Source organism: Actinokineospora enzanensis DSM 44649, from assembly GCF_000374445.1.
Lineage (GTDB): Bacteria > Actinomycetota > Actinomycetes > Mycobacteriales > Pseudonocardiaceae > Actinokineospora > Actinokineospora enzanensis.
The window spans coordinates 57,018-113,463 of sequence record NZ_KB894429.1 but is presented as its reverse complement, the minus strand read 5'-3'; the positions used below and the strand labels follow the sequence as shown (position 1 = coordinate 113,463).

Here is a 56,446-nt window from a genome sequence, read left to right as displayed (position 1 = left end):
TCTGCTCGGGAGTACGGCTTCGCCGAAACAGCGGAACGCTTGTCGGCGGTGCCGTCGCCCATGCCAAAGAGAATGAGGATGGTAGGGACGCGGGCGAGGTCATTGCGAACGCGGTCATTGTCGAAACCGACTGCCGTCCGGTGGCAACGCGGGAATGGGCGCGGTCGACGGCGCGCGGCCCGAACTACGCGACTGTGTGCTCGTGGGTCGGGATGACTCGGCGGTAGTGGGCGGCGCCTTGGCGGGTGAGGAAGCCGAGGTCGACCAGGAGGCGGCGGAGGGCGGCGGTGTCAGGGCCCGCTTCGGCGAGATGCGCGTTGACTTCCGGCTCGGTGAGTTCGCGGTCGTCGGGGAGCAGGGAGGCCAGGGCGGCGGCGACGGCGGAGAGGTCGTCGGGGCGTTTGGGGAGGACCGTCACCCGGCCGTGGGCGAGGTAGCGGCGCAGGGGTGAGGTGGGTGGGATGGCCCGGCACAGCGCCGTGGTCTCGACGAGGTCATCGGACAGGGTGGCGAGGTGGCCGGGATCGGGGGCGAGGCGGCCCTGCTCGCGGGTGATCAGGCCTGCCTCGGTGAGGCGGACGATCTCCTTCGACAGCAGGCGGACATCCAGCCCGACCGCCACGGCCATGGCGTCCAGACGCGCGGGCTCGCCGCGGTCGTGGGCGTCGAAGAGGGCGACGAGGATTCGCAGCCGGGTCGGGTGGGACAGCGCGGCGAGTGCGGCGGACGCGGCGCTCGCCGTGGTCGAAGCGTTTCGCATGGGCCTGTTCCTTGACGGCTGTTTCCGGACATATCGAATCGTATTCAACCGGGCAACCGGTTTTCCCTCTACCGCACGGCTTTCCTCGTTCGACGCGGTGACCGGGCCCGCGTCCTGATCACGCGCTCCGGGTGTGCGGCCGCACAGGGGATCACCATCTGCCCGAGCGTGTCGTCGCCCCACGTGCGGAGCAGGCCCAAGGCGACGACACTGCGGACAAACTGACACTGTCCGGACATTGTGCGCGGTGGTCCTGGTCTCAACAGAGATCACCGGCCGGGTGAACCTGGTAGTCCGGAGCAGTGGACGAGGACGGCGCGGATGTCGGACTGGACATCGTCCCGCGAACGGCGGGCAGGCGTCCGCGTGCCCGGGTGCCGATGGTTCACCGTCCGCAGAAGCCGCCCGGACCCGTGAAGCGGGTCGTGCACGCGGTGGTGGCGGTGGCGCTGGTGGCGGCGGCCGGGGTCATCGGGCAGTTCCTGGTGCGGGAATCATTCGCGGACACCGGGTTCAGCGGTGAGCCCGGCGCGGTCATCGTGGCGTCCTGCCATGAGGAGATGCACCGAGGGGCCAAGGAAAGTCTTTACGTGACAAGGAGTTGCGCGGGGACCTGGTCGACGCGCCCCGGCCACCAGGTCACCCTGGAGCAGGCCAGGGCGATGTACTCCGAGGGCCAACAAATCACCGCGCGATTGATTGACTCGACCGCGCGCGAGCGCACGGCGAGCAAGCTGGTCATGCAGCTCGGTTTCACTACGGCATTCCTTTGGCTGTTCCTCGGCTCCGGCCTCTACCTGACCACCACGCTGATCCGCCGCGTCCCCTGGCGCGGCTACCGCTATGCCGCATACGTGTGGCTGGGCTCGGCGACCCTGTGCGTGTGCACGATCATCCTCTACTGGGCCGCCATCTACCTCTTCGGCGAATGACCGCGCACAAGACCGCCGTGCCGGTGGGTTATCCGGGACCGAACCGGGGATTACCCCGAGGCGCTGGGCGGACACCAGGGCCATCATCGTCCTATGATCAGTCGACGGGGGATGGGGATGCTGACCGCAGGCCTGGGAGCGATCGCACTCTCGGCCGTGCTGCCGGGCACGGCGCACGCGAGCGGGGCGTTGCGTTTGCCAAGGCCCACCGGGCGTTATCCGGTAGGTGCGACGACCGTGCGGCTGGTGGACCGGGCACGGCGGGATCCGTGGCACCCGGAGTTCGAGCGCGAGCTGATGATCACCATCCACTATCCCGCGCTACCGTCCTCCGCGCCCGGGTTGCCGTACATGCTGCCGTTGGCGGCTCGGCATTTCTCCGAGGTCACCATGAATCAGTACCTCGGATTGAACCTGCCCAACGTCGACTGGACCGGCGTGCAAACCAACGCGATCGTCAACGGACGGCGCAGGCCGGGCCGGTGGCCGACGCTCCTGCACTCGGCCGGGCTCGGGGAGCCGCGCACCTGGGGCACCTGGCGGGCGGAGGAACTGGCCAGCCACGGATTCCGGGTGGTGACGGTGGATCACACCTTCGAATCCCCGGAAGTCCAGTTCCCGGGCGGCATCCTGCGCACCCTCACCCTGCCTGACGACCCGAACGTCTTCATCCGCAAGGCGGTGGACGTGCGGGTGGACGACCTCCGGTTCGTGCTGGACCAGGTCTCGCCCCGGGGTCGGGTGGGCGCGTTCGGCTCGTCCATGGGCGGTTCGGCGGCGGCGATGGCGATGCACGCCGACCACCGGATCGGCGCGGGCGTGAACCTCGACGGCAATCTGACCTATCCGGACGGTGCACTCACACCGGTCGCACGGGACGGTCTCGATCGGCCGTTCCTCTTGGTCGGCAGCGACGGACCCACCGACACCGGTCCCGGCTGGGACGCCTTCCTCGACACCACAACCGGTTGGTCCCGCCGACTACGGTTGCGCGGTGCGAAGCACGCGTCCTTCACCGACGCCGAGGCGTTGGTTCCGCAGCTGGGCCTCTCCCCCGCCGCCCAGGCCGAACGCCTCGGCACGCTGAACCCGGCCGAGGCGATCCGGACCACCGGCGCGTACCTGGTGTCGTTCTTCGACCGCTTCCTGCGCGACGAGGACGACCACCTGCTGGACGCTCCATCGCCGGACTTCCCGGCGATGGAGTTCCCTTCCTAGGCAGGCAGTTCCAGCGCCCAGCGGTAGGCCTGCACGAGTCCGGAGTGGAACCCGGCGGCCGAGCCCCACAGGAACAGCCGGAAGTGCCGGTACAGCGGCTCACCCCAGTTGGCGATGACGTGCTCGCGGTTGGCGTCGAGCTTCTCCGCCCAGATCCTGCAGGTGAGGTAGTAGTTGTGCCGCTCGTCGTCCACAGAGGTCAGGTAGAACGGCGACTTGGCGACCTTGGCCAGGTAGTCGTGCAGCAGCAACGGGGTCGACACGCCCGGGTAGACGTAGCGGCTCATGAACGTCGACATGCGGTGCTTGTGCCGCATGGCCAACGCGTCGAGGTAGACGCGGCCGCCGGGCCGCAACAGTTCCGCGTACTTGCGCAGCGACGTGGTGTAGTCGGGCAGGTGCTCGGTGACGCCCATGTTGACCACCGCGTCGTACGGGCGGTCGGTCTTGAACTTGTAGAAGTGCTTGCGCAGCACCGTGCAGGGCAGGTTCTCGCGCTTGATCAGGTCCTTCAGGTACAGCTCGGACGGCTCGGACAGGGTGAGCGTGGTCACCTCGATGCCCTTGCGGCCCGCGTGCTCGACGAACGCGCCCCAACCGCCGCCGACCTCCAGCACCCGGTCGCCCGGTTTGACGCCAAGCTGTTCGATGGCCATGTCCATCTTGCGGGTCATGGCGTCCTCGATCGGCTCGTCGTCGGACTTGAACGAGCCCTGGGTGTAGCAGCGGTGCCGGTCGTCCAGGAAGGACAGGAAGAAGTCCGGGTCGCGGTCGTAGTGCGCGGTGATCGAGCGGCGGTCGTGCTCGGTCTTGCCGCGCACCACCGCGGGCAGGAACCGGTTCGCCCAGGACACCGGGTGGATGTCGCTGAAGAACTTGCGGATCGCCAGCGCGGTGAAGATGTCGCCCTCGATGTCCAGGTGACCGTCCAGATAGGCCAGACCGACCTGGACCTGGTCGAGGGAGTTGACCGCGGTGATCCCGGTCTCGTCCTTGGCCACCAGGGTGAACACCGGCTCGCCGCGGCCCAGCGTCCGCCCCTGGCCCGTGGGGGGCTCGATGCGGAAGGGAACCTCGTCGCGCTTCTGGAAAAACCGCCGGTACCGGCGCTCTAGCGCGCCCCAATCCGCGTTCTGGCCTGTCACGCGAGTCAGCCTAGCAGCGCCGACCGACCCCGACCACGATCCGAAACCCCGTGCCCTGTTCCGCCCGCGCCTGCGACCGCGGCACCGGGAACGCTAGTGACCCACAGCCGACAATCCGTCCAGATCGGTGAGGTCGGCCTCGGTGAGCGCGAGGTCGCCGACGGACATGTTCTGCTCTAGGTGCGCCACGCTGGACGTGCCCGGGATGAGCAGGATGTTCGGCGACCGGCGCAGCAGCCAGGCCAGCGCGACCTGCCGGTCGGTGGCACCGTGCCGCGCGGCGACCTCGTGCAGCGTCGCGGCCTGCAACGGTTGGAACCCGCCGAGCGGGAAGAACGGCACGTAGGCCACGCCCAGCGCCGCGGTCTCGTCGACTAGCGGGTCGTCCCCGCGCACGACCACGTTGTACATGTTCTGCACGCAGGCGACCGGCGCGATCGAGCGGGCCTCGGCCAGCTGCGCGGAGGTGACGTTGCTGACCCCCAGCTCGGCGATCAGCCCCTGCTCGCGCAGCTCGGCCAGCGCGGTGAACTGGGCCTCCAGCGACGAGTCGTCCATCACCCGCAGGTTGACCACGTGCAGCCGGTCGACGCCGAGCCGGGCGAGGTTGTCGTGCACGGCGGCGCGCAGCTCGTCCGGGGACAGCGCGGGCAGCCACTGACCCTGGTCGTCGCGGCGGGCACCGACCTTGGTGACCAGGACGAGATCGGCCGGGTAGGGACGCAGCGCGGTGGCGATCAGCTCGTTGACCACGTGCGGGCCGTAGAAGTCGGAGGTGTCGATGTGGTCGACGCCCAGCTCCACGGCCCGGCGCAGCACGGCGACGGCGGCGTCCGGGTCGGCGGGCGGGCCGAACACCCCGGGACCCGCCAGCTGCATGGCGCCGTAGCCGAGCCTGCCGACCTGGAACGGTCCCAGCGATCCCCTGGTAGTCATGACGCGACTATGCCCTGCCGGACGGCGCGGCGCCCACCGCGCGACGGTTGGCCCGGTCCGGGTCGGGGAATCCGGTACCGGACCGCACCCGCCGCCGTGAGGGAGCCGATCATGTCGAAGCGCACGCGGCGCGCCGTCGAGACCGGCCCGACCGCCGCCCAACGCCACCTCTACGAACAGGCCCGACGACGCAGCGTGCCGGGTCGTTCCACGATGTCCGAGGACCAGCTGGGCGCGGCCGTCGCCCGCGCGAACACCCGCGGTGACGCGTTGCCATGCAACTGACCTGCCGCGATGGGCCCGCCAAGCCGGGTCAGACCAGTTCGTCCCAGGTCAGGCCGGGTCGGGGGCGGTGAGCGAAGCGCGCGACCAGGATGCTGCGACCGTCCTCGTGCCGGAGTTCGACGTCGTCGGCCAGCACGCGGATCATGGGGAGGTTGAACCCGCCGTGCGGATGACCGCCCTGCCGGGGCAGCTGCCACGGTCCGTCGTCGGCCACGGTCAACACGATCGACCCCGGCTCGGTACCCACGGTGAGCATGACGGCACCGGCCATGTTGTCCGGCCGGAACCTGTGCTCCACGGCATTGGCCACCGCCTCGTCCGCCGCCGTCACGATCGCCCGCGCCGTCTCCACCGCCACGCCGAGATCGGCCAGCCACACCCGCACGTGGTTGCGAACCGCCACCAGGTGCTCCTGCCTCGGCGGCATGAGCACGGTGAGCACCCCGTCCGCGGCGGACGCGGTCACCTCGTTGACCTCATGCCCGCCCGCACCGGTCGTCCCGGTGTCGTCGGCATCCGGCGAAGACGCGATCGGCACCGCGATAACCCCCTCTTGCCCGCCACAAGCCAGTCATCCGATGAGTCGCCACCCGCAATGTCCTCGTTACCACAAGTTCACCCCTACCCGCTGCCTTAGTACGCAAATCACAGGCGAGCCCGGTCGAGGTAACGGTGAGCAAACCTCACCACTATCCGGGCTGGTCACCCGGGTCCGCAATGGTCTGATCCAACTCGGTCGCCGCCGAACCACGGCTCCCGTGCCACCACCACACTCGCGTGGGCTCCACCTGAACGCCGCCGGTCGCGGGGACCGCCTGCCCGCCCGCGCAGATGGCCGACGGAACGCCCGCCACGAGGAGTGCGGCAAGCACGGACCAGGCCGATCCGCAGGTGATGACAGCAGCCCCGAGGCCAGGTTGGGGGGCATGACTGTCGCAGCGTCCGGCACGTGGGCAACCGCGACCAACGACGAAGCCATCCAGCGAGCCGGTCGTTGTCCCATTGGCCATCCGGTTCCGAAGCGAACCGCATTCGCAAATCGAATGCGTACCAGGCGCTGCCATCCTCACCTCTAAGGTTGGCTCGTGTCAGTCGACGAGGAGGCCCAACAGTTGCGCACGCTGTCTGCCGACCTCATCAACACCTCGACCGCATGGTTGGACCGCATGAGTTCGTGGCTGACCGAGACAGACCGCATGGCCGAGACGATCCTGGGCTACTCGGCTCAACACAGTTCGGTTGCGGCAATCCTCGCGGCCGCACGAGATCGCCTGGATGAACTGGGCAGGATACTGATCCAGACCGCAGACGCACTATCCGAAGCCGCAGACCATCACGGCAGCAGAACCGACCAGGCAACAAAAGCGGCCAACCCATCGAGCGTTCGGCACCGAACAGCCCGGAAGCTTCATCCAGACCCGGCAGGCCAGAGAACACCGACCCCGGCGCGCGAACGCCGAGCGCGGGACAGCACCCCGCATCGACTGGTCGAGCGACTCTCGGGCACGCGACGTCGAACAGTTACCGGGACACGTTCTTCAAGGAGTATCCCCACTTGCGGGGGCAGGCGTGGGTTCACCATGCAGTGGAAAGACAAGCCGCCCACATTTATCCGGGCGCAGGGCTGACGGACGCGAAGATCAATTCATTCGAGAATCTGCGTGGCATCCCGAAGGGCGAGACCAACAACACCGTACATCTGAGCAGACTTCGCAAGAATTGGAACGAGTTCTACGACGACAACATCACCGCAACAGAACAAGACCTGCTCGATTATGCGACGCGAATGGACGATGAGTTTGGCGACCAGTTCGATCCCCGGGTAAGGTAGGGCGGTGTCCATGTTCTTTCGCGTGTCGCCCGAGGTGGCGGGGGAGCTCGGGCCGGGCTCCGTGGTGGATCGGAGTGTGCGGCCTGCCGTGGCGAGCAAGGTGGAATACGCGTTCCATGATTGGGTGGGTGACGAGCTGGTCACCGCCACGCCGGTCTTCCTGGTGACGCGGAGCCTCGGTGCGGAGTTGTCGCGGTCGGGGTTGAGCGGGTTCGAGTTGCGGGACGCAGCCATCACACTTGCCCCGGAGGGGGACGAGATCATCGGTGATATCGCCGCACTGCCGGAGTTTCGGTGGTTGGTCGTCACCGGGCGGGGTGGTCACGACGATTTCGGGTTGGTGTTTCCGACTCGTCTTGTCGTGTCGGCCGCGGCGAAGGGGCTTTTGGATACCCGAACATTGCCGCGTTGCGAGATGGAGCCGTACGCCCCGACCGACTGACGAACCTGGGCGGACCACGCACAGGTCGGTGGAGATGGCACGAAAACGGGGCCCGGGAAACATCCCGGGCCCCGTTCGAACCTCAGTACGTCAACGAAGCCCGAGGGCCCGGTTCATCGTGAAGAACAGGTCCGTCTGGTCGGTGATGCCGACCACGTTGGCCGCCTGCGGCCCGTAGCCCGCGAGGCGGACCTCCGTGCCGGTGTGCTCCTGGGACTGGCCCGGCAGCGCGGTGGCGTAGTTGATCGTCATCTGGGCGCCGTCGTGGGTGATCAGGGTGGCGGTGGCGCCGGGGCTCTTGGTGCCGTTGGGGATGATCTGGCTGGTGTGGCCGTGGTCGGCGGTCACCAGGACCAGGGTGTCGGGGTGGCTGTGCGCGTAGGCCATGCCCGCGGCGATCGCGTCGTCGAAGCCGACGGTCTCGCCGATCTGGCCGCACGGGTTGGCGGCGTGGTCCTGCTTGTCGATGCTGGCGCCCTCGACCTGGAGGAAGAAGCCCTTGTCGCCGCGGCGGCTGCCGCGGTCGAGGACGTCCAGGGCCTTGCGGGTCATGTCGGCCAGCTTGGGCTGGGACGCGGGCAGCGCGGTGTTGGGCAGGCAGGTCGCCGCCGGGGTGCCACCGGGGACGGCCTGCGGGCCGACCCACTGCAGGTCCATGTTGTTGGGCGCGAACAGGCCCAGCAGCGGCTTGTCGCCGCGGGCGGACTTCAGGCCCGCGCCGTCGGTGACCACGTCGTAGCCGGAGGCCTTGGCCTGGTCGAGCACCGTCTTGCCCTGGAACTTGCCTGCCTTGACCGTCTGGTCGAAGTAGGCCGCGCCGCCGCCCAGCAGCACGTCCGGGCGGGTCTGCACGAGCTGCTCGGCGATCGAGCCCGCGCCGCCGTTCTCCTTGGCGTTGGTCGGGCAGGTCTTGGTGGTCTCGTTCGGGCCCTTGCAGTCGCGGTCGACCACGTGCGAGCCGAGCACCGCCGGGGTGGCGTCCTGGACCTCGGCCGTGGTCACGTCGCCGGTGCGGTAGCCGTTGCGCTTGGCCAGCTCCAGGATCGTGGGCTGCGGGTTGCCGTAGGCGTCGACCGAGATGGCCTTGTTGTAGGTCTTGTGGCCGGTGGCCCAGCCGGTGCCGGAGGCCGCCGAGTCGGTGACGTAGTCCGGCTTCGACGGGTCGCCCTTGGTGACCGCGTACGTGGTGTACTCGCCGGTCAGCGGGAGCTGGTCCATCTCCAGCCTGCCCGCCGCGCCGCGCGCGTAGTTGCGCGCGATGGTGATCTCCGAGTCGCCCATCCCGTCGCCGAGGAACAGGATCACGTTGCGGGCCTTGCCGCCCTCGATGGCCCGGCGCACGTCCTGGGTGCGGTCACCGGCGGACGCGCTGCGCGCCGACGGGTTGTCCGCGGGACCGGCCACCGCCATGGCGGCGGGCGCGGCCGCGGCGACCGCGACCCCCAGCACGCCGAGGGTGACCCAGCGTCTTCCAACAGCAGGCATGCTCATTCCTCCAAGCCCGGAAACATGATGCCGCAGTACCCCACCCGAAGCTGTGCGGCGCCCGGACTGGACATGAGCGGAAGGTCACCAGTCCGTTAACAGAACCGGTGATCCGGGTGATCGGACATCAAACGGATAATTCGCGACCAACCCGCCGCATCCGTCCAATCCGGACTGGGCGGACCTACAGCTCCCTCGTCATATACACACTGTGCGGGTCCTCGCGGTAGTCCCCGAACGGGGCGCAGTAGCCGAACCCGTGTTTCGTGTACAACGCGCGGGCGGGGGCGAAGAAGTCGGCGGACCCGGTCTCCAGGCTGAGCCTGCGGTATCCGTCCCGCACGGCCGCGCCGATCACGTGGCGCAGCAGCGTGGCGGCGATCCCCTGTCGTTTCCGCGCGGGCGCGGTGCGCATGGATTTGATTTCCGCGTGCCCGGCGTCCAATTCCTTCAACGCGCAACAGCCGACCACGGCCGGACCGTCCATCATGGACCAGAAGGTGATCCCGGGAAGGCGCAGCCCGGCCAGGTCGAGCGCGTGCTTGCTCGACAGCGGCGTCAGCGACCGCATCTCGGCCACGTGCTCGGCCAGGAAGGCCGCGATCGCGGGCCCGGCCAGGTCGTCGACGATGATCTCCACGTGGATCCCCCGGACGTCCGTCAGGCTGGGAACGATGGTAATTCCCGGCCGGAACATCCGGTGATCCCGGGACGTTCGAACCACTGGCCGCCGACCCCGGAGCACCGAGGACCCACATGATCATCGACGCCCACCACCACCTGTGGGACCCCGCCGCCCGCGCCTACCCGCGCGCGGCCGACCAGGCCGACCCGCCCCGGCACGGGATGGCCGACCTCCCGACGGTGCTCGGCGACCGGGTGCGGGCCGCGGTGCTGGTCCAGTCGGTGGCCTCGGCCGCGGAGACGGAGGAGTTCCTGGCCGTGGCGGAGGCGAGCGACCTGGTGGCGGGCGTGGTCGGCTGGCTGGACCTGACCGACCCCGGCCTGGGCGACCGGCTCGACCGGCTGCGCGAGCGGCCGTTGGTCGGCCTGCGGCACCCGGCGCGCGACGAGCCCGACCACGCGTGGCTGCTGCGTTCGGACGTGCGCGCGGGCCTGGCGACGCTGGCCGAACGCGGGCTCACCTACGACATCGTGATCCGCCCGTCGCAGCGACCCGCGGCGCTGGCGCTGGCACGGCTGGCCGGGGGCGCGCCGACGCTGGTGGTCGACCACCTGGGCAGCCCGTGGCCTGCGGCGGGCGAGTGGGAGCCGTGGGCGTCGTGGATCGGGTCGCTGGCGCGGTGCGACAACGTGGTGTGCAAGCTGTCCGGGATCGACGGGCCGGACCTCGGCCCGTACGTCGACCACGTGCTCGCCGAGTTCGGCCCGGATCGCGTGCTGTTCGGCTCCGACTGGCCGGTGGGCGCCGTCGACCGCACCTACGGCGACCTGCTCGACCTGACCGAGTCACTGCTGGACAAGTGCACGCCGAAGGAACACGAGGCCGTGCTGTCGTCCACGGCGCGGCGGGTCTATCGGCTGCCGGACTGAGTCCGACAGCCGATAGACCGGTCTCACCGGGTGGCGTCGACCAGGTCTGGAGATTCGGCCGGTCGGCGCAGCCCCGTGCCCTCGACGTCCAGGACCGGCAGCCAGGCCAGCAGGCGCGGCAGCCACCAGGCCCGCTCGCCGATCAGCGCCAGCGCCGCCGGGACGAGCACCATCCGGACCACGAACGCGTCCACGGCGATGCCGATGGCCAGCGCGAACGCGATGGACTTGATCGTCGGCTCGCCGCCGGGCACGAAGCCCGCGAACACCGAGAACATGATCAGCGCGGCGGCCACCACCACCGGCGCGGCCTGTCGGAACCCGGTCGTGACCGCGCTCAGTGGCCGCTCGCCGCGGTGGTGCGCCTCGTGCATGCGGGAGACCAGGAACACCTGGTAGTCCATGGCGAGGCCGAACAGGATGCCGATCACGATGATCGGCGTGAGGCTGATCAGCGGCCCGGTGGTGTCCAGGTTGACCGCCGCGCCCAGCCAGCCCCACTGGAACACCGCGACGGTCGCGCCGAGCGAGGCGCCGATGGTGAGCAGGAAGCCGAGCACGCCGACCAAGGGCACCGGCAGCGACCGGAACACCAGGACCAACAGCACCAACGCCAGGCCAACGACCACTGCCAGGTAGACCGGGAGCGCACGGTCGAGCGTGATCGCCACGTCCACGCTGACCGCGGTCGAGCCGGTCACATAGGTGGTCGCTCCATCTACTGTGGACAGTCGGGCGCGCAGCTCGGTGACCAGCTGCTCGGTGGCCACGGTGGTCGGCCCGGACTCCGGCACGACGGTGATCAGTGCGGCGCCCTTGCCGTTCGACCGCGGCTCGGTGACGTGCGCGATGTCGCCCGCCCCCTGGATCGCGGCGACCGCGCGGGCGGGTTCGGGGCCCTCGAACAGGATGGTGATCGGGCCGTTGAAGCCGGGGCCGAACCCGTCGGCGAGCAGTCGTTCGGCGCGGGCCTGGGTGCTGTCCGCGGTCGGGGTGGGCACGAGCGTGGTGCGCATGGCCACGACCGGGATGGCGATGATGCCGAGCGTGATCACCGACAGGGCCAACGCCACCACCCGGTGCCGGGTCACGCCGCTGACCCAGCCCCGGTAGAAGCCGCGCTCGCGGACCTCGACGGCGCCGGTGCGCTGCCTCTTCGGCAGGGCGCGCCGACCGAGGAAGCCGAGCACGGCCGGGACCAGCGTCAACGCGACCAACACCGCGACCACGATGGTGGCCGCCGCCGCGATACCCATCTGGGTAAGGAAGGGGATGCCCGCGACGGCCAGACCGGCCAGCGCGATGATCACCGTGATGCCCGCGGTGAGCACGGCCGAGCCCGCCGTGGCCACGGCCGTGGCGACCGCGGTGTCGACCTCGGCGCCGTGGCGCAGCTCCTGGCGGTAGCGGTTGATGATGAACAGCGCGTAGTCGATGCCCACGGCCAGGCCCAGCATGGTGGCCAGGATCGGGGTGGTCGAGCTCAGCTCGACGAAACCGGTCGTGACCGTGACGCCCAGCACCCCGATGGCGACGCCGACCGCGGCGGTGAGCAGGTTCATCCCGGCCATGACCAGCGAGCCGTAGGTGAGCGCGAGGATCAGCAGGGCGAGCGCGACGCCCAGGCCCTCCACGACCCCGCCGACCTTGGGCGCTCCCCCGGCGATGTCGCCGCCGATCTCGACGGTGAGCCCGGAGGCGCGGGCGTGCTCGACGGCGGCGGTCAGCGCGGCTTTCTCGTCGGCGGTGACCGAGCCTGCCGGGACCCGATAACCGACCGTGCTGTACGCGGTGCTCTGATCGGGATTGACCGCGGGTGCCTTGGGATCCAACGGATTGCTCGCGTTCGCGACACCGGGCAGTCTGCCCAGTTCGGACACCAATGCCCCGACCTTGGGCACGTTGTCCGGCGCGGTGAGCTTCTGCCCCTCGGGCGCCTTGACGACCACCCGCGCGGTCGCGCCGCCGCCGGTGCCGAACTCCTGTTTGATCCTGGCCAGCGCGGTGGTGGACTCCTGGCCGGGAATGGAGAACGAGCTGGTCGTCTTGCCGGACAGGGTGCCCGCGCCGACCGCGGCGGCGGCAAGGACCAGCAGCCAGATGACGAGAATGAGGCCCCTGCGCCGGTACGCGACCGCGCCGAGGCGGAATAACAGCCGTGCCATGGTCAAGCCTTTCCGCGGACCCCGAGGGCGTCCAGACAGGTCGTGATGATGTGCCGCCGCCACGCGGTCTTCTCGCCGGTGTGGTGGGCGACCAGGCTGAGCACGACCAGCGCGCCCAGCATCCCGATCACCCGCGCGGCCCGTTCGCCCGCGGCCGCGCCCGGCGCCAGCGCGAACATGTCCAGCACATACGCCTCGCCGCCGCCCAGGGCCACGTCCTCGACCCCCATGGTGGTGATGGCCCGCGAGCCCAACGCCACCAGGCCGGGCCGGTCCAGGGCGAGGTCGGTGAGCAGCTCGACCGCCCGCCGGTCCCGCTCCGGCCCCTCGGCCAGCGGCGCGACCTGCTCGAACAGCCGCCTGCCGTGCTCGCGGCCCATCGCCGTGGCGGCCTCGAAGAGGGCTTCCTTGCTGGGGAAGTGATGCAGCAGCCCAGGCTTGGACAGGCCGACGGCGTCCGCGAGCGCCTGCAACGAGGTCGCCGCGTAGCCGTGCTGCGCGAACAGCGCGGCGGCCCGGTCCAGGATCCGCTCGTCGACCTCCTGCCGGAACGCCCGCTTCATGACCGCGACCCTACGCCCGAGACCGACCGATCCGGTAGGTGGACCGACCGGATCGGTCGGTGTCCTGGGTCACCCGACACACTTCGGCCTGTTTCCTCCCCGATGACGAGATCGCGACGCAGGCGGATCGGAGCGTGGCCTGCCGTCCCGCCGCCTTCTACCGATCACCGGGACCCGCTCGAAGGCCGACAGCGACCGTGGCACACCATGTGTGCGATCACCGGTCGACCGTGACACCCGAACCGCCGGGACACCCGAACTGCGAGGCACCATCCACATGAGACGATCGCTCACCGGCACCCTGCTGCTCCTGGGACTCGCGGCGTGCGGCACGCCCGCGGGCACCACCGACGCGCCGCCGCAGGCCGCGGTGGCCAACAAGAGCAACCCCTGCGAGCTGGTCCCGCAGGACACCGTCACCAAGTCGTTCCCCGACGACACGGTGGGCATCGTCGTGGCCACCGGGTTCGACCCGAAGAACCCGCCCGCGAACGGCTCGTTGCAGGAACGCAACTGCGGCTACACGGTCACCGGTCCCGACACACAGCTGACCGTCATGGTCACCACCTACGGCGAGGACGCCGCGGGCTCCACCTGGAAAGCGCTGGAGCAAGGCGGACAAATCGCCACCACCGGACCCAACGCGGTCGAGCACAAGCCGGTGACCAACATCGGCGACGCGGCGTTCTCCAGCGGACCCGGCGACCTCACCGCGCACAAGGGCACGACCATCGTGCACGTGTGGAGCCCGGACGACGCCGACGGCACGCTGGACAACCGGAAGGCCGCGGCCATCATGCTCCAGGCGCTCGCCCACTGATCGTCGTTCCCGACCAGGACGTGTCAGGCACCGTTCTTGTCGGCGTCGACCCCCAGGATCTTGGCGGCGAGGTAGCCGTCGCCCGCGGCTTGGACGGTCAGGACCATGGAGTCGTTGTAGATGGTGTCCTTGTCGTTGGTGGTGTCGCGGCCGGTGTGGGTGGCGTAGGGCGCGGCGGTGTAGACCTTGTCGTTGAGCTGTTCGTCGAACATCAGCTGGGTGATCAGGGCCTTGGTGTTGTTCAGGTGCACCATGGCGTGGACGTGCACGGTGCGGCCGCGGTACCAGCCCGGCCACACGGTGGTGAAGCGGACGATGCCCTGGGCGTCGGTGACCTGGGCGCCGCGCAGGTAGCGCTTGTCGTCGGTGGGCACGAGATCGGCCATATCACCCGAACCGGTGCCCCCTCCCCCACCCGGGCCACCGCTGGGCGGGGCCATCCCCCCGCTGGGTGGCGCCATGCCCCCACTGGGCGGGGCCATGCCACTCGGTGGGGCCATGCCGCCGCTGGGCATGCCCTCGCCGCCACCGCCGGTGGACTGGGACTCGGCGCCGGAGTAGACGCCCGCGGCGTCGCAGTGCCAGATCTCGACGACGACGTCCTTGATGGCCGCGCAGCCCTCGCTGTCGACGACCTTCAGGGCCAGGTCCAGGCGGGTGCCCTGGCGGTCCTCGCGGATGTCGCCGCGCACCTTGTCGGCGTCGAAGTAGTACGGGCCCTGGGTGGTGGTCGGCGAGAGGGCGCAGGTCGTCGCGTTCGCCAGCAGGGTGGCCGGGTCGGTGCCCGACGCGGCCGTCGTGGTCGTCGCGGTGCCGGTGCCGGTGTCCTTGGTACCGCAGCCGGCGACCACCCCGGCCAGGGTGAGCCCGCCGAACACCAGCGTGCGCCTGCTGACCCGCTTGCCTTCTTCGTCGTCCCGCACGCCATCCGTCCCTTCCGACCGGTTCCTGACGCTATCGGGCCTACCCCCGACGGCCGGTTCGCCGCGAACTGTCACCGGATCGTGTGAGGCGGTGTGACATCCGCCCGGTCACCCCTTCGAGGGGCGGCGGTCAGCTCGCGCATGCGCCGGTCGAACGCCCGGGTGCCACACCCCCCAGTCGACGAATCGAGTCGTTCATGACCGCTCAGCTGGACAGCCCCGCCGACCTCGGTCGCGCCGCCGAACCACACCCGCACCACGCCCGCCGCTGGGCCATCCTCGGTGTGCTCGGCCTCGCCCAGCTCATGGTCGTGCTCGACGCGACCATCGTGAACATCGCCCTGCCCTCGGCCCAGGTCGACCTCGGGTTCTCCAACGACAACCGGCAGTGGGTGGTCACCGCCTACGCGCTGGCCTTCGGCGCGCTGCTGCCCCTCGGCGGCCGGGTCGGCGACCTCGTCGGCCGCAAGACCGCCCTGCTCGTCGGCCTGATCGGGTTCGCCGTCGCGTCCGCGGCCGGTGGCCTGGCCGCCGACTACGGGGTGCTGGTCACCTCCCGCGCCGCCCAGGGCGTGTTCGGCGCGCTGCTCGCCCCGGCCGTGCTGTCCCTGCTGACCACGACCTTCACCGACGCCAAGGAGCGCGCCAAGGCGTTCGGCATCTACGGCGCCATCGCGGGCGCGGGCGGCGCCACCGGCCTGCTGCTCGGCGGCGTGCTCACCGAGTACCTGGACTGGCGCTGGTGCATGTACGTCAACGTGCTGTTCGCCATCGCCGCCACCATCGGCGGCCTCACCCTGCTGCACAACCAGCGCCACGACGGCCCCCGCCACCGCCTCGACATCCCCGGCACCATCACCGTGTCGGCGGGCCTGTTCGCCCTGGTCTACGGCTTCGGCAACGCCGAGACCCACGCCTGGGGCAACCCCGCCGTCTGGGGCTGGCTGGCCGCGGGCGCCACGCTGCTGGTCGTCTTCACCGTCATCGAGACCCGCGTCGCCCACCCGCTGATCCCACTGCGCATCCTGCTGGACCGCACCCGCGGCGGCTCGCTGCTGACCGTGCTGATCCTGGGCGTCGGCATGTTCGCGGTGTTCCTGTTCCTGACCTTCTACCTCCAGCAGAACCTGCACTTCACCCCCATCACCAGCGGCGTGGCCTTCCTGCCGATGATCGGCGCCCTGGCGGTCACCGCGACCACGGCCACCAGCGTCCTGGTCCCCCGCTTCGGCCCGCGTCCGCTCGTCCCGGTCGGCTTCGTGGTCGCCGCCGCGGGCATGCTCTGGCTCACCGACCTCGACCTCGGCTCCACCTACGCCGCCGCCATCCTCGGCCCGCTGATGATCACCGGCGTCGGCTTCGGCCTGGCCATGGCCCCCGCCATGACCTCGGGTACCTCCGGCGTCCACGCAGGCGACGCGGGCGTCGCCTCGGCCCTGGTGAACACGGCCCAGCAGGTCGGCGGCTCCATCGGCACCGCGGTCCTGTCCACCATCGCCGCGAACGCCGCCACCACCTACCTGGCGGGCAAGACCCCCAGCCCGGACATCATCGCCGCGGCCACCATCCACAGCTACACCACCACGTTCGCCTGGGTCGCCGCCTTCTTCGCGGCGGGCGCGGTGATCAGCGGCCTGCTGCTGCGCTCCGGCCCGTTGCAGACGGACCCGGAGGCGGCACCGACGGCCCACATGTGAGGACGCTCTTCGGAAACGGCGGGTGAGCTGACTGCTCACCCGCCGTTTCCCAGGTCGGCACCGGATTGTTCCGGTGCGGCGAGTGCCCGCTCTATTCGTTCCAGGCTCGACAACGCCGCAGCGAGTTTCTCCCGCATTACCGTGAGTTCGTCGTGGACGCCTGATGTGCGTGCCTCTCGCGGCGCTGCTCCGCCGCCTGCGTGGTCGGATGGCGTCGGTAAACCGTGGAGCACCGCGTACAAGTGGGTGGGGTGCAGGCGAAGCGCCACCGAGATCGCTTCGAGCACCCGGGGATTTCTCCGTCGCTGGGCCCGGTTGTTCTGGATCTCGAACACCGTTGCCTTGGAGACCCCGGACCGCTGCACCACCAGGTGCTGGGGCACACCGAGCTGCTCCATCCGCCTCGTGACCACCCTGGCCACCGCGGCCCAGTTCTCAGCCATGCACGCCCGTGCCGTTCATCACGATCAGCCCGCCTGGACGAGATCGGCGGTGCCGTGCGCGCGGAGCACCTCGGTGATCTCCGCGACGGAATCCGCAGGACTCGACGCGTTCGCTCGGAGAAACTCGACGTCCTCGGTCAGGCGGTCAAGGTCCTCCGGTCGGTGCAACCAGACCGTGCTCCCGCGCAGGTGAAGCACAGCGAGCGTGGCGTGGGGCGTCCGGGTGACGGTGAACGGCTGACTGAAGTCCGGACTCCCATCCGCAGGCGTCACACGCAGATCGATCCGAGGATGCTCCGCAAGCCGGAGAAGACGCTCAAGCTGGGCAACTTGGCTCTCGGTCCGCCCCATCGACCGTCCGAGCGCATCCGCCCCGACAAGCACGGTCAGACTCGTGGACTCCTGATGCAGGACCGCACGCTGACGCGCGAACAACCCGGCAAGATGCGCGTCGACCTGATCGGCGGGCACCTCACCGGCCCGCGCCATGACCGTGGCGACCTGCCTGGTCCGCAACAGCGGCGGAACAACCCGGGACGCCACCTCGGTGACATGAACCGCGGTGGCGGACACAGCCAGGTAGGCATCGCGCTGGATCCCCAACTCCGCACCAGCACTGGCCACCCAGCAGGTCTGGTCCAGATCCTCACCCAGCCGCATCACCCGACGAAACCCATCACCCTCGACCCCGAGCAACGCCAGAATCTGCGCGACGTGCTGGGGCTTGGGCACCCGCTCACCGCTCTCCCAACGTGACAACGTGGGAAAGTCGCGATCGATCCTCTCCCCCAGCTCGCGCAGGGACATCCCGCGCTCCCGACGCAACTGCCGAAGAGCACGACCGAGAGCGACACCCCGAGGCGTAGATGACATGGACTTCCTTCGCTATGTCGAAGTGGGTTGGAAATGACGACGTGACAACGGGTCATTCAGCCTTGAACCAAGTCAAGGGCCTAAACCGATGTGGGCACAAGGTGCGGGTGCGGGGCGGCAGCGGGGCGTTTGCGGGGCGGCGCCATCCGCGACCTGCTTGAACGGTAATCATGGAGGCCAGATTCCAGGGACGACGCGGTCGAACCACACTGGGCTCCAACCGACGGGAGTACCCGAATTGTCATAGCGCGGAAACGGTTCTCACCAGGGTCACGTCTAGCGTTCCGAATAGTCGGTAGTGCCATTGACAAGCGCCAGATACGCCCGGCCGAGGCGTTCTGCCATATCAGGGCTCAGCATGGCCTGCGCCTCGACGACAGGGACGAAAGCGAAACCACCGATCTCCGAGTCTCGAATCGACATGGCGCGCTTCTCCGCCAGGGCCAGTGTGCCCGCATCGAAAATGAAGATCAATTGATCGCGCCACGGACCGTGTGGGGCTGCCCAGTCCACCAGCAACAGGCGCCCCGCGGTGACCGCGAGGCCGAGCTCCTCAGCCAGCTCACGCTCACCCGCCTGGCGCGGCGGCTCGTTGTGCTCCGCCATTCCGCCGGGCAGGTCCCAGTAATCCTTGTAGGTCGGGTTCACCACGAGCACACGGCCGCGCTCGTCACGGATCAACAGGTCGACCGCCACGCGCTTGCGGGCTTGCTTGGCGTTGCCCTCGGCAAGATAGGCATAGCGGGCCGCATCCTCGGTCACACCGGCCACCTTCACGTCGACTGGACTCAACGTTACGGAGAAGCGATGCCATTCGGGGTACGATATGTACCCTCACCCGTTCGGGTCACGCCGCGACAGCCAGCCCCACGTTGCTTGCGAGCCGTTGAACCTCGGCGCGAAGACCCGTTGGCGGGCTGGCCAGCATGTCCAGGATCATCGCTCGGCCGAATCCGTTGTAGCGAATGGTTTCCGGAGCTGTCGTGAAGCTCTTGTCGAGCAAGGCGAACGTGGCGTGATAGTCGCCCTGCTGGTGGTGTGCCCTGGCGATCTCAATCAGATGCCGGGCACGCCGCGGCACACTCGTGATCAGATCCGGGCTGACCCGAGAAGCGGCTTGAACGGCCTCCCCGGCCCGGCGCAGCTCGACAGCGACAGTCGTCGCGTGTGCCGTCATGACCGCCTGCGAGTACGAAGTCTGGATATGACGATAGTCACCACCCAACTTGCCCGCGATGCGATGCGCGGTTTCCAGATGAGCCCACGCATCCCCGGCCCTGCCACGCCGGGCATGGATGTACGCGAGTTCGGCTTCCAACGCGCCGACCATCCCCCGCCAGTCATCGGGGCCCCTCTCTGACGATGAGTTCAGCTGCGAGATCGTATTCGAGGCGAGTTCGATTGCCTCCTCCCATCGACCAGCGTCCCGCAACGCCTGGACCATCGCCCACACGCCACCAGCCCGCGTATAGGGGTCGTCGGCCTCCTGCCCCTCGATCAGCGCACGATCGGCGACAATCCACAGCAACTCAGGCGCAGGCTGATATGCGACATAAAAGTCCGCGAGCTGATAGACCCCAGCCAAAACGCGACGGGCCGCACGGCGCCGACCATCAGGAATCCGCCGGACAGCGTGCTGAGCATCGCGGATCAGCCCAGGCAACAACACCCCCAACCGAGTGCGGTGATCCGGGGAACTGTGCCGCACGTGCCACGCCTGCTGCAAACGCACGGCCAGGTGATCAAGACTGGCAGGCGGCGACTCGTCGATGACGTGGTAGCTCGTCAACGCCGTCCGCACATCGGCAAGGGCAGCATGTGCCTCGCCGCCGAACGACGCCACCGGAATCGAGGCGGTTCCGGTGAGATCCCGCAGATCCTCCAGGCCCAACGCCTGCGCGATGCGCAGAAGCATGTCCAGGCGCGGCGTGTGCAACCTGCCCGTCTCGACCGCCTTCACCCACTCCGCGGACCTGTCGACCAAGCCGCCCAGCACGGCGCGGGACATACCGGCACGCTTTCGGGCATTCTGGATCCGAACCCCTGGCGACAGCGACGGCTCGATAGACTTCGGCATCCCGGCACCACCTCGTTTCATTCGCCAGCCTAGCGCGATCCAGCCTTGTACAGGACAGTGCGCGTGGAGCGTGCTCATGGGGCCCTCGCGACCTGAAGTACAACCGTCGACCACCCGTATCGGCGCGCAGCACAGGCAGGAGTCGGAGCGTGAGCACACCAGTCCTCTACCTGATGATCTGCGGCGCGGGCCCGCGGACCACACAGAGCGCATGGTGACGTTGGCCCGGTCCGACGGCTGGGACGCGTGGTGCCTTGCCACTCCGGCGGCGGTCGAGCACTTCCTCGATCTCGACGCCCTCGCCGACCTCACCGGGCATCCGGTTCGCCGCAGAGTACGACCGAGAGCAACAGCCCGGGGCGTGGCAGGCATCGATTTCCTTCGCTATCGCTGTGGTTGATGGTTGGAAGCACCGATACCGGCGTAGATCCGGCGTTGGTTGCCCGCAGCAGAAGGATAGGCGGACGGTCCGTGACGACTTGTACAAAATGTGTGACCGCCGGTTCTCTAGAGTGAAGCCATCAACGCGGTCCGGATGGGGTGTGCCATGGCTCGACACATCGGCGCTCAGGTGCGCTACTGGCGCGAGCGCCGGAAGCTGTCGCGCAAGCAGTTCGCCGACATGGTCGGGCGGTCGACGTCGTGGTTGGACAAGGTCGAGTCCGGTGAGCGGGAACTGGTGCGCCTACCCATGATCGAGACAGTCGCGGACGCGCTCGGCGTCGCACCGACCGCGCTGACAGACCCCGCCAACGCCGAACGCGCCATCCAATGCGTCGACAACTACGAAGTCCAGGCCATCCGCGCCGCACTTGCCGCCTATCCAGGCCTGGTACCGACAAAGCACCCCGTCAGCCTCGCGCGCGTCACGCGCCAGGCCTCCTACCTCGACCTCGCCTGGATGACATCACGCTTCACGGTCGTCGCTCGTCATCTACCCACCCTCATGGGCGACGCCCAGGCCGTGGTGCAGACGACAACGGGAGCAGACCACATCGCGGCCTCGCGAGTCCTGGTCACCGCGTACCGGTTGGCATCGTCCATGCTGTTGAAGTTCGAGTCCCATGACCTGGCCTGGCTCGCGGCCGACCGGGCCATGCACACCGCGCTGGACGTCGGCGATACCTGGTCGTTGGCGAGGGCCACGCGCAGTGTCGCGCGGGCCATGACCGGCAACCACCTCCAGACGATCGATGTACTGCTGGCCATGGCCGACCGAATGCGAGGCGAGGTCGATGCCGACCCAGCCCGACTCTTGTCACTGCAAGGCATGTTGTACCTCGCCGCGTCCATAACAGCCGCGGGCCAGGACAATGCCTCGCTCGCCTGGGAGATGCATGAGGTGGCAATGCAGACAGCGCGGCGATTCAAGCCGAACTACGACACGCACCACACATTCTTCGGTACGGCCAACACCATGATCCATCGAGTCTCCGCGCTCGTGCGCCTGCACGAAGGCGGGCAAGCCCTGGAGTTCGCCGAGACAATCCATCCCGACGCCGTCTCGACCCTGCCCGCCGAACGGCGATCCAACTACACGCTCGACCTGACGAGGGCCCATGCCAGCGTCGGCAACTACCATCAAGCCGTGCTCCTGCTCGCGCAGGCCGAGCAAATCGCACCGGAAGAAGTGCGCTGTCGACCACTGGCACACAACCTGCTCCGGTCATTGTTGAACAACACAGCGGGCGAACCGGCGAAGTTGGCCAAGCAGATGGCAGCCAGAGCGGGAGTCGAGACATGACCACACCAGTCCTCTACCTGATGATCTGCGGCGCAGGCCCGGCAGGCCACATAGCGCACATGGTGCGATTGGCCCGATCCGATGGCTGGGACGTGTGGTGCATCGCCACCCCGGCAGCGGTCGAACATTTCCTCGATCTCGACGCGCTCGAAGAACTCACCGGACACCCGGTCCGCACCGGACACCAGCGCACCGGTCAACCACCCTTGCCCAAGGCGACCGCGGTCGTCGTCGCCCCTGCCACCTACAACACCATCAACAAATGGGCAGCAGGAATCGCGGACACCTACGCGCTGACGCAGCTTGCCGAGTTGACCGGTCTTGGTGTGCCGATCGCCGTTCTTCCGTTCGTGAACACGGCTCTTGCCGACAACCGGGTATTCCACCGGAGCGTGGCCGAGCTGCGCGAGTCCGGCGTCACCGTGCTGCTCGGTGAAGACGGATTCATACCCCACCCGCCTCGAACCGGCGGCAAGGCCATGGACAGCTACCCATGGCGCGCGGCGCTACAAGCGGTGGCACAGGCGAAATCGGCCGCACCCGCATAGAAGACTGGACCACTTGTTGTCGACAGAAGAGGGTGACCTGTGTCAGAAGACGCTGCCGCAATCGCAGCTTTCGGTTACGAGTTGGGGATATTGAAGCGGATTCGGCGCGCCGGGTGGTGGCATGCTGGGGTGCGGGATCCCGAGTCCGTTGCCGAACACAGCTTGCGGGTCGCCCAGCTCGCGGCGATTCTCGCGGCCGAGGAAGGTGCGGACCCCGGCCGGGCCGCGTTGTTGGCGATCTGGCATGACAGTCAGGAAACCCGGACGGGCGACCTGCCGCACACCGTCGGCGAGTACCTGACCAGGCCCGAGCCACGCCGGATCACCGCTGATCAGACCGAGAAGCTGCCTGGGCGATCTCGCGGGATGGTGCGCGACGCGGTCGACGAGTACGAGTCGCGGCGGTCGCTGGAGGCGTTGTGTGCCAAGGATGCCGACAAGCTGGAGATGCTGTTGCAGGCGGTCGAGTATCGCGACGTGGGCGTTCGGCGGGTCGACGGGTGGATCGACTCGGCGCGGCAGGGGCTGAGGACGGCGGTCGGGCGGCGGATCGCCGAGGCGGCCGTGACCCTCTCGCCACTGACCTGGCGTGATCGTTGACGACCAGGTGCTCCGTGTGGGTGTGGGGTGGCAAGCGACCGGATCGGGTAATACCGGCATCAGCGGTGGCTGCATACGTTGGAGGTGTCCGTCCGCTGCCCGAGGGAGTTGTGATCTCATGTCGCGCGCCGTGTTCGGTGTCCGTCTGGCCGCGATCGTCGCCGCCGCCGTCGTGGGTGTTGCCTTGGGTGCGGTTCCTGCGGTGGCGGCGTTTCCCGGTACCAATGGGAAGATCTACTACCACGATGGGGCCGGGGACAACCTCGACATCTACTCCGTCAACCCGGATGGCACCGAACGGGCGCGGCTCACCACCGATTCGGGTTACGACATCTCCCCCTCGGTCTCGCCGGACGGGCGGAAGGTCGCGTTCGTCAGTGGTCGCGGCGGGGTGGGTCAGGTGTGGGTGATGAACGCCGACGGCAGTGGTCAGATCCAGGTCGGCACGGATGGCGTGGTGGACCGGGGTTTCGTGGTGCCGACGATCTCGTGGTCCCCCGACAGTCGGATCTACTACTCCAATCAGGACGGTGTGATCGTCTCGGTCAAACCCGACGGCACCGGGCGCACGCCCACCGGAGTGTCCGGAGTGGATCCCGTGGTGTCCCCGAAGGGTACTCGGATCGCCTACATCGGACTGCCCACCGGGCTCGGCAACGACAATCTCTGGGTCTCGGACCTGCGGGGCACCAACGCCGTCCGGTTGACCGACAATCCCGACTTCACCAGCGCCTGGCACCCGGACTGGTCGCCCGACGGCAGCCGGATCGCGTTCACGCTCTTCGGTCGGACCACGTCCGCCACCAGCGTCGTCAATGCCGACGGGACCGGACTGTCCACACTGACAAAGGGGCCGCTCGAATACGGACCACAGTGGTCACCGGACGGCAGCAAGATCCTTGTCACCGTGGCAAACGGACGTGCCTTCGACACCGTCAACCCCGACGGCACCGGGCGTGCCCACCTCGCCGCCTCGCCCGGTGGGCCCACTGCCTCGATCATGGCAAGCGACTGGGCGATCGCCCTGGTCGCGGACGCCGCCGTCACCCTCACCGCCACCGCGCCCCCGGTCGGGGCCCGCATCGACTACACCATCGGCATCACCAACAACGGGCCCAACACCCTCACGTCGGCGACCGTGCTCCTCAACCTGCCGTTCGGAACCACCCCCACCACGCTAACCGCAGGCTGCACGGCCACAGGCACCCAGGTGACATGCACCATCGGCCCGCTCGCCACCGGCAGTACCACCCAACGGGCCGTCCGTGCCACGCTCGGGTTGCTCGCCCTCGGGCAGCTCAACGCCGCCGCCGGGCGGGTCGCCGGGACACCGCAGGATCCCAACCCGGCCAACGATGTCGCGGCCGTGGTCTGCAACGCGCTCACCTCGTTGATCGTCACCTGCTGACGCGGTCACCCACACGTGCCGGGGCCATGCGGCCATCTCGACAGTGTGTCGATGACAGACCTGACACACATTCAGCCCGCGAGCAGGTCCTGCAGCCGGGCGTGGCGGAACTGGTAGATCGGCCCGGCGGTGCGCAGGACTCCGCGCGCCCGAGCGTCCTCCAGGAAGCGCACGGTGTGTCGCGGGCCCTCGCCCGCGCGGCGGAGCTGGGCGGCCGTCAGCATCGTCGACCAGGCATACGGGGATCCGGCGCGGATCGCGAACGGGACGCCGAAGGTGACCGCCGTGGCGACGCCGAGGGAGAAACCGTTCTGCCGCAGCAGGAGCTCGGACAGGCCGCCGCAGAGGACGCCGTTCGCCAGCCCCACGGCCAGTCCGGACGCGACGACCATGCGGCTGTTGCCCCGCCAGGAGTTCAGCGGCGTGAGCAGGCCGTCGGTGGGGTGCGCGGTGCCCAGCGCGTCGGTGAGCACGGCCGCGACCGCGGCCATCAGGACCCAGATGAGGCCGCCGACCACCCCGCCGACCGGGGAGTCCAGCGCGAGCCAGAAACACAGCCCGCCGGTGGCCCCGACGCCCGCCGCGAACCCGAGCGTGCCCGCCGGTCCGAAGTGCAGCCCGAAGGTGAGCGCGACCCGGGGAGACTGCCGGTTCCAGCGCAGCCCGTGGTACTGGGGCGGATACCGGTTGTACTTGTCGGCGCCGAGCCTGCCGGTGGCGAAGATCAGCAACGCCACGCCGAGGCCGACCGCCAGCCCGACCACGCGGCCGAACAGGAACCCGCACGCCAGCCCGTCCGCCAGCCCGACGAGCACTCCGGAGACCGCGATCCGCGGCCAGGCCGGTTTCCAGCGCCCGATCCGCCACCAGGCCAGGTCCCGGGTGTCCTCCCGGTTCATCTGCCCCGCGAGGAAACCCAGCCACCGCTCGGCCTGCGCCAGCGTGTACGCCGGACGTGGCGCGCCCGGGTGCGTGTCGTACGCCGTGGGGAGCACGCGGGCGAGCAGGTGGTCCTCGACCGTCTGTCCGGTGGGGAACCGCTCCCGGTCGCACAGCTCGTCCACCGCGTCGTGCGGGAGATAGGTGTCCAGCAGCAGTCCGAGCATGAGCGGCGTGTCCAGCGCACCTGCCAATGCCGGGTCCCGACCGCCGCGCAGCCGGTCGATCAGCGTCCGCCACGCGGCGGGGACCGGGTGCACCACGCGCAACGCCAGGTGGTCGGCCGCCCGGACGGGCTCGATCGGGATCAGTTCGAGCGCGGCGGCGCCACGCAGGTGACCACCCGTGACGGCCTGCGCCAGCTCCCGGCTGCGGCTGGACAGCACGACACGACACCGGGCCTGCCTGCTCACCTCGCGCAGCACCCGGCCGCGGGCCGCGGGCGCCATCTCGTCGACGCCGTCGAGCAGGACGCTCACCAGCCCCTCGTCCACCAGCGCCCGCGCCGAGGACATCGAGCCGCGGGCCGTCTTGAGGAACCGGTGCTCGACCTCCAGCCTGCGCGTCACCCACTCGACGAACCCTTCACGATCGGGCACCCAGTCGAACGCGGTGAGGAGGACCGGCACCGGTACTCGCGCACGAACCGCGGGATCGCCCAACCCCGCGCGGTGCGCGACGGCGTCCAGCAGCAGTCGGATCATCGCGCCCGATTTACCCGAGCCCGCGTCGCCCACCAGGACGATCCGCCCCGAGTCCAGTCCCCCGTATACCCCGAACAGGTCCCCGACCTCACCCCGAGCCAACCGCGCGGACCCCACCCGCGGCAGTCCGGGCAATGGCGCGAACCGCACGTGCCCCGGATCGCCGACCGCGTCCTCCGGCGGCCCGCTGATCCCCGAGTCCGACCACCGCCAGTACACCTTCAACGGCCGATCCACCAACCCCCGCTCCGCGGCCGCGGCCCGCCACTGCGCCTCCACCCGCCTGGCCAGCTCATCGGTGGACCGCCCGGCATCCGTCCCGGACGTCCGCGGTTCCGGCGAACCGCGCGGCTCGGCGGGTGGGTGCAGGTGCAGTCCGCCGTGCACCACGCCTGCCTGGACCAGGCCGGCCGCCGTGCACGTGGCCGCGTCGTTGCGCACCACCAGGCTTTCGTCGGTCACGGGCGCTGTAGGGGGTTCGGGCGCCACCGGGGCCACCTCCGCGGCCACGCGCATTCGGCAGCGGCCGGGTACCAGCTTGCTCCGGACGCCCGGCCCATCTCCGCTGAACGGCGCATGTTCACCCGTCCGCTGTAGGCCCTGCGTCGTCACTCGTTCGGTGCGATCGCCGCCGCAGCGGAGGTGGACCCGGCCATGGTGTTCTACTTCTTCGGCACCATGCAGGGCCTGTTCAGCGCCGCCCTGGAGATGTCCGACGCCGTCCCACCCGCCATCGAGTCCGTCTTCACCGGCGGCCTGGACGGCATCGGCGAACGCGTCGTCCGCACGCTCCTGGAGAACCTCGACCGCTCCGAACGCACTCCCCTGGTGCTGCTCACCCGATCCGCGCCCACCGACGAAGGCTCCCAGGCATTGCTGCGCGAGTTCATCGCACGGGAGATCACCGACCGGCTGGCCGGACTGCTGGACACACCGGACGCCGCGATGCGGGCGGGCATGGTCAACGTCCAGATCCTCGGTCTCGCGGTGGCCCGCTACATCATCCGCCTCGAACCCCTCGCGTCGGCATCGGTCGACGAGCTGGTCACCCGCTTCGGTCCACTCGTCCAGCACTGCCTGACCGGCGACCCGACCTAAGGGAGCGGCCGGAAAGCTCAGTACGCCACGGTCAACAGCGCACGTGCGGCCTCCGCGCGGGCCGATGCCTCGGCGGGTGTGGTGCCCACCGCGATGACGTGGCCGATGCGGTGGTGGCTGTTGGTGGGCCAGTGGGTGTGGGCGCCTGCCGTGACCCGCAGGGCGACCTCGACCACCCCGGGCACGCGCTCGGCCTCCGAGATGCCGTCGACCGCGCGGACGGTGCCTTCGCGGCCGGTGAGGAAGCGGATGGCGGAGGCGGCGGTGGTCGTCGGCGAGAGGCGGGGGGCGGCGCCCGCGTGCATGGCGACGTACTGTTCGAGGAGGCCGACGCCGGTGGCGTTGCGGACCAGGGTGGGGATGTGGTCGCCGGGGGTGCGCGGGTTGATCTCGATGAGCACCGGGCCGTCGGCGGTGAGCTTGAGCTCCGTGTGGGCGGCGCCGAAGTCGAAGCCGATCGCGTCCAGGGCGGCGAGGGCGACGGCGGCCGCGGGTTCGGTGACGGTCGGGGGCAGGGCGGACGGGAACGTGTGGCCGGTCTCGACGAACCACGGGACCTGGCCGACGGACTTCTCGGTGACGCCGAGAACGGTGTGCTTTCCTTGGTACGTCACCGTTTCCACGCTGACTTCCGGGCCGAACACGCATTGTTCGATCAGGCCGCCCGGCGTGTGTCGCTGTCCGCGCGAGTTGCGGTCCGACGCGGACAACTCGATGATCCGGGCCGTCACCTCGCCCTCGCCGCGGCACAACGACACCCCCACGCTCGCCGATTCGTCGACCGGCTTCACCACGCAGGGCAGGCCGGTCCGGGCCAGCACCTCGGCCGTTTCCACGGCATTCCCGGCGAAACCGAACGCGGGCACCGGCACACCCGCGGCCGAACACGCGCGGCGGCTTTCCAGCTTGTTCCTGGCGAGCAGGGCCGCGGCCGGGGACAGGCCGGGAAGGCCGAGCCGGGCGGCGACCTCGGTGGCGACCGGGACGTAGTACTCGCCGACGGTCAGGACGCCGACCAGGTCGTCGCGGTGGTCCAGGAGGTGCTTCTCGACCAGGTCGGGGTCGATGGTGCTCGGGCATTCCACGATCTCGTCGGCGCATTCGTCGATCGTGGCGGCCGCCGCAGCGTCCTTTGTGTACATGCTTAGGTCCGCGGTGACGAACAATGTCCGCCAACCGGATTCGTGGGCGAAGCGCAAGGCGCGCATGCCGGTACCCGTCAGATTGCTCTCCACGAACGCGAGACTGCCCATCACGAGATTCCCCTATCCCACCAATGATTCGGTGTGCGTGTGCACTTCCTGATCGGTTCGCCGCAACGCCAGGAACCGGAACGCGAAGATCGCCCAGCCCGCGAGCAGCGCGGCCACCGCGATCCACAGGGTCGTGGCCAGGCCCAGCCATTCGCCGAGTCCGCCGCCGACCAGCGCGCCGACCCAGATCGTGCCGAACGCGACGAAGCGGAACGTGGCGGTCACCCGGCCGAGCAGGTCCGGCGGGGTGATGCGCTGCCGCATCGACACGCTGAAGACGTTGAACATCGACAGGCCGAAGCCGTAGAGCACGAACGACACCCCGCCGAACACCATGGGCGCCGGGCTCGCCAACGGGATGAGCGCGGGGGCGACGCTGGCCGCCGCCATGCCGCCGATCAACACCCGGTGCATGCCGACCGCCCGCCCGAGCCTGCGCGCGAACCCGGAACCGAGCACCGCGCCGACCGCGCCGATCCCCATGCTGAGCCCCAACTCCCCCGGCGACAGGTGCAGCTCGCGCACCGCGAACACCAGGTAGACGGTGACGACGGCCTGCTCGAACAGGTTGAACCAGGCCGCCTCCATGGCCAGCAGGCGCAACATCGGCGTGCGGAACAGGAATCCGGCGCCGACCGCGATGTTCGACAGCAACCGCCCGCGCGGCCCTTCTCGCGGCGTGAACCCCTCCGGTGTGCGGATGAGGAACACGGCCGTGGCACCACCGAGGTAGAGCAGGGCGACCAGGGTGACCGACCAGCTGCCGCCGAGCGCGCCCACGAGCACACCGCCGAACCCGGGGGCGGCCACCTGGGCGAGCGAGCTGATCACCTCCAGCCTGCTGTTGGCGGCGACAAGTTGATCGGTCCCGACCAGCGCCGGGATGTACACCGGGTAGGTGACGTCCCCCAACGCGGTGAACGCCCCGGCCACGAACGCGACGACGCACAGCAGCCAGATCCCGGCGTCGTCCGCGAACGCCAGGCCCGGGACGGCGAGAAGCACGGCGCCGCGCGCGATGTGGGCGACCAGGAGGTTCGGCCTGCGTGAGTGGTTGTCCAGCCAGGCACCGGCCAGGAGGGTGAACAGGAACAACGGCACGGTCTGCGCGGCGTTCAGCACACCGACCTCGGCCGGGGTCGCGTCGAACGACACCACGGCGAGCAACGGCAGCACGATCGCGACGCACTTGGTCGCGGTCTGGGTCAGCGCGTGACTCAACCAGACCTTCCCGAACTCCCGGGGCAATCCGCCGATCATGCGGGCTCGGTCGGGGTGATGCCGAAGTCGTCGGCGGCGGTGGTGCACCAGGCCGTGCGGACGGCCGAGGAGGATCCCGTGAGTTCGGTGACCAGGGCCGTGTTGGCGGCGCGGATCGCGTCGTCCTGGTCGGACAGGACGCCGTCGGAGAGTTCCAGGAGCCACAGTGGACGGAGTTGGGCGCCGCGCATGGCCTTGGCCTCCGCTGCCTCGACGCCCGCGTGGATCCAGTGGGCACCGGCCTCGGCAGCGATGCGGACCGGCAGGTAGTAGACGAGGTTGAAGTACTCGGCGGCGTTGTGCAGGCGCGAGTAGTCGAAGCCGGCGGAGCGGAGGAACAGTGTGTCGCCCCACAGGTAGTAGAGGCAGTAGCCGACGGGGGGCTCACCCGGTCGGGCGCACAGCAGGACGCGGGCGGCGGGGCCCATGCAGTCCGCCTGCCTGCCCAGGAAGGCGCGGCGGGCGGCCGGGTCGGTGGAGTGGCCGTACTTGGCCTCGGTGTTGGTCAGCAACTGGCCGACCACATCGACCCAATCGGACAGTGGGTGGTCGGTGACCTCGTAGCCCACCGCCTCGAACTTGCGGCGTTCGCGGCGGACCAGCTCAGCGCGGCTGCGGCTGGGCAGCGAGCGGAGCCAGTCGTCCCAGCCTCCGTCCGGTACCGGGATCCAGGCGTCCGCGCGCAGCAACACCGGCAACGAGCGCACGCCCGCCGAACGGAACGCCACCACGGACGCCGTGTCGAGATACATCCCGACCCGGGGCGCGCCATCGGGCACGTCGTCCAGAGAGGACAGTCCATCGAGCACGGTCGCGGCCGCCGCCACCGGGTCGGCCCCTGGCGAGGACAACAGGTGCGACTGGTAGCCCCGACGCGGACCGACCAACACCCCGGACGCCGGGGGCGCCACGAGGCCACGGGGAGCGAGCTGGTCGGACCAGCGGTAGAAATCCCCGAGTCCGTCGTCGGCCACCGAGATCGGCATCGCGGCCAGGGCACCGGCGGGGGTCCGGCCATGCACGGCTCCCGCCATCGAGGACGCGGTCAGGTCGAGCCATCGGTATGACGAGTACAGCCGGTCGGCCGACAGCGCTTCCCACTCCACAGTGGACATTCCGCCGACCGGGTCCTGGAACGGCTTCATCCTTTCCCCTTCGGTCAGGCCCCGGCGACCAGCTCGGTGATCGCCGAGGCGTGGGCCGGGTGGCAGATCAGCAGGTCCGGCAGGTACGGGTTCGGCCGGTTGTAGGCCAGCGGCGACCCGTCGGCGCGGGAGGCGTGCAGGCCCGCGGCCAGGGCGACGCCGACCGGGGCCGCGGAGTCCCATTCCCACTGGCCGCCTGCGTGCAGGTACCCCACGGCCTCGCCCCGGATCACCGCGGCCGTCTTCGCCCCGGCCGAGCCCATCCCGGTCAGGGTCAGGCCCAGCTCGGCGGCGACGGTGACCGCGGCATCGGGTGGCCGGGTGGCACTGACCAGCAGCTTCGGCTCGGGTGGCGACGCCGGGACCGGGTCGGCCGTCGAGTACACAAAGGACAGTTCGGGCACCGCCACGGCCGCGGCCGTGATGCCGTCCGCCCACAACGCGATGTGCACCGCCCAGTCCGGCCGGTCCCCCAGGCCGTACTCCTTGGTCCCGTCCAGCGGATCCACGATCCACACCCGCCGCTGCCCGAGCCGCGCCGCATCGTCCGGCGCCTCCTCGGACAGCACCCCGTCGCCCGGTCGGTACCGGGCGAGCTGCTCGGCGATGAAGGCCTGCCCCGCCGCGTCGCCTGCACGGCCCAGCTCGCGTCCGGACAAGCCGGTGTGCTCGGCGCGGAACCGCTGTAGCCGTTGTCCGGTCCGCCGTGCCAGTTCCGCGGCGAAGAGGTGGTCGGAGAGTCCGGTGAGATCCATGTCGCCTACCTGTGTTCGGGTATTTGTCCGTCGACCGCGGGCGCGCTGCCCAGCAGGTGGTTCGCCAGCCTGGCCCCGGCCGCCACGATGCCCGCCAGCACGAACGGCGCGCCGAGCATCGACAGGCCGCAGAACATCAGCAGGGCCAGCACCACCGACTTGAGCCAGCCGCCGCGCGCCCGTGCCGCGACCAGGCTGCCGATGACCACGCCCGGCACGCCGCCGATGACCACCGACGAGGTGACGCCCAGGTCGAACTCGCCGACCACCAGGTGTCCCAGGGCGGCCGCCCACACCATGGGCACCGCCTGCACGAGGTCGGTCGCGCTCAGCCGTCCGCCCGCCATCGACGGTACTAGTGGTGCGACCCAGAACGTCGACCATGTCTCGACCCGCCCACGACGTGCCTGACGGCACCGCCGGAAACGACCAAGTACATCCAGTACGAGGCCGTCCCGGCGGCACCGCCAGCCACGCCGTGGACCCGCCGATACACGGCCGACGTTCTGGGTCGCACCACTAGCAGCACCAGACCGGCCGACACGAGCGACCCGGAGCCCACCGACGTCAGCCCGACCAGCAGGCCCGCGACCGCCCCCAGCGCGCAGATCGCCGCCCGCCTGGGTTCCCTGGTCGGGGCAGCGCCCCGGCGCCGCTCCCGGATCGTCCACGCGGTGCGCACCAGCCCCAGCAGCGAGCTGAGCACCACCATCACGCCGATGACCAGGCGCAACACCTGTTCGTCCAGGCCATGGCCGAACAGCTGCCCGGCCAGGATCGGCGCGGCGAAGGCGGTCGGCACGGACCCGACCACCAGCCACCGGACCACGGAGATGTCGGCCGTCCTGGACCGCAGGTGGATGGCCGCCCCGAACGGCTTCATCAGCGCCGACGCGACCAGGTCGGAGGCGACCGCGAGGCCGGGCGGGATGTGGAACACGCCGACCAGCAGCGGGGTCAGCAACGCGCCGCCGCCCATGCCGGTGAGGCCGATGACGCCGCCCAGCACGAACCCCGCCGCCACGATCGCCGGGTCGATCACCGCGGATCGTCCGCACGCCGATCGGTCGCCGCGCCGACCATGCCCGCGGCGAGTGTGCCGCCGTCGTCCGGGTCGAGCAGCAGGAACGAGCCGGTCTCCCGGTCGTCGGCGTGGTCCTCGACCGGGAGGGGCTCCGCCGTGCGCACGGTGACCAGCGCGATGTCGTTGCCCGCGACCGCGCCCAGCCCCGGCAGGTACCGCAGCGAGGCCAGGTCGAGACCGGCGTGGATCTCGTGCAGCAGCGCGCGGACCGTGCGCGTGCCGTGCTTGACCAGGACATGCTCACCGGGCCGCACCGCGCGCTCGGACACCGCGCACACCACCGCCCGGAACGAGTCCACGAGCGAGGGCGCGGCCGGACGAGCGATCAGGTCACCCCGGGACACGTCCACGTGATCGGCCACCGTGACCTCCACCGAGTCGCCGGGGAACGCCGAGTCCACCGGCGCGCCCAGCTTGCCGAGCGCGCGGACCCGCGTGGACCGGCCGGACGGCAGCACCACGACCTCGTCGCCGACGGCCAACGGCCCGGACGTCAACCGACCCGCGTAGGAGCGGCCGACATCACCGGCGCCACCGTCGTCCTTGAGCACGCACTGCACGGACAGCCGCGCCGCGCCACCCGTCGACCGGATCGGCGTGACCGGGACGCGCTCCAGGTGCTCCAGCAGCGTCGGCCCGCCATACCAGTCCATTGTGGACGACCGACGCACGATGTTGTCCCCGGCCAGCGCGGACACCGGGATCACCACCGGATCCGCCACGCCCAGCTGCCAGGCGCACCCGAGCACGTCCTCCGCGACCTGGGTGAACCGGTCGGCCTGGTAGTCGACGGCGTCCATCTTGTTGACCGCGATGGCCACGTGCGGCACGCGCAGCAACGCGGCCGTGGCCAGGTGCCTGCGTGTCTGGTCCTGCACCGACCGGCGCGCGTCGACCAGCACCACCGCCACGTCGGCGGCGGACATGCCGCTGATCGTGTTGCGGTTGTACTGCACGTGCCCCGGCGTGTCGGCGAGCACGAACCGGCGGGTCGCGGTGGAGAAGTAGCGGTAGGCCACGTCGATGGTGATGCCCTGCTCGCGTTCGGCGCGCAGGCCGTCGGTGAGCAGCGCCAGGTCGACGGTCCCGGTGGCCGCCAGCGCGTCGTACTGGTCGGCGAACACCGAGTCGGAGTCCAGCAGCAGCCGCCCGACCAGGGTGGACTTGCCGTCGTCGACGCTGCCCGCGGTGGCCAGCCGCAGCAGTCGGACGTCGGAGAGCGTGCCGGTCATCAGAAGTACCCCTCCCGCTTGCGGTCCTCCATCGCGGACTCGGACAGCCGGTCGTCGGCCCGGGTGGCGCCGCGTTCGCTCAGCACGCTCTCGCGCACCTCGCGCAGCACCTCCTCGGCCGTGGTCGCGGTCGACTCGACGGCGCCGGTGCACGACATGTCCCCCACCGTGCGGTACCGGACCGTGCGGGTGTGCAGGTCTTCACCGTCGCCACCCCACGCGCCGGGCGCCAGCAGCATCCCGTCGCGGCGGAAGACCGCGCGCGTGTGGGCGAAGTAGATCGACGGCAGTTCCACCGCGTGCCGCACGACATAACTCCAGACGTCCTCCTCCGTCCAGTTGGACAGCGGGAACACGCGCAGGTTCTCGCCGGGACGCAGCCGCCCGTTGTAGAGCCGCCACAGCTCGGGGCGCTGCCGACGGGGATCCCAGCCGCCGAAACCGTCACGCACGGAGAACACGCGTTCCTTGGCGCGGGCGCGGTCCTCGTCGCGGCGCGCGCCGCCGAACAACACGTCGAAGCGGTGCGTGGCCACGGCGTCGAGGAGCAGCCGGGTCTGCTGCGGGTTGCGCAGGCCGTCGGGCCGCTCGGCGAGCCTGCCGTCGTCGATCCACTCCTGCACGCTCGCGACCACCAGGTCCAGCCCGCGCCGCCGCACCACCGCGTCCCGGTAGGCGATCACCTCGGGGAAGTTGTGGCCGGTGTCGACGTGCAGGAGCCCGAACGGCAGCCGGGCGGGGGCGAACGCGCGCAGGGCCAGGTGCAGCAGCACCGCCGAGTCCTTGCCGCCGGAGAACAGCAGCGCGGGCGCGCGTCCCTCGGCCACCGCCTCCCGGATGATGTGGACCGCCTCCGCCTCCAGCGCGTCGAGCTGGTCGGGGTTCGTGGCGGGGTCCCGGGTCGTGGTCCGGTCGGCGAAGGAGGTCACCGCAGACCCCACGTCTTCATTTCCGCCAGCACGCGTCCGGCGGACTCCTCCACAGTCTCCTCGTGCGTACGCAGCCGCAGGTCCGGGGTGCCGGGGACCTCGTAGGGGTCGTCCACTCCGGTCAGTCCGCTGATCTCGCCCGTGCGCTGCCGCGCGTACAGGCCCTTCACGTCCCGCCGCGCGCAGATCTCCAACGGCGTGGCGACGTGCACCTCGCGATATGGCGTTCCCTCGCTGAGGTGCTGCTCCCTGATCACGGCGCGCGCGTCGGCGTAGGGCGCGATGACGGGCACCAGCACCTTGACCCCGTTGCGCGCCAACAACTGCGCGACCCAGCCGACGCGATAGACGTTGAGGTCACGGTCGGCGCGGGAGAAACCCAGCCCGGTGGACAGCTTCGCGCGGAACTCGTCGCCGTCGAGAACCTCCACCCGGTGCCCGGCCGCGCGCAGCCGGGCGGCGACGGCGCGGGCGATGGTGGACTTTCCGGAGCTGGGCAGACCGGTCAACCACACGGTCGCGCCCCGGTCCCGCACGTCGTGCTCGGCCATCGGCGGCAGGTCGTCCCGCCGTGGCCCGATGTCGGTGCTCATCGAGTACCCCCATTCGTCGTGCAGCGTGGTCATACGAACGTCTTCTGCAGCTCGTGCCGCGGTGCCCGGCGCAGCGGCGACAGGCAACCGGGGAAGCGCTCCTCCACCCAGGACCGGTCGTAGAGGGTGTCGAGGTAGCGGTCGCCGAGGTCCGGCGAGATGGCCACCGCGGTGACGTCGTCCGGCAGGTCCTTCAGGTACCGCTCGGCGGCGGCCAGCACGGTGCCGGTGGAGCCGCCGAACAGGAACCCGCGCCCGGCCAGCCGGTGGCACATCCGCACGGCCGCACGCTCGTCCTGCATGACCACCTCGTCGACCACGGCCTCGTCGACCAGCTCCGGCCGCCTGCTGGTGCCGAGGCCGGGCAGGAAGCGGGGGCCCGCCGCACCGCCGAAGGTGACCGAGCCGACCGTGTCCACCGCGATGACCTTGGCCTTGTGCGCGAGGTCGCGCAAGTATCTGGCGCAGCCCATCAGCGTGCCGGTGGTGCCCGCGCCGATGAACACGTAGTCCACCGACGGGAACTGGCGGACCAGCGCGGGCGCGGTGTGCCGGTAGTGGGCGCGCCAGTTCTCCGGGTTGGCGTACTGGTTGAGCCAGACGTGGTCCGGGTTGGCCTCGCACAGCTCCTGCACGGCGCGGATCCGGCTGCCCAGGTAGCCACCGGTCTCGTCCAGCTGGGTGACCAGGACGACCTCGCCGCCCATGCTCTCCACCATGCGCCGCACCCCGGGGTTCGCCCGCGGGTCGATGACGCAGACGAACCGGTAGCCGCGGCTGGCGGCGAGCATGGCCAGCGCGATCCCCAGGTTGCCGGAGGAGGACTCGACGAGCACCGAGTCCGCGGTGACCACGCCGGAACGCTCGGCGTCGTCCAGCATGGACCGGGCGGCCTTGAGCTTCACCGAGCCCGCGAAGTTGAAGTTCTCGCACTTGAGGTAGAGCTCGCGGCCGAGTACGGACCGCAGGTCGACGTAGACGTCATCGACGACGAGGTCTTCGGCGGCAGTGACGATGGGCACGACTTCCCCCTGGTTGCCTTGCGGTGGCCGCGTCAGCGGTGGGCGGCTTCCGCTCCGGTACGGAACTCGGGCGCCGCCCGCAGCCGTTCGTACTGGTCCATCGCCCAGCGGACGTGGTCGCGCAGGCCGCGGTCGGCCGGGAAGTCCGCGACCGGGATGGGCACCTCGACGGGCAGCTCCAGGCCCCGGCTGTGCAGGACGCGGGTGAAGTAGTGGTCGACGCCGCCGACCCGGTGGTTGCTCAGGTTCAGCCCGGGGCGCGGCTGCCAGCTCAGCTGGGCCGGGTCGAAGTCGAGCCCCCAGGCCTCGACCAGGCTGCGGAGGATCGGCGCCGGGTCGGAGCGGAAGTCGAACGCGTCGATGACGAGGTGCTCGACGTCGTGCGCGCGACAGTGGTCGATCTGCGCGACGAGATCGTGCCATCCGGTCTCCACCAGCGGGAAGTCCGGCGGCTGCGACTGGAGTTCCTTCACCCGGCGGCGGGAGGCGATGGTCAGCCGCGGGTCGCGCAGCAGGAACACCACCGGGTGCGCGGTGCGGGCGAGCAGGTCGGGCAGGTTGTCGCCGAGCTGGAAGCTGATCTCCTTGACCAGCAGGCCGTCCCCGGTCTTCGCGCCGACGACGTCGGCGAGGTCGAGCGGGTTCGCCAGCGCCGCCGACGCCTCGGCCCGGTCGAGGCCGCGGAAGTACGTCGACTCGTAGGGCTCGTGCGAGTAGTACCGCACGCCGGGGTTGTTCCAGATGACGCGGGACAACGCCGTCGACGCGCTGCGCGGCGGGCTGATCACCAGGTAGGTGCTGTGTGGGCCGGGCACGGGAAACCACTCCTGAGGTCGGCTTGGTCAGAGGAGAGCGACTTGGCGGTCGAGGACGGACAGCACGGATCTGACGACCCGGTCGGCGTCGGCGGTCGCGCGCGACGGGGCGCCGGGCGAGGTCACGTAGTGGTTGTAGTAGCTGGATCCCTCGGCGAGCGGACCCAGGACGGCCAGGGTCGGCTGCGGGCCGTGCTCGTCGACCGCGAACCCGTCGGCGTCGACGTGGGCACCGAGCTCGGTGTCGCCCGCGGCGACCGGGCGCAGCCTGCCGGTCGCGTGCAGCTGTCGGACGACCGGGTTGGTGGAGCGGCTGATCGTCGGGGACGGGGAGAAGCCGCGGATCACGCGGCGCAGGGTGGTGGTGGTCGGGGTGGCCAGGGTGGTGGAGCCGAGCAGCCAATGGCCGTCCGACCAGGTGAGGCCGCTCATCGGGCCGAGTCCCGGGCTCAGCACGCCTGCCCGGACGAGGGCCAGGAGCTCCTCGTTGCGGTCGAGCTGGGGGCCGATGACGTTGCGGTTGATCTCGGCGGCGAAGGCGCCGAAGAAGTCGGCGCGGTCGTCCAGGCCGCTGCCGTCGACCGCCCGGCGCAGCACCTCGCGGAGGTCGCGGTGAACCTCGAAGGCGGCCTTGAGCGGACTGGCGTCCAGGCCGCGGTGGGCCTCGGCCAGGTCCTGCCTTACCCGGTCGACGAACCAGGCGTGATAGGAGTCCACATCGGACAGTGCGGTATCGGGTACCGGCGCGTCCCATGCCGACAGTACACGGTTTTCGGCCTGTTCTGCCTCGTCCGGGCCGACGAGTGCGCGGACTCGGTGGCGCATCTCCTGTTGTACCAGGGGAAGCACGTCGCGCAGGAGGTTCAGGCGGCCGTCTTCCTTGCGCGCGCGGGCCTCTCGCAACGCATCCACGGTGAGGTATCGCGGCGGGATGGGACCCGCCTGGTAGGGGCGCGGGCGGGCGCGGGCCGGGTGGCCGGTGCGGGTGATGAGCACGAGTTCGGGTTCGTCGCCGCTGGGGAGATAGCGCAGGCCGCCATCGTCCTTCTCGTAGCGGCCGCCGCGGCCGACGGTCAGGGCCGCGATGACGTCCATGGCGGTGAGGCCGCAGCCGAGGATGCCCAACCGCTCCCCCGCGGCGATGTCGGCCGTCGTGTCCGGCAGCGGGTACGGAGTGGCGATCCACGCGGAGTCGGGCACGTCCGGGTGGGCCGGTCGCGGTGCCGGTGTGCCGGTGTGGCCCACGCAGAGCAGGACGGCGTCGACCGGGACGGTGGTGCCGTCGGCCGTCGTGACCTGTTCGCGGCCGTCGGGCAGGCGGTCGACGGCGGTCGCGGTGCTGTCGTGCAGGCGGATCTCCAGCCAGGGCGGGCAGACGTCGAGCAGCTGCGGCAACGCCCAGGACAGGTACTCGCCGAGGAGCCTGCGCGGCAGGTGGTCGGTCGGCCGGGCGGGTCGGGTCTCGCCGGTGTCGGCGGTGACGAGGGTGCCGCGCCTGCGGACCCACTGGTAGAACGAGGGGCCGCGGACGCCGCCCTCGTCGACCATGTCGTCGTCGACGAAGGTGGTCAGCTGGGTGGCGATGGTGTTGAGCAGCAGGTAGTCCGGCTGGTCGCCGTGGATCCCCGGCCCGACGGCGGCGGGGTCGACGATGTGCAGCGTGATCGGTCGCCGCAGCGGGTCACGGGTGGCGTGGAAGATGAAGCGCTCCAGCACGTTCATCCCGCGCGGGCCGCAGCCGATCAGCGCGTAGGTGGCCGGTGGCGCGGTCACCAGCGTGTCACCTCGCCGATGAAGTCCTCGATCACGATGGCCTCGCCGGACGCGCGCGCCTGCTCCAGCACGAACGAGCCGACGGCGATGTCGAGCACGCCGAGACCGAACGGCGAGAACACCGTCGCCCGACCCGGATCCGGGTCGACCTCGCCGCGCACCACACCACCGATCGTCCCCTGGATGAATTCCCGATTACCGGAAAGTCGTTCCGCCAGATGCGGGGACGTCTCGGCCTTGAGGCAGTGGTCGATATCGTCAAGGACGTTGTTCGACCTGAGCAGAATCTCCGGGGCGATATCGCGCAAAGAAATGTTGAGCACCAATTGACCGGGGCGGAAGTCCACATCCGGGCCGACGTACGGGGTCGGCGCGGTGGTGGCGAAGACGACGATATCGGCGGTCAGCGCCTCGTCCAGCGATTCGGTGAACCGCGCGTCCAGCGAGCGCCCCAGGTGACGGACCAGGTTCGCCCCGCTCGCCGGGACGAGGTCGTGGACCACGGCGTCCGTGAGCTCCGGGACCGCGGTCGGCAAGTAGTCGGCGATGGTCCGGGCGATGACGCCGGAACCGACGAACGACACGGTCCGCGCGTCGGCGGGCTTGAGATACCGGGCGGCCAGGGCGGCCGAGGCCGCGGTGCGAGCGGCGCTGATGCCCGCGGACTCCAGGCAGGCCAGCGGGTAACCGGTGGCGTGGTCGTTGAGCAGCAGCACCGCGGACGCACGCGGCCTGCCTGCGGAGACGTTGTCCGGGAAGCTGGCGATCCACTTCATGCCGATCTTGTCGACCGGGCCGCCGAGATAGCCGGGCAGGGCGATCACCCGGGAGTTCGGCTTGTCCGGGAACCGCAGGAAGTAGCTGTCCGGGTTGATGCTCGCGCCCGCCTCGTGCAGCAGGTACGTCTCGCGCACCAGCTCGGCCACGGTGGTCCGGGACGCCCGCAGGACCCGGTCGGCCACCGGGCCGGGCACGACGTAGAACTCTGACACCTGTCTTCCCCCCAAAGCTGTTGTTGTGCGATCGCGCGTGATGCCCACGGGTCGCCCCGGGTCCGCCCGCCGGTTTCCGCCCATGGCAGAACACCGCCTCGCGCTCGAACGCGCGGGCGTTTCGGTGATCCCCCCAGAACCTCCCGGTCGGCGCCCGCCACCAGGCCCCGGGGTCGGCGCGCATTTCGTCAATAACCAACGGGCCTGTTTGTGACCATCTCAAGTCGCGAAGATTAACTCAATAGGCCGATCGGGTGGCATGCCGATCATTACCGTCCGTGAGCCTTGTCACAATCAGTTTATTCGGCGAATTGGCCGGGCAAGCCGGGGCGGGTCGAAGAATGTCCACAATAGAACCCCGGGGTTCCCGTAAAATGGCGCGACGCTACCGGGGTGCGCGGCGCAGCCCGACGCCCGCGACCAGGCCCGCGGGGAGGACCAGCCAGAAGCTGAGCACCCGGTAGCCCAGCACGGTGGCGGCGGCCGTGGCGGGGTCGGCGCCGATGGCGAGCAGGCCGGTGAGCAGGCTCGTCTCGATCAGGCCGATGCCGCCGGGGGTCAGCGGGATCTGTCGGACGACCTGGGTGGCGAGGTAGACGGCGGCGATTTCCCAGTCGTGGCCGGGGAAAGCGAAGGCGTGCGCGACGGCGATCAGGCAGATGAGATCGGCGAACCAGTTGGTGGCGGCCGCGGCGATGACGGCGAGCCAGTGCCGGGCGGGAACGGTCCGCGCGGCGCGCAGGGCGTCCAGCGCCGGGGCCAGCGCGGTCCGGATCCGGCCGCCTTCGTACGCGGGGGTGCGCGGCTTGCGCGGGTGCGGATGGTGGGTGCGGTGGTGGGCGAGGAGTCCGGCGGTCACCGTTATCAGTGCCGCGGCGGCGAGGACGACGACCAGGTCGAGGTTCTGGAGGGCGGTGGCGCCCGCGGCGATGCCGTAGAGCAGGACCAGGCCGCACATCGATGCCACGCCGGACAGGATCATGACGGTGGCGGCGACGGCCGCGTCCGCGCGCACCCGACGGAACTGGTGCAGGGCGAACGCCGCGGACACGGCGGCGCCCGCGGGGGCGGTGGCGGAGATCGCCGAGCGGGCGTAGGTGATCGCGACGGCTCGACGCAGGGTCATGGAGACGCCGAACGCGCGCAGAAGACGGCGCTGCTGGCGGGCGAACATCCGCATCGACACGATCTCCGCGGCCGCGGCGGCCACCAGCCACCACGGGTTCGCCGCCCGCACGGCGTCCAGGAAGCCCGTGAAGTCCGGCAGCTTGTGCCGCAGCGACACCAGCGCGACACCGGCGGCTACGAGCACGACCAGCCATCCGACGATCCGCCGCAGACGTTTGCGCGGATGAACATCTGTCCGTGGTGGACTCTCGGCGGTCACCACCGACGCACCACCATCGCCCCCAACGATGCGGCGCATGCGTCTGCGCGGACGGTCGTCCATCTGTAGTGGACCGGTGGTGGTCGCGATGGTCATCACGCCGCCACTGTCCGGTGTCGATAAGGGACGGCGGCCGCGGCGATGATGGCGAGCACGCAGATGGCACCGGAGACGGCGAAGGCCGTGACGTAGGCGTCCACAGTGGGTAGTGGGACCAGGGGCAGGGTGTTCGCGGCGAGGATGGCGGCGGCGATCGAGGTGCCGATGGAGCCACCGATCGAGCGCAGCGTCGAGTTGACGCTGTTGGCGACGCTGGTCTGTTCGGGTCGGACACCGCTGTTGAGCAGGGTCGGGGTGGCGCCGAACGCCAGACCGAGCCCGAGGCCGAGCAGGCCGGTGCCGAGGTAGAAGTGCCAGTGCTCATCGTGCCAGACCAGCAGGAAGGCGAAAGTGAGTGCGGCGACCACGGTGCCCATGAACATCGGCCACTTGGGACCGATGCGTCGGATGAGGACGGACACGCCCGCCGCGGCGACGAGCGTGCCCGCGGTGAGCGGCAGCAGGGTCAGGCCCGCGCCGAGGGCGTCGAGGCCGAAGCCGTAGCCGAACTTCCCCGGGGTCTGCACGAACTGGAGCACCAGCACGAACGCCCCGTACATGCCCGCACCGGTGAGAAACGCGGTGAGGTTGGTGCCGAGGACGACCGGCGTGCGCATCATCGAGATGTCGATCAGCGGCTGCCGCACGCGCCGCTCCACGAACACCCACACCACCAGCAACACGACCGCGCCCGCGAACAGCCCCAGCACGCGCGCCGAGCCCCAGCCCCAGCTCGGGCCACGGTTGATGCCGAGCACCAGGCAGACCAGGCCGCCGCTGAGGGTGAGCAGGCCCCAGCCGTCCATCCGGAACGCGGAGGCGCGTTCGGGCAGGTGGATGAGGACGGCGGTGCCGAGCAGGCCGAGCGCGGTGACCGCGGCAGAGATCCAGAACATGCCCTGGGCGGTGATGCCCGCCTGCACCAGCAGCCCGGAGAACAACAGCCCGGCGCCCGCGCCGACGCCGGTCAACGCACTGAGCATGGCGAGGCTGGACGGCACCTGGTGCACCGGGAAGATCGCCCGGACGATACCGATGGCCAACGGCATGGCGGCGAAGCCCGCGCCCTGCAACACCCGCCCGACCAGCACGATCGCCATCGAGTCGGACATGGCGACCAGGATTGATCCGAGCGTGGTCAGGGCAAGGGTGACCATCAGCACCCGCTTGCGCCCGAGTGCGTCGCCGAGGGAGCCGAGCAGCGGCGTGAGCACGGCCGCGGCCAGCATGTTCGCGGTCACCACCCACGAGATGTCGGTCATGCTGACGTGCAGCGACCCGGCCAGGCCGGAGAGCACCGGCATGACCATGCTCTGCATGACCACCACCGCGAAGGTCGACAGCGCGAGGACCGCGAGCACCGCCTTGGGATGCGACTCGGCCCGCCCCCGCCTGCCGGTTCCGGCGCCGCTCCGAACCTCGGTGATGGACACCGGACCTCCCGTTTGTAGTCACCTGACGACTTACACGGTAGGTCGGCGACCGGGGGTAAGTCAACGACTGACTACCAACCGCCCGGTGAACACCCTCACAGTGTGTTTTGCCTGGTCTACACTCAAGTCGTCACCCGACGAACGGACGCCATGACCACCACCCCCCGCCGCCGCGACGCCACCGCCACCCGCCGGGCCCTGCTGGACGCGGCCCGCGCCCTGGTCACCGAACACGGCGTCGAGGGCACCAGCACCCGCGACATCGCCGCCGCGGCGGGCGTCAACCAGGCACTGGTCTACCGGTACTTCGGCTCGAAGGAGAAACTCCTCACCGAGGCCGTCGGCGACAGCATGAGCGAGGTCGACGACCTGTTCACCGACACCCCCCTCGCCGACCTCCCCCTGGTGCTGTTGGACCGAATGCTCGACCCGGAGAACCCCATGCGCTCCGGCCTGACCGCGGTGATGACGGCCGCCAACGACGAGACGATCCGCACGTTGATCCGAGACAGGATCGGTACCCTGTTCGGCAGCCACCTCGCCACCCGCCTGGACGGCCCGGACGCGGCGGTCCGCGCGGAACTACTCGCCGCCCTGATCATCGGCATCGGCTTTCTCCGCGAGAAGATCGGCACCCACGCCCTGGCCGCCGCCGACCGGGAAACCCTGGCACCCTTGGTAGACCACCTCGCCACTCGACTTCTCAACGGCCGCCCTTAGCCGATTCCGGCGTTCGCCTGCCCGAATGCTTGTGCATCCTCGACATCGGTCAGGAACCGCCCGCCAGGAGGTCGAAGCCGAGCGGGGTGCGTTGGTGCCAGACGGCTTTCCCCTCCCGACGCGAGGTGATCAGGCCCGCCTCCCGCAGCGTCTTCGCCTGCATGGACGCGGCGGCGACCGTCACCGACAGGTCGCGGGCCAGGTCGGTGGTGGTCAGTTCCCGATCCAGGAGCCGAAGGGCGTTCGCACGGGTGATGCCGAGCAAGGCGCCCAGGGAATCCGTCGCGGGGTCGGTCGCTTGGAGGAGCGGCAACGGCGTGAGGGCGGGATAGATGAGGACGGTCGCGCCGCTCGGTTCATGGGCGGCGAGTGGATGTCCTCGCCACAGCAGGGAAGGCCGGAGGACGAGACCACGGCCACCCAGGTCCAGATCCACGTCACGCGGAAAGTCGGCTTCCAGTGTGGTTCCGTGCCAACGCAGGGCCGGGCCGAGGCTCGCCAAAGTGGCGTGCAGTCCGTGGCGGGCGAGCATGCGGGAGCGGAAAGCGGTCTCGGCGTGGAATCCCGCGCGGATGCGCGGCCAGTCGGCGGCGAGGATGGCGTGGTAACCGGTCCACAAGGCCGCTTCCAGATCGTCCCACGCCTCGCGGTCGCGCTCCCCCAGTCGACGGACCCACGGGGTCAGCGGTCGGTCGATCGCGCACATGCGGCGCAGTTCCGAACGGACCTCGTCGACCCCGGTCTCCAGCACGCCGGCCATGCCCTCGTCGGCGGTCGGGCTCGGCGGGTCGAGGAAGTACGGGCCCGCGCCCAGCGGTGAGATGAGGGTGAACAGGGGGCCTGCCCGACGGGGCAACGTGCGCGCGACGCGGGCACGCCACGGGGCGAACAGCGGGTCGGGGTCGCGGCGTTGCAGCATCTGGACGGCCATCGTCAGCTCGGCCAGGGGTGCCGGGTGTCGGGCGATCGTGACGCGCAGCAGGTCGTCGGGGGTGCAGCGCAGTCGGAGCACCGGATTCTCCCCTCCCCGGTTCCCTTCAATCGTAGCTGAAAGCATCGCGGCGACCGGGCCGGAACCGACAACATGGGCGTCAAGGGGGGAAACCGGCCCGTACTGAGGGGTGGGACCGGGTCTCGGCGCACAACCGGGATCCGGTCCCCGGGCCGTGGTCCGAATATTCCGATGTCGCCGCGTTGACCTGGAAACACCCACGTCATCCGGACCGCGGTCGCGCGGGCGTGGATGACAAACCCCGCCGCGGCAGGCACATTTGGTGTCGAGGTGTCAACCGGAACCGAAGGGGGACGACCATGGCCGAGGACCGCGGCAAGGAGCTGGTCGCGCAGGTCAAGCGCATCGTGCACGAGGGCAACGTGCGCCGCATCATGATCAAGAACGACCAGGGGAGGACGTTGTTGCAGATCCCGGTCACCGTCGGGGTGGTCGCGGTGCTCGCGGCGCCGATCGTGACCGCGCTCGGCGCGATCGCCGGGCTGACCCAGAACTGGAAGATCGAGGTCGAGCGGGCCGACGATCCCGCGGCCGAGCCGGTGGAGGTCGTGCCCGCGGAGGCGGAACGGGTCTGAAACCGGAATAGGCGATACCGGCCGGGACTATGATCGCGGGGTGTTCTCGCTCGTGGAGCCCCCGTTGTTCACCCGGCTGCGGTCTTCGTCGTCGGTGTTGGTCGCGGGAGCGGGCGGCGGGTTCGACGTGTACGCGGGGCTGCCGTTGATGTTCGCGCTGCGGCGGCTGGGCAAGCGGGTGCACCTGGCGAACCTGTCGTTCAGCGACCTCACCGCTCTCGACGACCGGGTGGCACCGGACGTCGCGGTGGTGCGGCCGGACAGTCCGGGCCGCGACGACTACTTCCCCGAGCGAACCCTGGCCCGCTGGCTCGACAGTCAGGGTCTGCCCTCCACCGTGCACGCCTTCCCCCGCGTCGGGGCCCGCCCGCTGACCGCCGCCTACCGGGCGCTCGTCGCGGCGCTGGGCGTGGACACCGTCGTCCTCGTCGACGGCGGCACCGACATCCTGCTGCGCGGCGACGAGACCGGCCTGGGCACGCCCGAGGAGGACATGGCCAGCCTCGCCGCGGTGAACGCACTCGACGGTACGCGGCTGGTGGTGTGCCTGGGTTTCGGCATCGACTTCCACCACGGCGTATGCCATTCGCACGTGCTGGAGAACCTTGCGGCACTCGACCGCGCGGGGGGCTACCTGGGCGCGCTGTCGATCCCGTCGTCCTCCCCCGAGGCGCGCGCCTACCTGGACGCCGTCGCGCACGCCCAAACCGCCACACCGTCCCGGCCGAGCATCGTCAACGGCCAGATCGCCGCCGCGCTGCGCGGGGAGTTCGGCGATGTCTCCTTCACCGACCGCACCGCGGGCAGCGAGCTGTTCGTGAACCCGTTGATGGCACTGTATTTCGCGGCCGACCTGCCCGCGCTCGCCGCCCAGGTGACCTATTTGGACGAACTGGCGCACACCGAGACGCGAGCGGACGTCGTGCGCGCCATCGAGTCCCACCGCGCCGAACTCATTCCCCGCGCCCCGCGCGCCTTCCCGCACTGAGTCTCAACAGGACGCCACCACGGTCACGTTGGTGATCGCGGCGAACGGGATCGTCTCCGGCGCCGACCGTCCCGCCACGGCGACCCGCATGGTCTGCCCGTCCGCCGAGGCGAGCGTGCCGCACGTGCTGTCCCCTCCCTGTTCCACCCGTACGTACGCGGGCGGCGTGCTCGGCGCGGGCGGCGACCACCACGTCAGGCCGACGCCCGTCAGCAGGCACAGCAGCCCGACGGCCACCGACCGGCGGGCCACGTCCAGCCTGCGCGCCGCCCGGCGCGCGGTCGCCACCCGGAACGCCTGGACCGAGCCGTGCTCGTGGCGGATGTCGTCCAGGGTCAGCGACAGCGACCGGCCGCCCGCGTGCGCGGCCAGGGCCTGCCAGAGGCCGAACACGCTCAACAGCAGGCCTGCCGCCACGCAGGCGGTGATCGCGACGCGCCAGCCGGTGGGCACCGCGCTGGTCACGTCTCGACCCTTGATCACGAACCCGGTGGTCACCAGGGTGATGAACGCGGCCAGCCCGGTCCGCCACTTCTCCGCGCTCGCCTGCACCCGGGGCAGCGAGTCCCGGACCAGCTGCTGGAACTCGTCGCGTTCGGCGAGGTCGGCCGGGGTGGGCGGGTGCTCCGGCAGCTGCGGCCGGTAGGTCACGCCCGCTCCTCGTCCAGCGTGAGCTGCACCCGGAACGCCACGCCGCAGCCGGTCACGTGGTCGGGCGCGCCGTCGTGCGGCTGCCCGCACCCGCAGCTGATGTCCAGCACCATGACCCGCGGCCCGACCGCCGCGCCCGCCGCGCGCACCTCGGTGACCGCGCTGCCCACCTGCCGATCCACCAGATGATGGCCGCAGCGTGGGCACGGTCCGGCCAGCACCGCGGACACCACGCCGTCGGACACCACCGTCCGCACCGCGATCTCCCGTGCCCGCACCAGCTCGAAGGCCCGTTCGGTCCATTCGAAGGCGGTCGTGACCCGGTGCGGGACGTCTGCGGCCATTCGATTGGTCCTCTCCGCGTACTCGGGTCGAAACAGGACCACTGTAGGGGGATTCGATGTCACCATGTGCCGGTGCGCGGATGGTGGAGACGGAGACCGACCACACCGGAACCGCCGCCCGCGCTCTGGTGGGACGGCGATTCCGCGACGATCGACGCCGCCGTCGAGGCGGCGCGGGCCGTGTTCCTCGCCGTTCCGCGCGGGCATCCGACGTGGTCACAGGCCGCGGAGCTGTTGTCGCAACGGTTGCTCCGCCGCGCGCGCTCGCGGGCGACGTGGTCGGACGCGGACGAGGCCATCGCCGTGTTGCGGGAGCTGTCGGCGGTGTATCCGGAGTCGGTCGACGTGCTGGACGCGCTCGGGCACGCGTTCGGCACCCGGTACGAATGGCTGCGGCGGTTGCCCGATCTGGACGAGGCGCTGCGGCATGGCAGGCACGCGGTCAACCGGACACCGGTGGGTGACCCGGAGTGGCCCGTTCGCATGATGAACCTGGCGGCGTCGCTGCGACTCCGGTATGTGCACACCGGGGCCGCGGGCGATCTGGGCTCGGCGCTGTCGGCGGCGGTGGCCGCGGTGGAGGCCAGCCCGCCGGACAGCGCACACCTGCCGATCCTGCGGTCGAACCTGAGCACCCTGTACATGTCCGAGTACGAGTCGACCGAGGACCCCGACGACCTGGCGAAGGCCATCGAGCACGCGCGGGCCGCGATCGCGATCGAGGACGAGCACAACCACGCCATCCACCTGTCGAACCTGAGCGTCGGGCTGGCCATGCGCTTCACGGCGACCGGCGAGCAGCACGACCTGGTGGAGGCGACGGAGCTGGCGCGGCGCGCGGTCGCCGCGACGCCGATGGGCGACCCGACGCGCGGCAGGCACCTGGCCCAGCTGGGCAACATGCTGCTCACGCACTGGAACCTGTCCGGCGATCCGGCGGTGCTGGCCGCGGTGATCGCCACCCGCCGCGAGGTGCTGGAGTCGACGAGCGTCGCGCCGTCGCTGCGGATCACCGCGGCGGTGACGATGGCGAGCCTGCTGGTCGAGGCCGGGGACACGGAGGGGGCGCTGGCGGCCTGGCGCTCGGCGGTGGACCTGCTGCCCGCGCTGGCCTGGCACGGCCTGGACCTGGAGTCGCGGGCGCAGGCGCTGGGCGACGTGCGCGGCCTGGCCAGGGAGGCCTGCGGGGCGGCGGTCGCCCTGGGCAGGCCGGAGGACGCGCTGGAGCTGCTGGAACGCGGGCAGGCGGTGCTGTGGGGGCAGGCGCTGCGGCTGCGCGCGGACCTGACCGGCCTGACCGCGGCGGCCCCGGAGTTGGCGGCCCGGCTGCACGCGGCGCGTGCGGGCCTGGACGACGGCACCACGGACGGGGAGGAGCGCCTGCGGCTGGGACGGCTGTGGGACGAGGCGGTGGCCGAGGTCCGGACGCTGCCGGGGTTCGCCGACTTCCTGGCGCCGCTGCCGTTCGCCCGGCTGCGCGAGGCTGCCGCGCACGGGCCGGTCGTGGTGGTGAACCATTCCGGCGCGGGCGACCACGCGTTGATCGTGACCGACCGCGTCGAGGTCGTGCCGCTGGAGCTGGACGGGCTGCTGGAGCGGACGAACGTCTACCTGGAGGCGATGTCCCTGGCGGCCCAGGCGGGCGGGCCGGACGGGTTCCTGGTGCGTGAACGGTTCCGGGATGTGCTGACGGACATGCTGGCGTGGCTGTGGGAGCGGGTCGCCGCGCCGGTGTTCGAGGCGCTGGGGCCCACCGGGCCGCGGTTGTGGTGGTGTCCGACGGGGATCCTGACGTTCCTGCCGCTGCACGCCGCCGGGGTGCCCGGCGACCACGTGCCGGACCGGGTGATCTCCTCCTACACCACGAGCCTGGGCGACCTGCTGCGGGCGCGCGCGGCCCGGCCGCCGCACGAGCCGCGGGTGCTGGCCGTGGGCGCGGGGGCGCTGCCGGGTCAGGTGCCGTTGCCGGAGGTGCGGCGGGAACTGGCGGGCCTGGCGGCGCTGCTGCCCGACCGCCTGACCACGCTGACCGGCGCGGAGGCCCGACGGGCGGCGGTGAGCGCGGCGTTGCGCGAACACTCCTGGCTGCACCTGGCGGGCCACACGCAGCCAACGCCGGAGGAACCGACCCGGACCGGGGTGGTGCTCGCGGACGGCCCGCTGACCGTGCTCGACCTGGCCGACCTCCGGCTGGAGCAGGCGGAGCTGGCCTATCTGTCGGCGTGCATCACGATGCTGGGCAGCGGGTCTCTCACCGACGAGGCCCTGCACCTGCCCGCGGTCCTGCGGCTGGTCGGCTACCGGCACGTGATCGCGGCACTGTGGCACGTCCAGGACCAGCACGCCGCCGGTGTCGCGGCGGCGGTGTATCAGGAGCTGGTACGCGCGGGCCGCCCGTGCGCGGAACACGCGGCGACGGCGTTGCACCAGGCGTTGGCCGGGCTGCGGGAGACCGGGCATCCGGTGGACTGGGCCCCGTTCGTCCACATGGGACCGTAGAAGGGAATCGCATGCGCAGACGGGATCGCAAGGCGCTGGACCGCGCGATCGACCAGGCCAGGCAGACCGGCCCGGCCGAGACGGCGGTCGCGTTGCGGACCGCGGGCGAGGCGTATCTGGCGGACGGGGAACCGGACGTGGCGTTCACCTACTTCAGCCAGGCCATGGGCCTGTGCGACCAACTGGGCGACGTGGGCGGCAGACTGCGGCTGCTGACCGCCTTCGCCCTGGTCCACCGGGCCAACCTGCGATTCACGGCGGCGGCGGAGACATACCGGCAGGCACTGGAGCTGTCGACCGCGCTCGGGCTGGACGCGGTCACCGAGAACCTGGAACAGAAGCTCGCGGCGATGTCGGCGGCGGAGAAGGCGGGCGTGGACATCCCGGACGGGCTCATCCAGGCGGCGGCGTCCGCGGGGCCGGGGCGGATGTGGGTGTACGAGATCGACGAGAACCTGGCGGGCGACGACCCCGACCACATCCCGTCCCGCGCCATCCGCCGGGGCTGGGAAGTCGACGACGGGGAGCTGACCGGCCTGATCGTGCCCAACGTGGACTATCGCGGGTAGCTGTTGCCAAGCCGGGGACGCACCGTCACCGCGGCGCCGGGGACGTCGCGGGACGTGTTACCGCGACCGCGGGCTTGCGGGCAGCCTCATGCCGGGTGGGTCGGCCAGGTGTCCTGGAAAGACCTGCGTCCCAGGAGGATCGAGCCGTCGGCGAAGGTGAGGCGGGCGAGCCGGGCGAAGGGGAAGGAGCGGCCTGCCATGGCGGTGTGGTGGCTGGTCAGCCTGCCGGAGTCGGTCTCCCACAGGATCACCCACCGGCAGTCGTCGGGGATCTGCTCCGGCAGGGTGAACAGTCGGCCGAGCAGGCCCTTCTTCTCCTTGGGCGGCGCGGTGGCGGCGGTGAGCACGGGTTCCGGCAGGATCACCGCGATCCGCCGGTCGGTGACGACCAGCTTGGCCTCGCCCCGACCCGCGGCCAGGTAGTCGGCCAGGCGCGCGGCGCAGTGGTCCGGCGCGGCCGCCTCCGCCCACCAGCCGATCGACTCGTCCTCCAGCCACTCCAGGCCGGGCACCGGGCCGGTCCTGGTGAACTCGGCGGGCAGCAGGGCGTCCTCGCTGATCGCGATCACCGGCACCTCGGGCGCGGCCGGGTGCGGCACCTGGACCCGCCCGGCGATCCGGGAGCCCGCGCCGCGCTTCCGAGAGGGGATCTCGATGCCGAGCACCTCGTCCTGCCGGGTCTCCCAGGGCGCGTGCGTCACATCCACGGGTCGGTCCTTCCCATGCTCAGCGCCAACAACCGTCGATACTGGTCCGGCTCGCTGTCGTAACCCGGGCCGGTTCGGAAGAACTTCAGGTCGAACCCGGAGTCATCGGCGAGCCGCATCCGCAGACACGGCTCGTTCTCGCGAGTGGCTATCTCGAACCCGACGATGTCCGCGCGCGGGATGTCGACCAGCGGCGTGGTCGGGAACACCGTCACCGTTTTCGGGCCGTTGTCGGTAAAGGACGACACGAGTCCCCTCAGCAGGCCCATCTTCTTCTGCTCGGGCGTCATACTCGACCGCCGCACCACATGCACCCGACGAGGCGTGAGCGCCCACACGGTCCAATCGGAGGAATCACCGGCAATGATCTCCCGGGCGTGGCGCATGGCGGCGCACTTCCCATTGCGGCCGAACACCATCACATCCGCACGCTCCGAATGGTGCTCGTCGGGGACGTCCGACGTGGCGTCGACGACGGCCGCCGCCGCGCGGAACAGCAGGCTGTGCTTGGGTTTGCCGTACTCGTCGATCCCCCGCATATCGAACCTGAGCGTCGGACACTCGCCTGCCCAGAGGATCGGCTCGTCGCCGAGCGTGATTCGCGCGTGCACCAACGGGCCCGCGTTCTCCCAGACGTGCACGTCACTCCCCCACCGTGAAGCCACGGTGCTCGGCGGCCCGCCGGTCCTGTTCGGTGGTCGGGTCCTCGGCGTCCTCGTACATGTGGTTCGCGCCCCATTCCACGGCCGCGCCGGGCAGGTTCTCCAACGTGCCGGTGGCGATGACCGTGCCCGCCGACGTCGACCCGCCGAAACCGAGATAGCCCAGGGCATGCTTGGACACCCGTTGGGCCAGGCCGAGTTCGCCCGCGCCGTCGGCCACCTTCCCGAAGACCTTGAAGCCCGACGTGCTGGCCAGGGTCTTCTTTTCGAAGCTGTGCGCGGTGGCCAACAACGGGTTGCCGCCGGTCAACTTCCGGCCGACGACCGGCAGGTTCCCGATCTTCTGCGAGCGTTCGAGGAGCGACCTCATCGAGCCGTGGCGCAGCTTCACCAGCGCCTTCTCCAGCTGGGTGATCAACGGCTTGAGCTTGTGCAGCAGCTCGGCGACCTTGCCGCCCAACCGGGTTCCGGTGAGCGCGGTCTGCGTCGCGGTCAGGCCGGTGGCCGCGCCCGCCGAGGCACCCGCGGTGATCCAGGCGGCGGCGAGGGCGGCGAGCCACTCGACGATGAGGCCCAGCACGAACTCCTGCAGGATGTCGACCACGATCTGCACGAAGGTGTCGAAGATGTCGGCCGCGGTCTCCAGCAGGTCCTTGAGTTCCAGCACGTCGCCCGCGAGGGCCTTGGCGCCGTCGGCGAACTCGGCCATCTCGGCGCGGAAGGCATCCCCCGCCTCGCCTGCCCAGGCGGTCGCGGTGGCGGCGGCGCGCTCGGCCTCCCGCGCCCCGGCCCGCTCCAGCCATTCGGCGACCTTCTCCCAGCCCGAGGCGGTGCTGCGCATCTGCTCGGGGTCGCCGACCGCGGGTTCCAGGATCAGCTCGACCAGCGGGCTGACGGCCATGGCGATGAGCCAGCCGAGTCCGTTGTCCACCAGGGCCTTGCCCGGACTGGTGATCAGCTCCAGCTGGGCCATGCGGGTGTGGTAGAGCGCGAACCCCTGTTCCATCGGCGTGCCCGGGTCCTTGACCTGTGCCGCGTCCTCCAGGCCCGCGTCCGCGAACGAGCTGCCGTAGGCGGAGTTCTGCGCGAAGTCGCCACGCCGGGTGTCGTCGCCCGCGTGGTCGAGCTGGTCGAGGGTTCCCGCGCCGCCGTCGACCTTGGCCAGGCCGGAGGCGTTGGTGGACTCGGTGGCACCGTAGCTCTCGGCGGTCCGGCGCACGGCGTCGGAGATATCGGTCAGGTAGTCGGCGGCCTGCCGGGCGGTGGCCTGGCACTCCCGAAGCGTCTCGTAGTACTTGTCACGGAAGTAGACGAACAACGGACCGAAGCAGTCGTCGCTCACCCGTGCCTGTTCCAGCAGGCTCGCCAGCCCCGCGAAATGCCCGGCCTGGCCGGTGGAGCCGACGGCGTGGTCGAACAGGATGCCACCGTCGACACCGAGACCCGTCACCGGGCACCGCCGTAGATCGAGCCGCCGAAGTCGTCGTCGGGTTCCGGGTCGGGCCTGGGCGCGCGGAAGTCGGCGCGCGGGCCCGCCACCGGCACGGCCAGCGCTGAGGCGGGCGGCGGCGTGGTGGGTCCGAACGCGGCTTGCCCGGCGTGTGCCCGGAAGGCTTCCTGGAACCGGTCGTACTGGTCCTCACCCACAACCGGGCGCACGACCTCCGCCATCGCCGCGGCGGCCTGTTCGGTGGCGCGGCGGATGGTGGACAGGATCTCGTGGCCCAGTTGGGTGTGCGACATGCCCATCGCCGCCGGTGTCAGGGTGAGCCCCAGCACCGCCCCCGACGGCGCGACGCTCACCGTCACCGAACCGTCGGTGTTGCGGGCACTGCCGGACAGTCCCCCGATGCTCTCCCTGAGCCCGGCCAGCCGAGCCGCCTGCTCCTCGAACCGCTGCACCGCCCCGTGCAACGCGTCCCCCTGCGGCATTTCCTCCCCCTTCGCTGTGCGCGGCGCCGATCATAGGGGTTCCCGGTCGGCGGTTTGGTCGGGTTCGGGGTATCCGTACCACCGGACGAGCGGCTCGGCCCCGGGCGGCACCACCTGTCTCCACGACAACAGTCACGCGAGTCCCTCAGCTCGTGGCAGCGGCGCGAACGGGGAAGCGGAGGCGGATGGCGAGTTCGGCGATGGCGAGGTTGATGAGCCACCCCGCCGCCAGCAGAAGTGCGCGGGTGGGTTCGTCGGGCAGGCCGAACGGGATGACCCAGGCCAGGGTGGTGAACACCTGGGTGCCCGCGCCCATTCCGATGGCGTACCCACGGATCAGCCACGCACGATGCTCGGCGATCCGGCGGCGGCGGATCGTGGTGAAGCCGAGGATGAGGGACCCAGCCATGAGGGTGCCGAAGATCAGGCGGAACACCGCGAGCAGGCGGCCGTCGCTCGGTGGCAGGGCGTAGAACAGGGTCATCCACAGGCCGGACAGGGCCACGATCAGTCCACAAGGGAGGACCACGCGGCCTGCCAGGCGGTGCCAGGATGTGCGGCGGGTCGACGGGAGGAACTGGAACGCGCCCAGGACGCTGAAGACCGTGGCGCAGACGATATGGAGGATGGCGGGCAGCGGCGAGTCGAGGAAGCGGGCGTTCTCGGCGGTGACCGGTGCGCCGCCGAGGAGCTGGGTCAGGCGGAACGCGCCCGCGATGTCCGGGACGGCGCTGAGCAGGATCAGCGCGATCGGCAGGCGGTAGCGGGAGATCCTTGTCGTCATGCGGGAATCCTGCTGCGCGCGCCCGTTCCGGCACATCGGACATCGGGCCGCGACGTCACTGTCCGAAGGTGCCGACACCGGGTCGTACTTTCGGCCAGGCCGGGGTGAGGAGACGGCTACAGCCGTCGGGTCTGGTGTGCCCACATGGCGATCTCGACCCGGTTGCGGGCGCCGAGCTTGGTCATGAGGCTGGTGATGTGCGACTTCACCGTGCTGAGCGTGATGTGGAACTCGCCCGCGATCTCGTTGTTGGTGCGGCCGCGCGCGACCGCGGTCAGGATCTGTTCCTCACGGTCGGTGAGCGGGTCCAGCGGCTGGTGCCGGGGCGCGGGTTCGCCCGCCGCGAAGGTGGACAGCAGGCGGGCGGTGATGTTGGGGGCGATGAGCGCGTCCCCGCGCGCGGCGGCGTGGACGGCCTGGGCGAGCATGTCGGCGCCCGCGTTCTTGAGCAGGAAGCCGCGGGCCCCGGCGCGCAGTGCGGCGTAGACGTACTCGTCGAGGTCGAACGTGGTGATGACGACGACCGCGAGCGGGTCGGCCACGTCCGGACCGGCGAGCCGCCGGGTGGCCTCGATGCCGTCGAGCACGGGCATCCGGATGTCGAACAGGCACACGTCCGGCCGCGTCCGCCGGGCCAGCTCGACCGCCGCCGCCCCGTCCGCGGCCGCGCCGACGACCTCGATGTCCGGTTGGGCGTTCAGGATCATGACCAGGCCGGTGCGCACGATCTCCTGGTCGTCGGCCACGAGCACGCGGACGGTCATCGGCCGGTCCCGGGCAGCACGGCGGTCACGGTCCAGCCGCGGTCGGGGTCGGGTCCGGCCGCGCAGGTGCCGCCGAGCAGGGCGGCGCGTTCGATCATGCCGGTGAGCCCGAAGCCGGGCGGGCGCGGCTCGACCGGTTCGCCGTCGTCGCTGACCCGCAGCCGCAGGGTGACCCGGCCGACCACGACCCGCACCCGTACCCGGGTCACGTTGCGGGCGTGCCTGCGGGCGTTGGTGACGGCCTCCTGGACCAGCCGGTACGCGGCGGCGGCGACCGGCGCGGGCAGCCCGGTGTCGTCGCCGACCAGCTCCACCTCGACCGCCGGGTCCCCGTCGGAGGCCAGTTCCTCCAGGTCGGCCAGCCGCGGCCCGGGACTCAGCTCGGCGTGCCCGGTGCGCAGCACGCGGACCATGCCGCGCATCTCGTCCAACGCCCGCGCCGCCTCGGCGTCGATCACCCGCAACGCGTCGACCGCGGCGGCCGGGTCGGTGGCGGCCACCGCGATGCCCGCCTGGGCGCGGATCGCCATGGCCGAGACATGGTGCGCGACGGTGTCATGCAGGTCGCGGGCCAACCGCTCCCGTTCCAGGAGTTTCACCTGGTCCAGCTCACGAGCACGCGCCCGGGACAGGTAGCGGACGGCCGCGCCCAACGCCATGGCCGCGCACAGCACCCCGACGCCCGCGATCGCGTTCGGCGGGGTCTGGTACCCCAGCGCGGCCTCGACCCCGACCTTGCCGACCATGATCACCGCACCGACCACGGCCTCGCGCCCCGACCCCCATCGGAACAGGGCGTAGGGCAGCAGCAGCACGTAGACCATCACGTGCAGGTCCGGGAAGTCCCGCCCCATGATCAGCGACACCAGCAACGAGCCACCGAACGTGAGCGCCACGACGGCCAACGGCGCGCTCCGCCGCCACATCAGCGCGGGTGCCAGGCCGACCGCGATGGCGATCGAGAGCACGGGGTACGGCCTGTCGAGCGCCTCGGGGACCGCGACCAGCCCGATCACCATGGTCAACACCGTGTCCCGCCACACGTGGTACGGGGGCGACGCGGGCCGCGGTTCACGCCACAGCGAACGGAGGAGGTCGGACACGGCGCCAGTGTACGAACCGGTCGTCCGGACCCGGATCAGCCGAAAGTACGACGCCCGGTCAGGCGAAGACCCTGGTCAGGAACTCACCCCAGGCCCTCTCCTCGGCCGCATCGTCGGCTGCGTCGGCTGCGTCGGCTGCCGGATGCGGATATTCGCTGATCGCGAAACCGGCGA

General features: G+C 70.6%; 57 protein-coding genes. 18 read left to right on the top strand and 39 right to left on the bottom strand.

Annotation, left to right across the window (positions count from 1 at the left end):
• Window positions 1-184: 184 nt before the first annotated feature.
• Window positions 185-760 carry a DUF2087 domain-containing protein gene (locus tag C503_RS0126820; protein WP_018685310.1) on the bottom strand — a complete coding sequence of 192 codons (576 nt, stop codon included), beginning with the start codon at window positions 758-760 and terminating at the stop codon, window positions 185-187.
• A gap of 302 nt (window positions 761-1,062) precedes the next feature.
• On the opposite strand from C503_RS0126820, the gene C503_RS0126815 reads away from it, so the two are divergent.
• Window positions 1,063-1,692 (top strand): hypothetical protein, encoded by a 630-nt coding sequence (locus C503_RS0126815; protein WP_156893520.1) that lies wholly within the window; start codon window positions 1,063-1,065, stop codon window positions 1,690-1,692.
• A 93-nt stretch (window positions 1,693-1,785) separates the two neighbouring features.
• Window positions 1,786-2,910 carry an alpha/beta hydrolase gene (locus C503_RS0126810; RefSeq protein ID WP_033401086.1) on the top strand — a complete coding sequence of 375 codons (1,125 nt, stop codon included), beginning with the start codon at window positions 1,786-1,788 and terminating at the stop codon, window positions 2,908-2,910.
• Here the strand turns inward: C503_RS0126810 and C503_RS0126805 are convergent.
• Together C503_RS0126805 and C503_RS0126800 are read right to left on the bottom strand one after the other, a co-directional pair.
• Window positions 2,907-4,055, bottom strand: a complete 1,149-nt coding sequence (locus C503_RS0126805; RefSeq protein ID WP_018685307.1) for a class I SAM-dependent methyltransferase — start codon at window positions 4,053-4,055, stop codon at window positions 2,907-2,909. The two genes, C503_RS0126810 and C503_RS0126805, sit on opposite strands and share 4 nt — an antisense overlap.
• Window positions 4,056-4,148: 93 nt before the next feature.
• Complete coding sequence (locus tag C503_RS0126800; protein ID WP_018685306.1) at window positions 4,149-4,991, bottom strand: oxidoreductase; 843 nt, start codon at window positions 4,989-4,991, stop codon at window positions 4,149-4,151.
• Between the two features lie 111 nt (window positions 4,992-5,102).
• Here C503_RS0126800 and C503_RS46265 point away from each other — a divergent pair, with 111 nt between their 5' ends.
• Window positions 5,103-5,276 carry a hypothetical protein gene (locus tag C503_RS46265; RefSeq protein ID WP_018685305.1) on the top strand — a complete coding sequence of 58 codons (174 nt, stop codon included), beginning with the start codon at window positions 5,103-5,105 and terminating at the stop codon, window positions 5,274-5,276.
• A gap of 28 nt (window positions 5,277-5,304) precedes the next feature.
• Here C503_RS46265 and C503_RS0126790 read toward each other — a convergent pair whose 3' ends face one another.
• A complete protein-coding gene (locus C503_RS0126790; RefSeq protein WP_018685304.1) occupies window positions 5,305-5,814 on the bottom strand; it encodes an ATP-binding protein in 510 nt (169 codons plus the stop codon).
• A gap of 1,017 nt (window positions 5,815-6,831) precedes the next feature.
• Between C503_RS0126790 and C503_RS46260 the strand changes: the two genes are divergently transcribed.
• Complete coding sequence (locus C503_RS46260; RefSeq protein WP_156893518.1) at window positions 6,832-7,107, top strand: hypothetical protein; 276 nt, start codon at window positions 6,832-6,834, stop codon at window positions 7,105-7,107.
• A gap of 88 nt (window positions 7,108-7,195) precedes the next feature.
• Window positions 7,196-7,549, top strand: a complete 354-nt coding sequence (locus C503_RS41010) for a hypothetical protein (RefSeq protein WP_245572595.1) — start codon at window positions 7,196-7,198, stop codon at window positions 7,547-7,549.
• Between the two features lie 90 nt (window positions 7,550-7,639).
• Here C503_RS41010 and phoA read toward each other — a convergent pair whose 3' ends face one another.
• Together phoA and C503_RS0126775 are read right to left on the bottom strand one after the other, a co-directional pair.
• On the bottom strand, window positions 7,640-9,034 hold the full coding sequence (gene phoA / locus C503_RS0126780) for an alkaline phosphatase (RefSeq protein ID WP_245572594.1): 1,395 nt from the start codon (window positions 9,032-9,034) through the stop codon (window positions 7,640-7,642).
• A 184-nt stretch (window positions 9,035-9,218) separates the two neighbouring features.
• Entirely contained in the window at window positions 9,219-9,674 is a 456-nt protein-coding gene (locus C503_RS0126775; RefSeq protein WP_026316736.1) for a GNAT family N-acetyltransferase, read from the bottom strand.
• Window positions 9,675-9,790: 116 nt separating this feature from the next.
• Here C503_RS0126775 and C503_RS0126770 point away from each other — a divergent pair, with 116 nt between their 5' ends.
• On the top strand, window positions 9,791-10,588 hold the full coding sequence (locus C503_RS0126770; RefSeq protein WP_018685299.1) for an amidohydrolase family protein: 798 nt from the start codon (window positions 9,791-9,793) through the stop codon (window positions 10,586-10,588).
• 23 nt (window positions 10,589-10,611) lie between these two features.
• Here the strand turns inward: C503_RS0126770 and C503_RS0126765 are convergent, their stop codons facing one another.
• Complete coding sequence (locus C503_RS0126765) at window positions 10,612-12,753, bottom strand: MMPL family transporter (protein ID WP_018685298.1); 2,142 nt, start codon at window positions 12,751-12,753, stop codon at window positions 10,612-10,614.
• A 2-nt stretch (window positions 12,754-12,755) separates the two neighbouring features.
• Window positions 12,756-13,316 carry a TetR/AcrR family transcriptional regulator gene (locus C503_RS0126760; protein WP_018685297.1) on the bottom strand — a complete coding sequence of 187 codons (561 nt, stop codon included), beginning with the start codon at window positions 13,314-13,316 and terminating at the stop codon, window positions 12,756-12,758.
• A 277-nt stretch (window positions 13,317-13,593) separates the two neighbouring features.
• Between C503_RS0126760 and C503_RS0126755 the strand changes: the two genes are divergently transcribed.
• Window positions 13,594-14,136, top strand: coding sequence for a hypothetical protein (locus C503_RS0126755; RefSeq protein WP_156893517.1), 543 nt, complete (start codon window positions 13,594-13,596; stop codon window positions 14,134-14,136).
• Window positions 14,137-14,159: 23 nt separating this feature from the next.
• On the opposite strand, the gene C503_RS0126750 is transcribed toward C503_RS0126755, so the two are convergent.
• Window positions 14,160-15,059, bottom strand: coding sequence for a peptidase associated/transthyretin-like domain-containing protein (locus tag C503_RS0126750; RefSeq protein ID WP_018685295.1), 900 nt, complete (start codon window positions 15,057-15,059; stop codon window positions 14,160-14,162).
• Window positions 15,060-15,256: 197 nt separating this feature from the next.
• Between C503_RS0126750 and C503_RS0126745 the strand changes: the two genes are divergently transcribed.
• Window positions 15,257-16,756: an MFS transporter gene (locus tag C503_RS0126745; protein ID WP_018685294.1), complete on the top strand. Its 1,500-nt coding sequence runs from the start codon at window positions 15,257-15,259 to the stop codon at window positions 16,754-16,756.
• A gap of 35 nt (window positions 16,757-16,791) precedes the next feature.
• On the opposite strand, the gene C503_RS46255 is transcribed toward C503_RS0126745, so the two are convergent.
• The 4 genes from C503_RS46255 to C503_RS0126730 form a co-directional block, all read right to left on the bottom strand.
• The gene (locus tag C503_RS46255; protein WP_156893516.1) at window positions 16,792-17,154 is read right to left on the bottom strand and encodes an XRE family transcriptional regulator; all 363 of its coding nucleotides are present in this window, start codon (window positions 17,152-17,154) and stop codon (window positions 16,792-16,794) included.
• Window positions 17,155-17,223: 69 nt separating this feature from the next.
• The gene (locus C503_RS0126740) at window positions 17,224-18,072 is read right to left on the bottom strand and encodes a Scr1 family TA system antitoxin-like transcriptional regulator (protein ID WP_084477338.1); all 849 of its coding nucleotides are present in this window, start codon (window positions 18,070-18,072) and stop codon (window positions 17,224-17,226) included.
• Window positions 18,073-18,348: 276 nt separating this feature from the next.
• Window positions 18,349-18,834 (bottom strand): NUDIX domain-containing protein, encoded by a 486-nt coding sequence (locus tag C503_RS0126735; RefSeq protein ID WP_245572593.1) that lies wholly within the window; start codon window positions 18,832-18,834, stop codon window positions 18,349-18,351.
• 85 nt (window positions 18,835-18,919) lie between these two features.
• Window positions 18,920-20,149, bottom strand: a complete 1,230-nt coding sequence (locus C503_RS0126730) for a helix-turn-helix domain-containing protein (protein WP_026316733.1) — start codon at window positions 20,147-20,149, stop codon at window positions 18,920-18,922.
• Window positions 20,150-20,696: 547 nt separating this feature from the next.
• Between C503_RS0126730 and C503_RS0126725 the strand changes: the two genes are divergently transcribed.
• The 4 genes from C503_RS0126725 to C503_RS48620 all read left to right on the top strand — a co-directional run bounded on the left by C503_RS0126725 (window position 20,697) and on the right by C503_RS48620 (window position 24,449).
• A complete protein-coding gene (locus tag C503_RS0126725) occupies window positions 20,697-21,893 on the top strand; it encodes a helix-turn-helix domain-containing protein (RefSeq protein WP_018685290.1) in 1,197 nt (398 codons plus the stop codon).
• Window positions 21,890-22,441, top strand: a complete 552-nt coding sequence (locus tag C503_RS0126720; protein WP_018685289.1) for a flavoprotein — start codon at window positions 21,890-21,892, stop codon at window positions 22,439-22,441. Before C503_RS0126725 ends, C503_RS0126720 begins: the two co-directional genes overlap by 4 nt.
• 39 nt (window positions 22,442-22,480) lie before the next feature.
• Window positions 22,481-23,041, top strand: coding sequence for an HD domain-containing protein (locus C503_RS0126715; protein WP_026316732.1), 561 nt, complete (start codon window positions 22,481-22,483; stop codon window positions 23,039-23,041).
• A gap of 118 nt (window positions 23,042-23,159) precedes the next feature.
• Window positions 23,160-24,449, top strand: a complete 1,290-nt coding sequence (locus tag C503_RS48620; RefSeq protein WP_018685287.1) for a DUF11 domain-containing protein — start codon at window positions 23,160-23,162, stop codon at window positions 24,447-24,449.
• A 71-nt stretch (window positions 24,450-24,520) separates the two neighbouring features.
• Here the strand turns inward: C503_RS48620 and C503_RS41005 are convergent, their stop codons facing one another.
• Window positions 24,521-26,554, bottom strand: coding sequence for an NACHT domain-containing protein (locus C503_RS41005; RefSeq protein WP_051114944.1), 2,034 nt, complete (start codon window positions 26,552-26,554; stop codon window positions 24,521-24,523).
• Between the two features lie 192 nt (window positions 26,555-26,746).
• On the opposite strand from C503_RS41005, the gene C503_RS0126700 reads away from it, so the two are divergent.
• The gene (locus C503_RS0126700; protein WP_018685285.1) at window positions 26,747-27,190 is read left to right on the top strand and encodes a TetR/AcrR family transcriptional regulator; all 444 of its coding nucleotides are present in this window, start codon (window positions 26,747-26,749) and stop codon (window positions 27,188-27,190) included.
• A gap of 17 nt (window positions 27,191-27,207) precedes the next feature.
• Here C503_RS0126700 and C503_RS0126695 read toward each other — a convergent pair whose 3' ends face one another.
• From C503_RS0126695 to C503_RS40980, 15 genes are all read right to left on the bottom strand, one after another.
• On the bottom strand, window positions 27,208-28,443 hold the full coding sequence (locus C503_RS0126695) for an ATP-grasp domain-containing protein (RefSeq protein ID WP_018685284.1): 1,236 nt from the start codon (window positions 28,441-28,443) through the stop codon (window positions 27,208-27,210).
• A 12-nt stretch (window positions 28,444-28,455) separates the two neighbouring features.
• Entirely contained in the window at window positions 28,456-29,703 is a 1,248-nt protein-coding gene (locus tag C503_RS41000) for an MFS transporter (RefSeq protein WP_018685283.1), read from the bottom strand.
• A complete protein-coding gene (locus C503_RS43630) occupies window positions 29,700-30,848 on the bottom strand; it encodes a peptidogalycan biosysnthesis protein (protein ID WP_018685282.1) in 1,149 nt (382 codons plus the stop codon). Before C503_RS43630 ends, C503_RS41000 begins: the two co-directional genes overlap by 4 nt.
• A gap of 14 nt (window positions 30,849-30,862) precedes the next feature.
• A complete protein-coding gene (locus tag C503_RS0126680) occupies window positions 30,863-31,603 on the bottom strand; it encodes a 3'(2'),5'-bisphosphate nucleotidase CysQ (protein ID WP_018685281.1) in 741 nt (246 codons plus the stop codon).
• A 5-nt stretch (window positions 31,604-31,608) separates the two neighbouring features.
• The gene (locus C503_RS0126675) at window positions 31,609-31,950 is read right to left on the bottom strand and encodes a TSUP family transporter (protein WP_026316730.1); all 342 of its coding nucleotides are present in this window, start codon (window positions 31,948-31,950) and stop codon (window positions 31,609-31,611) included.
• An 8-nt stretch (window positions 31,951-31,958) separates the two neighbouring features.
• Window positions 31,959-32,645, bottom strand: a complete 687-nt coding sequence (locus C503_RS40990; protein ID WP_026316729.1) for a sulfite exporter TauE/SafE family protein — start codon at window positions 32,643-32,645, stop codon at window positions 31,959-31,961.
• Window positions 32,642-33,919, bottom strand: a complete 1,278-nt coding sequence (locus C503_RS0126665) for a sulfate adenylyltransferase subunit 1 (RefSeq protein ID WP_018685280.1) — start codon at window positions 33,917-33,919, stop codon at window positions 32,642-32,644. Before C503_RS0126665 ends, C503_RS40990 begins: the two co-directional genes overlap by 4 nt.
• Entirely contained in the window at window positions 33,919-34,848 is a 930-nt protein-coding gene (gene cysD, locus C503_RS0126660; protein WP_018685279.1) for a sulfate adenylyltransferase subunit CysD, read from the bottom strand. Before cysD ends, C503_RS0126665 begins: the two co-directional genes overlap by 1 nt.
• Entirely contained in the window at window positions 34,845-35,474 is a 630-nt protein-coding gene (gene cysC / locus C503_RS0126655; RefSeq protein ID WP_018685278.1) for an adenylyl-sulfate kinase, read from the bottom strand. Before cysC ends, cysD begins: the two co-directional genes overlap by 4 nt.
• Entirely contained in the window at window positions 35,471-36,463 is a 993-nt protein-coding gene (sbnA, locus tag C503_RS0126650) for a 2,3-diaminopropionate biosynthesis protein SbnA (RefSeq protein ID WP_018685277.1), read from the bottom strand. Before sbnA ends, cysC begins: the two co-directional genes overlap by 4 nt.
• A 32-nt stretch (window positions 36,464-36,495) precedes the next feature.
• A complete protein-coding gene (locus C503_RS0126645) occupies window positions 36,496-37,278 on the bottom strand; it encodes a sulfotransferase-like domain-containing protein (protein ID WP_018685276.1) in 783 nt (260 codons plus the stop codon).
• Window positions 37,279-37,305: 27 nt separating this feature from the next.
• Window positions 37,306-39,051 (bottom strand): FAD/NAD(P)-binding protein, encoded by a 1,746-nt coding sequence (locus tag C503_RS0126640; protein WP_018685275.1) that lies wholly within the window; start codon window positions 39,049-39,051, stop codon window positions 37,306-37,308.
• Entirely contained in the window at window positions 39,048-40,043 is a 996-nt protein-coding gene (gene sbnB / locus C503_RS0126635) for a 2,3-diaminopropionate biosynthesis protein SbnB (RefSeq protein ID WP_018685274.1), read from the bottom strand. Before sbnB ends, C503_RS0126640 begins: the two co-directional genes overlap by 4 nt.
• A gap of 385 nt (window positions 40,044-40,428) precedes the next feature.
• The gene (locus tag C503_RS40985; protein WP_018685273.1) at window positions 40,429-41,526 is read right to left on the bottom strand and encodes a lysylphosphatidylglycerol synthase transmembrane domain-containing protein; all 1,098 of its coding nucleotides are present in this window, start codon (window positions 41,524-41,526) and stop codon (window positions 40,429-40,431) included.
• Window positions 41,526-42,962, bottom strand: coding sequence for an MFS transporter (locus tag C503_RS40980; protein ID WP_018685272.1), 1,437 nt, complete (start codon window positions 42,960-42,962; stop codon window positions 41,526-41,528). The genes C503_RS40985 and C503_RS40980 overlap by 1 nt, the downstream gene beginning before the upstream one ends.
• Before the next feature lie 150 nt (window positions 42,963-43,112).
• On the opposite strand from C503_RS40980, the gene C503_RS40975 reads away from it, so the two are divergent.
• The gene (locus tag C503_RS40975; RefSeq protein WP_018685271.1) at window positions 43,113-43,682 is read left to right on the top strand and encodes a TetR/AcrR family transcriptional regulator; all 570 of its coding nucleotides are present in this window, start codon (window positions 43,113-43,115) and stop codon (window positions 43,680-43,682) included.
• Between the two features lie 49 nt (window positions 43,683-43,731).
• Here the strand turns inward: C503_RS40975 and C503_RS0126615 are convergent, their stop codons facing one another.
• Window positions 43,732-44,694, bottom strand: a complete 963-nt coding sequence (locus C503_RS0126615) for an ArsR family transcriptional regulator (RefSeq protein WP_018685270.1) — start codon at window positions 44,692-44,694, stop codon at window positions 43,732-43,734.
• Between the two features lie 299 nt (window positions 44,695-44,993).
• Here C503_RS0126615 and C503_RS0126610 point away from each other — a divergent pair, with 299 nt between their 5' ends.
• Both C503_RS0126610 and C503_RS0126605 read left to right on the top strand, forming a co-directional pair.
• On the top strand, window positions 44,994-45,269 hold the full coding sequence (locus C503_RS0126610; RefSeq protein WP_018685269.1) for a DUF4342 domain-containing protein: 276 nt from the start codon (window positions 44,994-44,996) through the stop codon (window positions 45,267-45,269).
• A gap of 40 nt (window positions 45,270-45,309) precedes the next feature.
• Window positions 45,310-46,257, top strand: coding sequence for a DUF1152 domain-containing protein (locus C503_RS0126605; protein WP_018685268.1), 948 nt, complete (start codon window positions 45,310-45,312; stop codon window positions 46,255-46,257).
• A 3-nt stretch (window positions 46,258-46,260) separates the two neighbouring features.
• Here C503_RS0126605 and C503_RS0126600 read toward each other — a convergent pair whose 3' ends face one another.
• Both C503_RS0126600 and C503_RS46250 read right to left on the bottom strand, forming a co-directional pair.
• A complete protein-coding gene (locus tag C503_RS0126600; protein WP_018685267.1) occupies window positions 46,261-46,908 on the bottom strand; it encodes a hypothetical protein in 648 nt (215 codons plus the stop codon).
• Window positions 46,905-47,252, bottom strand: a complete 348-nt coding sequence (locus C503_RS46250; RefSeq protein WP_018685266.1) for a hypothetical protein — start codon at window positions 47,250-47,252, stop codon at window positions 46,905-46,907. The genes C503_RS0126600 and C503_RS46250 overlap by 4 nt, the downstream gene beginning before the upstream one ends.
• 72 nt (window positions 47,253-47,324) lie before the next feature.
• Between C503_RS46250 and C503_RS43625 the strand changes: the two genes are divergently transcribed.
• Both C503_RS43625 and C503_RS0126580 read left to right on the top strand, forming a co-directional pair.
• Window positions 47,325-49,751: a CHAT domain-containing protein gene (locus C503_RS43625; RefSeq protein ID WP_156893508.1), complete on the top strand. Its 2,427-nt coding sequence runs from the start codon at window positions 47,325-47,327 to the stop codon at window positions 49,749-49,751.
• A gap of 11 nt (window positions 49,752-49,762) precedes the next feature.
• Window positions 49,763-50,320, top strand: a complete 558-nt coding sequence (locus C503_RS0126580) for a tetratricopeptide repeat protein (protein WP_018685264.1) — start codon at window positions 49,763-49,765, stop codon at window positions 50,318-50,320.
• An 86-nt stretch (window positions 50,321-50,406) separates the two neighbouring features.
• Here C503_RS0126580 and C503_RS43620 read toward each other — a convergent pair whose 3' ends face one another.
• From C503_RS43620 to C503_RS0126545, 7 genes are all read right to left on the bottom strand, one after another.
• Window positions 50,407-51,027 (bottom strand): hypothetical protein, encoded by a 621-nt coding sequence (locus tag C503_RS43620; protein ID WP_018685263.1) that lies wholly within the window; start codon window positions 51,025-51,027, stop codon window positions 50,407-50,409.
• Window positions 51,018-51,668, bottom strand: a complete 651-nt coding sequence (locus tag C503_RS0126570; protein WP_018685262.1) for a hypothetical protein — start codon at window positions 51,666-51,668, stop codon at window positions 51,018-51,020. The genes C503_RS43620 and C503_RS0126570 overlap by 10 nt, the downstream gene beginning before the upstream one ends.
• Before the next feature lies 1 nt (window position 51,669).
• Window positions 51,670-53,139, bottom strand: a complete 1,470-nt coding sequence (locus tag C503_RS0126565; RefSeq protein WP_018685261.1) for a WXG100-like domain-containing protein — start codon at window positions 53,137-53,139, stop codon at window positions 51,670-51,672.
• A complete protein-coding gene (locus tag C503_RS0126560) occupies window positions 53,136-53,621 on the bottom strand; it encodes a YbaB/EbfC family nucleoid-associated protein (RefSeq protein WP_018685260.1) in 486 nt (161 codons plus the stop codon). The genes C503_RS0126565 and C503_RS0126560 overlap by 4 nt, the downstream gene beginning before the upstream one ends.
• Before the next feature lie 145 nt (window positions 53,622-53,766).
• Entirely contained in the window at window positions 53,767-54,405 is a 639-nt protein-coding gene (locus C503_RS0126555) for a DUF2306 domain-containing protein (RefSeq protein WP_018685259.1), read from the bottom strand.
• Window positions 54,406-54,521: 116 nt separating this feature from the next.
• On the bottom strand, window positions 54,522-55,169 hold the full coding sequence (locus C503_RS0126550; protein ID WP_018685258.1) for a response regulator: 648 nt from the start codon (window positions 55,167-55,169) through the stop codon (window positions 54,522-54,524).
• Window positions 55,166-56,272 (bottom strand): sensor histidine kinase, encoded by a 1,107-nt coding sequence (locus C503_RS0126545; protein ID WP_018685257.1) that lies wholly within the window; start codon window positions 56,270-56,272, stop codon window positions 55,166-55,168. The genes C503_RS0126550 and C503_RS0126545 overlap by 4 nt, the downstream gene beginning before the upstream one ends.
• Window positions 56,273-56,446 lie beyond the last annotated feature (174 nt).

Excerpts from the sequence above, each read along its gene's own strand:
- C503_RS0126820 (WP_018685310.1), bottom strand. The coding sequence starts at position 760 with ATGCGAAACGCTTCGACCACGGCGAGCGCCGCGTCCGCCGCACTCGCC.
- C503_RS0126810 (WP_033401086.1), top strand. The coding sequence starts at position 1,786 with ATGATCAGTCGACGGGGGATGGGGATGCTGACCGCAGGCCTGGGAGCG.
- C503_RS0126800 (WP_018685306.1), bottom strand. The coding sequence starts at position 4,991 with ATGACTACCAGGGGATCGCTGGGACCGTTCCAGGTCGGCAGGCTCGGC.
- C503_RS46265 (WP_018685305.1), top strand. The coding sequence starts at position 5,103 with ATGTCGAAGCGCACGCGGCGCGCCGTCGAGACCGGCCCGACCGCCGCC.
- phoA (WP_245572594.1), bottom strand. The coding sequence starts at position 9,034 with ATGCCTGCTGTTGGAAGACGCTGGGTCACCCTCGGCGTGCTGGGGGTC.
- C503_RS0126770 (WP_018685299.1), top strand. The coding sequence starts at position 9,791 with ATGATCATCGACGCCCACCACCACCTGTGGGACCCCGCCGCCCGCGCC.
- C503_RS0126765 (WP_018685298.1), bottom strand. The coding sequence starts at position 12,753 with ATGGCACGGCTGTTATTCCGCCTCGGCGCGGTCGCGTACCGGCGCAGG.
- C503_RS0126760 (WP_018685297.1), bottom strand. The coding sequence starts at position 13,316 with ATGAAGCGGGCGTTCCGGCAGGAGGTCGACGAGCGGATCCTGGACCGG.
- C503_RS0126755 (WP_156893517.1), top strand. The coding sequence starts at position 13,594 with ATGAGACGATCGCTCACCGGCACCCTGCTGCTCCTGGGACTCGCGGCG.
- C503_RS0126745 (WP_018685294.1), top strand. The coding sequence starts at position 15,257 with ATGACCGCTCAGCTGGACAGCCCCGCCGACCTCGGTCGCGCCGCCGAA.
- C503_RS46255 (WP_156893516.1), bottom strand. The coding sequence starts at position 17,154 with ATGGAGCAGCTCGGTGTGCCCCAGCACCTGGTGGTGCAGCGGTCCGGG.
- C503_RS0126740 (WP_084477338.1), bottom strand. The coding sequence starts at position 18,072 with ATGTCATCTACGCCTCGGGGTGTCGCTCTCGGTCGTGCTCTTCGGCAG.
- C503_RS0126730 (WP_026316733.1), bottom strand. The coding sequence starts at position 20,149 with ATGCCGAAGTCTATCGAGCCGTCGCTGTCGCCAGGGGTTCGGATCCAG.
- C503_RS0126725 (WP_018685290.1), top strand. The coding sequence starts at position 20,697 with ATGGCTCGACACATCGGCGCTCAGGTGCGCTACTGGCGCGAGCGCCGG.
- C503_RS0126720 (WP_018685289.1), top strand. The coding sequence starts at position 21,890 with ATGACCACACCAGTCCTCTACCTGATGATCTGCGGCGCAGGCCCGGCA.
- C503_RS48620 (WP_018685287.1), top strand. The coding sequence starts at position 23,160 with ATGTCGCGCGCCGTGTTCGGTGTCCGTCTGGCCGCGATCGTCGCCGCC.
- C503_RS0126700 (WP_018685285.1), top strand. The coding sequence starts at position 26,747 with ATGGTGTTCTACTTCTTCGGCACCATGCAGGGCCTGTTCAGCGCCGCC.
- C503_RS0126695 (WP_018685284.1), bottom strand. The coding sequence starts at position 28,443 with ATGGGCAGTCTCGCGTTCGTGGAGAGCAATCTGACGGGTACCGGCATG.
- C503_RS41000 (WP_018685283.1), bottom strand. The coding sequence starts at position 29,703 with ATGATCGGCGGATTGCCCCGGGAGTTCGGGAAGGTCTGGTTGAGTCAC.
- C503_RS43630 (WP_018685282.1), bottom strand. The coding sequence starts at position 30,848 with ATGAAGCCGTTCCAGGACCCGGTCGGCGGAATGTCCACTGTGGAGTGG.
- C503_RS0126680 (WP_018685281.1), bottom strand. The coding sequence starts at position 31,603 with ATGGATCTCACCGGACTCTCCGACCACCTCTTCGCCGCGGAACTGGCA.
- C503_RS0126675 (WP_026316730.1), bottom strand. The coding sequence starts at position 31,950 with ATGGCGGGCGGACGGCTGAGCGCGACCGACCTCGTGCAGGCGGTGCCC.
- C503_RS0126665 (WP_018685280.1), bottom strand. The coding sequence starts at position 33,919 with ATGACCGGCACGCTCTCCGACGTCCGACTGCTGCGGCTGGCCACCGCG.
- cysC (WP_018685278.1), bottom strand. The coding sequence starts at position 35,474 with ATGACCACGCTGCACGACGAATGGGGGTACTCGATGAGCACCGACATC.
- C503_RS40985 (WP_018685273.1), bottom strand. The coding sequence starts at position 41,526 with ATGACCATCGCGACCACCACCGGTCCACTACAGATGGACGACCGTCCG.
- C503_RS40975 (WP_018685271.1), top strand. The coding sequence starts at position 43,113 with ATGACCACCACCCCCCGCCGCCGCGACGCCACCGCCACCCGCCGGGCC.
- C503_RS0126610 (WP_018685269.1), top strand. The coding sequence starts at position 44,994 with ATGGCCGAGGACCGCGGCAAGGAGCTGGTCGCGCAGGTCAAGCGCATC.
- C503_RS46250 (WP_018685266.1), bottom strand. The coding sequence starts at position 47,252 with ATGGCCGCAGACGTCCCGCACCGGGTCACGACCGCCTTCGAATGGACC.
- C503_RS0126580 (WP_018685264.1), top strand. The coding sequence starts at position 49,763 with ATGCGCAGACGGGATCGCAAGGCGCTGGACCGCGCGATCGACCAGGCC.
- C503_RS0126560 (WP_018685260.1), bottom strand. The coding sequence starts at position 53,621 with ATGCCGCAGGGGGACGCGTTGCACGGGGCGGTGCAGCGGTTCGAGGAG.
- C503_RS0126555 (WP_018685259.1), bottom strand. The coding sequence starts at position 54,405 with ATGACGACAAGGATCTCCCGCTACCGCCTGCCGATCGCGCTGATCCTG.
- C503_RS0126550 (WP_018685258.1), bottom strand. The coding sequence starts at position 55,169 with ATGACCGTCCGCGTGCTCGTGGCCGACGACCAGGAGATCGTGCGCACC.